This is a genomic window from Pseudarthrobacter sp. NKDBFgelt (assembly GCF_046097905.1).
GTDB lineage: Bacteria > Actinomycetota > Actinomycetes > Actinomycetales > Micrococcaceae > Arthrobacter > Arthrobacter polychromogenes.
On sequence record NZ_JBJURL010000037.1, the window covers coordinates 1 to 41,866 of the forward strand.

The following is a 41,866-nucleotide window of genomic DNA, read 5'->3' on the forward strand; positions in this document are numbered from 1 at the left end:
GGCCGGAACCTGGGCATGGTGACCAAGTCCAACCTGATCCTGGGCATGGGCGAGACCCGCGAGGAGATCTCCGAGGCGCTGCGGGACCTGCATGAGGCCGGCTGCGATCTGATCACCATCACCCAGTACCTGCGCCCGAGTGAGCGGCACCTGCCGGTGGACCGGTGGGTCAAGCCGCAGGAATTCGTGGACCTCCAGGACGAGGCCACCGAGATCGGGTTCCTCGGCGTCATGTCCGGGCCGCTGGTCCGCTCCTCCTACCGGGCCGGCCGCCTGTGGGCCACCGCGATGCGCAAGAAGGGCTGGGACATCCCGGCGGAACTCGCCCACATCGAGTCCTCCGGCAGCACCCGCCAGGAAGCCAGCTCACTCATCGCCAACACTGCATGATGCGGAACAGCCAGCGCTGAATCTCTCTGAAAACTGAAGCAAAGACAGGACCAATGATGTTCCCCGTCAGAATCGAAATCATTCCCTCCGAGGGAATCGTTGAGCAGGTCCGGGCCCGGGTGTCCGCGGCCACGCCGCTCAGCGTCACCTGCCTGCCGCACCACGGCATCGAGCGGACCATGCGCACCGCCGTGGAGCTGAGCGACGCCGGCTACCAGGTGGTCCCGCACCTCGCCGCCCGGGGCATCCGCAGCCGTGCAGAGCTCACCGAAATCATCCGCGGCTGCGATGCTGCGGGAATCCGTGAAGTCTTCGTCATTGGGGGAGACCGGAAGCAGCCCGCCGGCACGTACGGCTCGGCGCTTCCGGTCCTCGAGGACATCGCCCAGTACACCAGCGGAATGATGCGCGTGGGCGTGGCCGGCTACCCAGAGGGCCACCCGCTGGTCAGCCCCCTGGACCTGCTGGACGGGCTGCTGGCCAAGCAGCATCTCGCCTCGCACGTGGTCACTCAGATGTGCTTTTCCGCCGGAAAGATCCATGACTACGCCGCGCTCCTGCGCCGCGAAGGCGTCCACCTGCCCCTCTGGGCGGGCGTGGCGGGGTCCGTCCCGCGGACCAAGCTGGTGGCACTCGCCACGCAGATCGGCGTCGGAAGTTCCCTGAGGTTCCTTAGCCGCAAGGGCCCGCTGGCCCGCAAACTCCTCAGCGGCGACCGGTACTCACCGGACTCCCTGGTGGCCGGGCTCGAAAACACGCCCGGCACCATCGCCGGCATCCACCTTTACAGCTTCAACAGCCTCGATGCGGTCCCCAACGATGCGGCCGCTTCTTCCCCTTCCGCACTCCAGACAGCTTTGATCCGAGGAGCAGCACGTGACAACTAGCCCTGTGACAACCCACCAGGAGCCGCATCTCGAGCGGCAGCTCACCAACAGGCACATCCAGCTGATCGCCATTGGCGGCGCCATCGGCACCGGCCTGTTCATGGGCTCGGGCAAAACCATTTCCGCAGCCGGACCATCGGTCATTTTTGTCTACATGATCATCGGCTTCATGCTGTTCTTCGTCATGCGGGCCATGGGCGAACTGCTGTTGAGCAACCTGAACTACAAGTCCTTCAGCGACTTCGCGGCGGACCTCCTGGGCCCCTGGGCGGGCTTCTTCACGGGCTGGACCTACTGGTTCTGCTGGGTGATCACCGGCATCGCGGACGTGATCGCTATAGCCGGCTACTCCAAGGAACTCTGGCCCGGCCTGCCGCTGTGGATCCCGGGCCTCGCCACGGTGGCCATCCTCCTGCTCCTGAACCTGGTGACGGTCAAGGCGTTCGGCGAGACCGAATTCTGGTTCGCGCTGATCAAGATCATCGCCATCGCGGCGCTGATCGTCGTGGGCATGTTCATGATCTTCACCGGTTTCCAGTCCGACGCCGGCCCTGCCACCTTCACGAATTTGTGGAGCCACGGCGGGATGTTCCCGAACGAGTTCATGGGTTTTGTGGCCGGCTTCCAGATCGCGGTGTTCGCGTTCGTAGGCATTGAGCTGGTGGGCACCACGGCTGCCGAGGCGAAGGACCCGGAGAAGAACCTGCCCCGGGCCATCAACTCCATCCCCATCCGCGTGCTGCTCTTTTACGTGGGCGCCCTGATCATCCTGATGTCCGTCACCCCGTGGACCCAGTTCCAGGCAGGCCACAGCCCGTTCATCGCCATGTTCTCCCTGGCCGGCCTTGGTGCCGCCGCCACTGTGGTGAACCTGGTGGTGCTCAGCTCGGCCATGTCCTCGGCCAACTCCGGCATCTACTCCACCTCCCGCATGGTCTACGGCCTGGCACAGGAGGGGGACGCGCCGTCGGTCTTCCGCCACCTGTCCGCCCGCAAGGTCCCGCAGAACGCCCTGTTCCTCTCCTGCGTCCTGCTGCTTTCCGGCGTCATCCTGATGTACGCGGGCCAGGACATCGGCAAGGCCTTCGAAATGGTCACCACCGTCTCCGCCGTCTGCTTCGTCTTTGTCTGGTCCATCATCCTGGCCAGCTACCTGGCATTCCGGCGCCGGCGCTCCCACCTGCACGAGGCGTCCAGGTACCGGATGCCCGGCGGGGTTCCCATGGTCTGGGTGGTGTTCGCATTCTTCGCCTTCGTCCTGTGGACGCTGACCACGCAGGAGGACACCCTGCTGGCGCTGCTGGTCACGCCAGTGTGGTTCCTCATCCTCGGTGCCGCCTGGCTGGTGCTGCGCCGCCGCCCCGCGCACCTGGCCCGGTACGCCACGTTCAAGTCCGAGCTCGCCCAGGACCTGGATACCGAGGCGTCCGCAATTGACCGCGACTTTGACGACGCGTTGAACGATGGAGTGAAGAAATGAGCACGGTACCGGACACAACCCTCCCCAGCTCCCCGGCAGGTGCCGCGGCGCAGGACCAGCCAACCGCCGTCGAGCATGTCCTGACGGTTGACTGCGTGGAGTCACCCGGCATTGTCCACGCGATCTCGGAATTCCTGCTGCAGCAGGGGTGCGACATCATCGACATCAAGCAGTACGGGGACAAAGCGCAGGGGCACTTCTTTATGCGCGTGCACTTCGCCTCGGCGCAGGAACGGCAGAGTACCGGGGACCTGCGCCGCGGCTTCGCGCCTGTTGCGGAGAAGTGGCAGATGAACTGGCAGCTGGAGCCGCACGGCCGGAAGCGCCGCGTGCTGGTGATGGTGTCCAAGATGGGCCACTGCCTCAACGACCTGCTGTTCCGCGCCCGCACCGGCGATATCCCGGTGGAGATCGTCGCCGTCGTCTCCAACCACCGCGACCAGGAAGGCCTGGTCCAGTGGCACGGCATCCCGTTCTTCCACGTGCCGGTCTCCGGGGACACCAAGGCCGACGCCGAAGCCCGGCTCCTGGAGCTCGTGGACGCGTTTGACGTCGAACTCGTGGTCCTGGCCCGGTACATGCAGGTGCTCAGCGATGAGCTCTCGGCCAGGCTTGCGGGCAAAACCATCAACATCCACCACTCGTTCCTGCCGAGCTTCAAGGGTGCCAAGCCCTACCACCAGGCGTATGAACGCGGCGTAAAGACGGTCGGAGCCACCGCGCACTACGTCAACGCGGAGCTGGATGAGGGGCCGATCATCTCCCAGCAGGTCATCGAGGTGGACCACACGTATACGGCCGATGACCTGGTGGCCGTGGGCCGGGACGCAGAGTGCGTGGCCCTCCGGAACGCCGTCCGCTGGCACTGCGAGGGCAGGATCCTGCTGCTGGGCAACCGGACCGTGGTCCTGCGGTAGGCGCCATGAAACCGAGCGAACCACACAGCTGGCGGCGGGTGTCCTGGAACGCGCTGCCCGCGGGCCAGCAGGTGCGCCTCTCGCAGGACGGGCAGGCCATCGGCTGCGGCGTGGTGGACGGGACCACACCGGACGGCTCCATCATCTGGGTGGTCCTGGACGGCTGGCGCGAGCGCCGGATGTTCCACCGGGAGGACTTCGTCAAGGTGGAGATCAAGGGCTAGGCACGGCTGTTGACCGCTCCCGCGCAACCGGCAACGATGAAGTATGACTGACACCGCAGATGCCCCTTCTGGCGACGACGACGCGGAGGAGGTTGCTGGCGTGGAGACGGTGGAGAGCATCGCGGACGAGATCCGTGACGAGATCCGCCTGGGCCACGTCCAGGACGACGTAAGCCACGTGCTGGAGGAACGCTTCGACGAGGCGGGCATCAGCCTGCGTCCAGAGGCCGTGGACGACCTTGCCGAGGACATCGAGAAGGATGCCTCGACCTAGGAATCCAGGCTAGGGCCAGTCGGCCAGGCGAAACTGCACGGGCTGCCGGATGCCGACCAGGAGGTCGCCGGTCCACTCGGCGACTGTGCGCTGCCGGCCCTCCAACGGATCCGAAATATCGGGCTGCTGAACATCCTCGCGGGCAGTCTGCGTAGCGTCGTCCGAGCGTTCCATGTATCCCCCTTGGCGTGCTGTTGAAGCTAACCGTAGGCAGGCCGGGACGGCAACGGAAGAGGGTTTATCTATCGACGGGATAAACTTGGCAAATCTTGAGCAAGAGGCGCATAAAGCAAGCGGACGACGGCAGGAGGTCCCGCCGTCGTCCGCTGTCCTTTTGCCCCGCTGCGGGAGTTTTTGTCCAGATATGCAGGGTTTGAGGCCCTTCAACCCTGCGTATCTGGACAAAAACTCTAAGGGTGGGGAGGGCTAGTCGTCGTAGGTGTTGGCGATGTAGACGTCGCACGGTGCGTTGTGCGCAACGCTGTTGGCCACGCTGCCGAGGAGCCGGCCGATGCCGCGCATGCGCCGGTTGCCGACGACGATCAGCCGGGCGTCGAGGCGCATGGCTTCCTTGATGAGGGCGTCAGCGGGCTTGCCGCGGGCGGCGAAGTAGCTGATCTCCACTCCCGGCCGCGTCTCGCCGAGGGATTTGGCGACCGTTTCGGCAGCCTCGGAGTTCCAGACCTTCACTTCATCCGAGCCGACGCCGAAGGTCTCGGACCGGTCCGAGTCGAATGCGGTGACGATGTGGAGGGAACCTCCCAGCGACTTTGCGAGGCCCAGCGCCACTTCCGCAGCCTTCCGTGCTGACGGGCTGCCGTCCACACCTACAACAACTACTCCGCTCATGCTTTGCTCCTTCGTTCTGTGTCCGTGGTTCAACGTCCACTGGCCAGTCTAGAGAAGTCCGGGCTGAAGACCCCACGTCATTTTGCGGATGTCCCCACTTTGCAGTCCGCTCACCGCGGCGAGCTCGAAGTCATCCATGATGCCGAGGCGGCGGGCGCAGGCCAGGAGGCTCAGCCGCCGCTCCTCCAGGGCAGCCTTTGCTTCCCCGAGTTCGGCCAGCTCCAACTTCAGCCCCACGATGACAGCCAACTGCTGATCAGGGTGTGCCCCGGACGGCAGCAGGTCATCAAAGGACAGGCCGATGGTGCGGATGGTCCAGCGGGAAAGCCCTGCAGCCTCGGCCAGGCGCGTCACCTTGATCCCGTCCCGGAGCGCCTGCGCGATGTGCTGGTTCAGGCGGACGGAGAGCGGACGGCTGCTGCTGGCGTTGAAGGCGATGCGCTGCCGGTTCGCCTTGAGCAGCCTGCGGAGCTTGTCCGCCTGCCGGGCGGCCGGGTCGGGTTTCGGCATTCCGCGGTAGCGGTAGTAACCGGCATCGTCCTGATGCGTAACGCTCACGATCACTCCTCGCTTCGGTGTGCCGCTGAACGGGCCGACGTACCTAGAAGGCTAGGCAGTAAGGCTCCCGGGCGGAAATACCAATAGTGCGTGGACCCATAACCGGAACGTGTGGGTGGGCCAGCCATAAGGGACGCTTATCCGCCCACGCACTTTAGGTCTTATCCACAGCAGCGGGATTTCCCTAGTGTCGAAGGAAACGAGCTCCTGACTCCCCTAGGAAGAGACCATGCCAGAATTTGTACCTGCCTCGCGGGTATCCCGCATCAAGTCCTCGGCCAGCGTGGCCGCCGCGGCCCGGGTGCGTGAGCTGAAGGCGGAAGGACGCCGCATCCTTGACCTGACAGTCGGCGAGCCGGACTTCGACACCCCGGAACACATCAAGGCGGCCGCCGTGGAGGCCATCACCCGCGGCGAAACCAAGTACACGTCCGTCACCGGAACTCCTGCACTGCAGCAGGCCATCCTCAAAACCCTCGAACTGCGCACCGGCCTGCGTTACACCCCTGCTGAAATCACCATCGGCGGAGGAGCCAAGCAGGTCATCTTCACCGCTTTCATGGCCTCCCTCAACGCCGGTGACGAAGTGATTGTCCCCGCCCCCTACTGGGTTTCGTACCCGGACATGGTGCTTGCCAACGACGGCACTCCGGTCGTGGTTCCCTGCGGCGAGGACTCCGGATTCAAGCTCACACCCGAGGCGCTTGCCGGTGCCATCACCGGCCGGACCAAGTGGGTCATCCTCAACGCACCGTCCAACCCCACCGGCGCCGTGTACTCCCGTGCCGAACTGCGGGCGCTCGCCGACGTCCTTGCCGTTCACCCGCACGTCTCTGTCCTTGCGGACGAAATCTATGACCAGATCTACTTCGGCGAAGGCAAGCTGGCCAGCCTGGTGGAGGTGGCCCCGGAACTCAAGGACCGGGTCCTGGCCGTCAACGGCGTGTCCAAGGCCTACGCCATGACCGGCTGGCGGCTGGGATACGCTGCCGGGCCGGCGCCGCTGATTGCCGCCATCAACAAGCTGCAGTCGCAGATTTCCTCCTGCCCGTCTTCCGTGAGCCAGGCCGCCGCTGCTGCCGCACTCACCGGCAGCCAGGACTTCGTCCGGGACAGCGTGGAGACCTACCGCAAACGGCGGGACACCGCCGTCGCCGCCCTGAACGCCGTTGACGGCCTGTCATGCACGACGCCGGACGGCGCCTTCTACACGTACGTGAACTGTGCGGGGGTCATCGGCAAAACAACGCCCGAAGGACAGGTCATCAGTAACGACCAGGACTTCACCCTCTACCTGCTTGATGCAGCCTCCGTGGCTGTGATCCAGGGCTCCGCTTACGGCCTGGGCCCGTACTTCCGGATCTCCTACGCAACCAGCCTGGACGTCATCGAGGAATCCATCGCTGCCATCGACAAGGCCGTCCAAGCCCTCACCTGACCCAACCCCACCGAAGGAAACAACGCCGTGATCCACGTCAAAACCACCATCGACCGCCCCAGTGCCGACGCCGTCAGCCGGCTTGCGAAGTTCTCGTCAGCCACCATCCACGAGGCACAGGGCCGTAAGGGCGCACTGAGCTCCCGCATCAAGCCCATCGACAGGTCCATGTCCTTCTGCGGCCCCGCCACCACCGTCCGCTGCGCACCGCGTGACAACCTGATGCTCCAGGTGGCCATCCACTACGCCCAGCCCGGGGACGTCATCCTGGCTTCCGCTGGGGAGTACGAGGAAGCCGGGACGTTCGGCGACGTCCTGGGCAACGCCATGAAGGCCAAGGGCCTGGCCGGCCTGGTGACGGACTCCGGTGTCCGCGACACCCAGGACCTCATTGAACTCGGACTGCCCGTCTTTTCCGGCAGCGTGTCCATCAAGGGCACGGTCAAGGAGACCATTGGCCCCATCAACCACCCGGTGGTCTTTGGTGACGAAATCATCTATCCCGGTGACGTCCTGCGGGGCGACGCCGATGGTGTGGTGGTGGTCCGCAAGGACGAGATCGAGGAGGTCATCCGCCTCTCCCAGGAACGTGACGACGCCGAGCGTGACCTCATTGACCTGTACAAGGCAGGCGGCACCACCATCGATCTCTGCAACCTCACGGACGTCCTGAAGGCCAAGGGCCTGCTGGTGGAACAGGCCTAGCTGGGCTCTCCATCAGAGCACGAGCGTCAGCCGCCGGCCGGGCAATGGCCGGCGGCCTGCGCTTTCCCCGCCGCGCCGGCTGCGAGAATGGGCGCATGCCCCTCGACAGATTTCCGATCCGCCGGCTGGAAGAGGATCCATCCAACGTCCTTGACCGTCGGCAGTGGCCGGCAGTCCTGCCGCCCGTGGCACAGGTACTGGACGACGGGCTCGAACTGACGTCAGCCACCGTCCTGGTGGGCGAGAACGGTTCAGGGAAATCAACGATCGTGGAAGCGATAGCCCTGGCGTACGGTTTGTCTCCCGAAGGCGGGTCAACCGGTGCGCGGCACAGCACCAGGGCCAGTGAATCCCTGCTGGCCGATCACCTGCAGCTTGTCAGGAATGCGGGCACCACCAGGCGCGGTTACTTCCTGCGGGCCGAAACAATGCATGGCTTCTTTACCTACCTGGAGAAAAATCCCAGCACCTCGGGCCGGGACGATATCCGCTTCCACGACATGTCCCACGGGGAGTCGTTCCTGGAACTCGCGGTCAACAGATTCCGCGGGCGGGGGCTGTGGGTGCTGGATGAGCCGGAGTCCGCATTGTCCTTCAGCGGGTGCCTGAGCCTCCTCGGAGTCCTGAAAGACCTCCTGGCGTCCGGGGAATCCCAGGTGATCATGTCCACGCACTCGCCGGTTCTTGCGGCCCTTCCGGGAGCCCGGATCCTGGAAGTAGGGCCGTGGGGACTACGCCCTCGGGGCTGGGAGGAGCTGGACCTCGTGGGCAGCTGGCGGTCGTTCCTTGATGCGCCCCAGCGGTACCTCCGGCACCTCTAGTCCAGGCCGGAGCAGTGGGACCGTGCGGCCTACTGCGCGGGCAGTGGATACTCCGGCGGACCGAATGACGCATCCTCCAGGTACCACACGGTGGACCCCCGGCCGCCGGCCGGCATGATGCTGCCTTCGAACACAAACACAGGCTCAACGGACCGGTCCTCCGGCCGCCAAAAACCATTGGCGGGGCAATGGAATCCGGTTCTGGCCATCAAACCCGGGCTTTTACCCGAATTTCTCCCCAAGGTGTTTATCTTTTTCACGGCGCACTCCCATTGATCCGCACAAGAATTAATTCGCCGCAATTGTCCGGCTTTTCTTAGATTCTAGGATCGGCGGAGCGGGAATACTAAGACCAATGATGAGTGGCGCGATAAGTGGAACCTATGGACCAGCTACCGTGAATATTTGCTGCTGAGCATTTCCTGCAGCATTTCCTTCACTACGAGCAGGACCGCGGACGCCGCCTCGGACAGCGGGTCATGATCGGGGGTGCACAGCGCAATCTTGCACTGCAACGCCGGATCCACAATGCGCAGCACCTGGAAGTCCTCCTCGTGGAACAGGGCGTCAGCAGCCGACTTGGGCATGATGGTGGCACCAAGATCGGCCCGCAGCAGCCGGGCAAGGGAGGGGACGGACTCCACTTCCCCCACCAGCCGGAGCTTCAGGCCCTTGCTGGCGAAGCCGGCCTCCACCGCCTGGCGGAGGGTGTGGATCTGCTCGGGCAGGAACAGCCCGTGGCGGGCCACCTCCTCAAGGGTGATGCCGCCGTCGGCCTGCTGCACCCCTGCCCTGCCCGCGTTGACCACGAAGTGCAGGTCCTCCACGATCATCGTGGTGAACTGCACGCCGCGGATAGGGCCGGGCTCGTAGATCAGCGCCATGTCCAAACGGCCGTTCTTGATGGCCTCGCTGAGTACGCCGCCGTAGATCTCCGTGACGTGCAGGACGATGTCCGGGTACCGGCTGGCCACCTCGCTGATGATCCGCGGCGTCAGGCTTGAAGCCATGCTGTAGGGCGCAATCGCAATTGACACGCGGCCGGATGGTGCCGCCCCGGACCTGGCGACGTCCTGCCGTGCCTGGTCCACCAGCCGCAGGATGGACTGGGCATGCCGGTACAGCGTGTGCCCGGCGGCGGTGGGCTTTACCCCCTGCTTGCTGCGGATCAGCAGGCGCTGCTTGAGGTCGTTCTCAAGGGCCGATACCTGCTGGCTCAGGGCGGGCTGGGCCACATGCAGCGCTGCCGCGGCCTTGGTGATGCTTCCTGAATCCACAATCTGCACGAAGTACGCAAGCTTCCGCGTATCCATGGCCGCCTTCTCTCTTTGCGGCGTCCTGAACCCATAAAGGTCATAACCGGATGCTATGGAGGGATACGCAACTGGTCTTTGTGTGATGCATATCTCTGACACTAGGTTGAACCCAGAACGCTATTTCATGAGCAATTCATTCTACCCCGACCAGGCATGCGATTTAACGATGACGTCAGACGCATTATGCATAAAGGCGGTGTTTACCGGAATAGGCGTTTTCTTTTACATATCCGAAATATGCACTCAATAGCTTCAAAGCATCCAAGGATCCCCCACCAGCCCGGATTCTTCTTGAGAAAGAGACAGCAAATGCGAGCAACTATCAAAGGCAAAATGGCGGCCGTGGCCGCCCTCTCCGCAGCGGTTCTGGTCCTCTCCGGCTGCGGGGGCGGCAGCGAGGCGGCCGGCAGCGGGGGAAGCGCCACCTCGGGCGAGGTGAACCTCATTGCCTACTCGGGGGTCTGGCAGGACCAGTACACCGCCGCAGTGATCGAACCCTTCCAGGCCAAGTACCCGGACATCAAGATCAACTACGCCTCCAAGCGGTCCTCCGCCGAAATGCTCAGCGCCCTGCAGGGCCAGAAGAACAACCCCGCTACCGACGTCGCCATCATGGACAACTCCGTGTCCACCACCGGCAACAAGCAGGGCCTGTTCGAGAAGGTAGACGAGGAAAGCGTTCCGAACCTTGCCAACGTCCCGGAAAAGTTCCAGGACAAGGAAGGGTACGGACCGGTGGCGATGCTCGACGCCGTAGGCCTGGTGTACGACACCGCCACGTTCCCCGAGGCCCCGGACAGCTGGAAGGTCCTCTGGGACCCGGCCTACGCCGGCAAGATCAACGTCAACGCCCCGCCCTCCCTGCTGGGCCTGTCCCTGACCGCCATCACCTCCAAGATGGAGGGCGAGGACTACACCCAGGGCATTGACTCCGCCGTGACCCGCCTCAAGGAAATGGCGCCCGGCGTCCAGACGTTCGCACCCAACCCGGACGAATACCAGAACGTCATTACCGGCCAGACCGTCCTTGGCCTTGGCCAGAACGCCCGCGGCCAGTTCTACAGCGACCAGAGCAACAAGAAGATTGGCGTCACCTTCCCCAAGGAAGGCACCGTCTACCAGATCAACACCATCAACCTGGTGAAGGACGCCCCGCACTCCGAGGCTGCCAAGACCTTCGTTGACTACGCACTGTCCGCAGAGGCACAGACGGCCTTCGCCAAGGCACTGTTTTACGCACCCTCCGTCACCAATGCGGAACTGCCCGCCGATGTGAAGGACCGCGTGGTTCCCACCGACGGCTCCCTCAACATCGTCCCGCTGGACGTCGAATTCCTGTCCTCGGCCCGCGACAAGTGGACCGACACCTGGAAGCGCCAGATCATCACCAACTAGCGCCTGCCGGCGCCCCCTCCCCAACTTCCCCTTCAGGAGAACTGAAACCGTGACTGAACCCAAACTGTCGATCGTTGATCTGACCAAAAGATACGCAGCAGATCTTGACCCCGCCGTCGACCGCCTGAACATGGAAGTTGAGGAGGGGCACCTGGTGGCACTCCTCGGCCCGTCCGGCTGCGGCAAGACCACTACCCTCCGGATGGTTGCCGGCCTCATGGACCCCACCGCCGGCTCCATCGTGGTGGACGGGAAGGAAATCACCCACACCCCGGTGAACAAGCGCGGCATGGGCATGGTGTTCCAGTCCTACGCCCTGTTCCCGCACATGAACGTGGAGCAGAACGTGGCCTTCGGCCTGGAAATGCGCCAGGTTTCCAAGGCTGAGCAGAAGGCACGGGTGGCGGCCGCCCTGGACATGGTCCAGCTGGGCCACCTCGGCAAGCGGCAGACCAAGGAGCTTTCCGGCGGCCAGCAGCAGCGGATCGCCCTGGCCCGCGCCCTGGTGGTGGAGCCCACCCTGCTCCTCCTGGATGAGCCCCTGTCCAACCTGGATGCCAAACTCCGCGAAACCATGCGCACCGAAATCCGATCCATCCAGCAGCGCACCCGGGCAACCACGCTCTTCGTCACGCACGACCAGGACGAGGCCCTGGACATGGCTGACCGGATCGCCGTGATGAACGGCGGCCTGATCGAACAGTTCGGCTCGCCCACCGAGGTGTACGAGCGGCCCCGCACGCATTTCGTCGCCAACTTCATTGGCCAGGCCAACTTCCTGACCGCCCGCGTCGGCGCGGAAATGGGACGGGCCAACCTGGCAGGCGAAAGCTACTACAAGGTGGACGTGGACGGCCTGGGCCAGTTCGGCGCCATTGGGTCCGCCGGCCTGTCAGGCAGCAGCCACGAACTGGTCATCCGCCCGCACCGGCTCAATGTGTCCCTGCACCCCGGCGCAGCGCAGGCACCACTCGCCGGCACCATTGAACGGGTCAGCTACACCGGCGATGCGCTTGCCGTCGCGGTCCGCGTCGGGGACCAGCAGCTGCACGCGCAGATGCTGACCAGCAGCGGCGACCTGCCCCGCATCGGAGACGCTGCCTACCTCTCCTGGGCGGCCGACGACGCCTACCTCCTCCCAGCAGCCGCCCAGCCGGGGAGGCTGGCAGCATGACGGTCCTGGAAGCCCCCGCCGCGCCGGAACGGCCCAGGGCCCAGGACGAGGGGCAGCTCGAACGGGCCACCGAGCGGCGAAACCGGCGCACCTACCTGGCGCTGCTGCTTCCGGGCCTGCTCGGCCTGCTGGTCAGCTTCGTCTTCCCGCTGGCGTACATGGTCCGGATGTCCTTCAACCAGGGCGCACCGGACGGCGTCATCGTCGAGACGTTCACCCTGGACACCTACATCCAGCCCCTCACCGACCCCTACTACTGGCGGGTCACGCTGGACACCTTCCAGATGGGCGTCACCGTCGGCATCCTCTGCGTCATCGTGTCCTACCCGGTGGCCCTCTTCCTCGCACGGAGCACCAGCAAATGGCGCGGCCTGCTCATCGCCATCGCCATCGCCCCGCTGCTCACCTCCGCCGTGGTCCGCACCTACGGGTGGATGGTCATCCTGGGAACCAACGGGCTGATCAACTCCTCGCTCGGCGGCCTGGGCCTGATCGACACACCCCTGAAGCTCACCAACAACATGACCGGCGTGACCATCGGCCTGGTGGAAATCTTCATGCCGTACGCAATCCTTGCCATGATCTCCGGGTTCGGCAGGCTAAGCCCCCAGCTTGAAGAGGCCGCCGGTTCCCTCGGAGCCAGCAAATTCAAAGTCTTCACCCGGGTAACACTGCCGCTGTGCCTTCCCGGCCTCCTGACGGCGTTCCTGCTGGTCTTCGTCCTCTCCATCAGCACCTTCATCACCCCGCGGCTCCTGGGCGGCGGCAGCGTGCAGGTGCTGGCCACCGAGATCTACGACCAGACCACCGGCTTGCTCAACTGGCCGTTCGCCGCCGCCCTGTCCGTCATCCTGCTGGTGCTCTTCGGCCTGATCATCGCCGTCTACCAGCGCCTCACCAAGAAAATCGGAGGCTGACCGTGAGCAGTGCCAACGCAAGCAGCGCCAAAGTCTTCAAACCGCGCTTCAACCCCGCCAAACCCGCCTTCGGCGCGCTGGTGTTCCTGCTGTACCTGTTCCTGCTGGCACCGCTCCTCATTGTGTTTGTGGTGTCCTTCGCGTCCAACCAGTACCTGTCCTTCCCGCCGGAGGGGATCACCCTGAAGTGGTACGAGATGCTGCCCCAGGAAAGCACATTCATGGAGGGCATGAAGGTCAGCCTGATTGTGGCCGTCATCGTCACGCTCATTGTCCTCGCGCTGGGTGTGCCGGCGGCGCTCGCGCTGGACAGGTTCGAATTCAAGGCCAAGGCCGCCGTGCAGTCGTTCTTCCTCTCGCCGCTGCTGATCCCCAGCATCGTCCTTGCCCTGGGCATGGTGCTGCTCTTCGGTCCGTTGGAACTGAACAACACCTACGCCGGCATCATCATCGGCCACGTGGCTATCACCATCCCGTTTGTCATCAGGACCACCCTGATGAGCCTGGCCACGACGGACACGTCCTGTGAGGCGGCCGCACGCATCCTGGGCGCCGGCTCCTGGACGGTGTTCCGCCGCGTGACCCTTCCCATCATCCAGCCGGGCGTGATCGCCGGCGGCGTCATCGCCTTCATCGTCTCCTTCGATGAAGCCGTGATCTCACTGTTCGTGGCCGAATCAGGCCTGCCAACCCTCCCCGTGCAGGTGCTGAGGTACGTGGAAAACTCCGCGGACGCCGCCGTCGCAGCCCTCTCCGTGATCCTCATCCTCATCTCTCTTGCCGTGGTGGTGGTCGTGGAACGCGTCATGGGACTGCGCAAAGCCCTGCGCTGACTCCTCCCGCCCGTACAACCAAACAGTCCTGCCCGGTCCGCACCAGCGGGCCGGGCAGGACGCCGTCCAGAAGAGGCACAGGTCATAACCGGCACCTATCCCGTGACACCGATTACGTCTTTGTGTGATCAAAGTCCCGGTGCCAGACTTTTTCTACAAGCCCGGTATTCCGGGCCCGGGACCGCAGCCCCATCCGGCTGGTCCACAGACTTCCGCTTCCGGCAGCTGCCGCTTCCCCTGGCCAGCGCCGCGCTACCACCCCCAAGGAGGGCTCACATGGGACCCATCGTTGATCTCGTTGCAGATCTTGGAGAAGGCTTCGGCACGTACTCCATGGGCGACGACGCGGCCCTCCTGGAAGTAGTGTCCAGCGCTAACATCGCCTGCGGCTTCCATGCAGGGGACCCGGACATCATGAACACTACGGTCGCCGAGTGCGTGCGCCGCGGCGTCAGCATCGGTGCCCACCCCAGTTTCCCGGACCTCCGCGGCTTCGGCCGGCGCGCCATGGACCTCACCGCTGAGGAAGTCCGCAACGACGTCCTGTACCAGTTCGGAGCCCTCGGCGCCTTCGCCGCCTACCATGGCGCCGCCGTCGTGCACCTCGCACCGCACGGACGCCTCGGAAACCTTGTAGCCACCCGGCCCGACTATGCCCAGGCCGTGGCGGACGCCGCAGCACGCGTCAGCCCGGACCTCATTGTCCTGGCCCAGGACGGCGAGCTTGCAGACGCCGCAAAAGCGCGCCAGCTGCCCGTGGGCATCGTGGGCATCGCAGACCGCGCCTACGAGGCGGACGGCACCCTGGTGCCACGCAGCCGCCCAGGCGCCGTCATCCACGATGCCTCCGCCATCGTGGACCGCACCATCCGCATGGTCTGCGAGGGCCTGATCGAAACCGTCGCCGGAACCGACCTGCCGATCGTCGCCGACACCATCCTGCTCCACGGGGACACCCCGGGCGCGGTCCGGCTGGCACGCCAGGTCCGCAGCGAACTGGAGCGCGCCGGTGTGACCATCGCCCCGCTCGCCCAGGTCCTGGCCGCCAAAGTGGAAGCCGCCTGACATGCCCGCCGTTTCCACACCAGCGCTGCCTCCGGTGGAGGTCTTCGAATCCGGGGACGCTGCCCTGCGCGTCGTCGCATCTTCCGCGGACCGGGAGGCCAACTGGGCCACCGTCCATGCCCTTGCCGAGTGGCTGGACGCCGCCGGAGCCGACGGCGTCCACGGCGCGGTGCCGACGTACGACTCCCTGCTCGTGGAATTCGACCCCGGCGTCACCTCCGCCCGCCAGGTCCGGGCCTTCGTGCTGCTGGGCCTGCGTCAGCTCGAATTCACAGGCACCCCCGCCCGCGCCCCCCGCGAGTTCAGTGTCCCGGTGGTCTACGGTGGCGAGTACGGGCCGGACCTGGAACGCGTAGCTGAACAGCAGCAGCTCCCGGTGGAGGAGATCATCCGCCTGCACACTACTAAGTCCTACGTGATCCGCTGCTTGGGCGCACCCGCCGGATCGCCCATGATGGACGGCCCCGACTTCCCGCTGCCGGTCCCGCGTCTTAAGGACCCCCGCCTCTCCGTCCCTGCCGGGGCTGTGTCCGTGGCCGGCCGCCAGGCCGTGATCGCCCCCGCGGCCGCACCCGGCGGATGGTGCGTCATAGGCCAGACCCCGCTCACAGTCCTCGACGCAGCGGCCGAACCGCTGGTTCCCTACGTCCCCGGCGACGTGCTGCGGTTCCACCGGATCCCGCCGGAGGACTTCGCCACATACGCCGGCCGAAAACTGGAGGCAGCACGATGAACGGTTCCCTGGTCATCCAGCAGCCCGGCAACTCCGTGGTCACGGACCTTGGCCGCTTCCGGGGACCCCGGTTCGGGCTGCCCGTGAACGGCGCGCTGGACCAGTTCTCGGCCCGGGCGGCGAACATCCTCGCCGGCAACGCGGACAACTCACCGCTCCTGGAAATCACTGCCCTCGACTTCCGGATGCGCGCCACCACGGACATCCTGATCGCCGTCACGGGAACGCCCCTGCACCTCACAGTGGGCGGGCGCGAGTGCCAGCAGTGGGAGCCAGTGTCCGTGCGGGCGGGGGAGGCAGTGGCGCTGCGCAGGCTCGACGGCGGCCTCCGGGCCTACGTAGCGGTCCACGGCTCAGTGCACGCGCCGGTCCTCCTGGGCAGCTGCGCGCCGGACACCGTGGTGGGATTCGGGCTTCGGCTTACGGAAGGCACGGAACTGAGGACCTTCAAGAGCGTCCCGCCCATCCGGCAGCCGTACTTCGACCTGCCGCTGTTCCGCCTGGGCCTGACCCGCCCGGAGTTCCACAGCACCGCAGTGGTGGATGTGACGGACGGCCCCGATGTGGACGAATTCGGCGGGACCGCGGACCTGCTCTACAGCACCGAGTACACCGTCAGCGGCCGGAGCAACCACATCGGGCTGCGGCTGGGAGGGGCACTTCCGGAACGCCAGTCCACCGCCGAGGTGCTGTCCAGGGGAGTCCCGGTCGGAGCCATCGAGGTGCCCTCCCGGGAGGAACTCCTGGTTCTGCACCGTGGACGCGGGGTAACCGCCGGCTACCCCGTCCTGGCCGTGGTGACCAGCCGCTCGCTGGACGTCCTGGCGCAGGCCCGGCCCGGCCACAAGATCACGTTCCGCAAAACCACCGTCCCGGAGGCAACAGCGAAACATCGGGCAGCGCTGAGGGAACTGGAAACCCTCCGCTCCACGGTGGGCACCGTTTTCTCCCTCCTCGGCGTGGGAGGTCCCCCGGGCCCGCCCCGGCTTGCACCCGCCGCCGGAAGCTGAAGACTCTCGCTTCCCCCGAAAAGCATTGTTACCATCCCCTTTAAGTAAGGAACGCCATGTCCACCTCAACGCATGCGGCCCAGCCGCACCAGGAGCGGCTCAGCAGCAAGCAGACCCGCAAGGTCGTCACGGCCGGCTGCGTCGGCATTTTCGTGGAACTTTATGACAACGGCATCTTCGCCTTTATGGCCGGAACGCTTGCCCTCGTCTTCCTGGCCCCCGGAAACCCGGACAACGCACTCCTGTTTGTCTTCGCCGGCTACGCCGTCTCCTTCTTCGTGCGCCCCCTCGGCGCCGTCGTCTGCGGTTACCTCGGTGACCGGATCGGGCGGCAGAAGCTCCTGGTGTTTGTCATCCTGCTGATCAGCGTTGCGACCGCGGGCATCGGCCTGCTGCCGCCGTACGCGGCCATCGGCGTCGCGGCCCCCATCCTGCTCGTGCTGCTCCGCATGCTCCAGGGCTTTTCCGTTGGCGGTGAAGCTGCAGGCGCAATGACCTTCCTCGCCGAGCACGCTCCCGAGGGCAAGCGCGGCGTCATCACCTCCTACGCCCAGATTGCCTCGTTCGCAGCCCTCCTGACCGGCACCCTGGTTGCCTATTCCATGTCCCCCTGGCTCACCCAGGAAGCGATTGACGGCGGTGGCTTTGGGTCATTCGCTTGGCGTATCCCGTTCCTGGTGGCCATCCCCATGGGCATCATCGGCTGGTACATCCGCAAAGCCATCAGTGACACCCCCAACTTCGAAAAGCTCAAGGAAGAAGGCGGGCTCTCGGCCAACCCGCTCAAGGAGGCTTTTGCCTCGCCCGAGCACCGCCGCGCCATGCTGCTGGCACTCTTCATTCCGCTGATGAACGGCTCCGGCTACTACGTCCTGTTCTCCTACATGCCCACGTTCCTCAAGGGCAAGCAGCTGAACTTCACCATCGGCGAGGCGCTGCTGGTCACCGCCTGCAGCCTGGTGGCCATCTGCATCGCCATCCCCTTCATGGGCGCGCTCTCGGACCGCATCGGCCGCAAGAAGGTCATCGCCGGTTCCGCCATCGCCATGGCCGTCCTGGGCATCCCTTCGTACGCGCTGATTGCCACCGGCGAGATGGCACTGGCCATTTTGGGCGCCTCCATCATGGCAGTGGTCTTCGCCGGGCACACGGCAGTCATCCACATCCTCATCGTGGAGCTCTTCCCCACCCGCGTCCGGTACTCGGCCTACGGCCTGGGCTACAACATCTCGTCCGCACTCTTTGGCGGCACCGCGCCGCTGCTGATGACCTGGCTGATCTCGTCCACGGGCAACATCTACATGCCCGCGTTCTACGCCGTGATCACCGCGCTGGGCACCCTTGCCGCGGTCAGCACGGTCAAGGACAGGGCGCACCTGCCGCTCCGCGACGCCTGACTTTCCACTTTCCCGAATTTCCGCTACCTGCGCAGCACGCTGCTGCACCTTCCTAGGAGACCTGCATGTCCTTTTCCGACTACTCAACGGCCCTCGTCACCGGTGCCTCCACCGGCATGGGCGCCGCGATCGCCGAACGCCTAACAAAGCGCGGACTCACCGTCCACGCCCTGGCCCGCAACGAGGACCGCCTGAAGGAACTCGCGGACAAAACCGGCGCTGTGCCCCACGTGGTGGACCTGACGGACACCGCGGCGCTGGCCGCCGCCGTCGGGAACCTCCAGGTGGATGTCCTGGTGAACTGCGCCGGAGTGTCCCGGCCCGGCAACATCCTGGACTCCAGCGAGAGCGACATCGACGAGCTGGTGGACGTCAACCTCCGCGGCCTGCTCCAGCTGACCCGGCTGGTCCTGCCCGGGATGGTGGAACGCGACCTGGGGCACGTCATCAACGTCAGCTCGATCGCCGGCACCTACAACTTCTACGGCCACACGGTGTACCACGCCACCAAGGCCGCGGTGCACCAGGTCTCCCGGCAGCTCCGCAACGACACTGTGGGCAAACGCATCCGCGTCACCGAAATCTGCCCGGGACGCGTGGAGACTGAGATCTTCGGCCGGAACATGGGCGGCACGCCCGAGGCAATGGAGGAGGCATGGAAGACCTACTACGAGGGGTATGAATCGCTCACCACCGATGACATCGTCAACGCCATGGATTACGCCATCGAAACACCCCGGCACGTGAATGTTGGCATGCTGGAGCTTATGCCCACCTTCCAGGTCCCCGGCGGCCTGACTTTCGACCGGCGCTAATACCCGGCACTCCCGCCCCAGATTGATAGGTCTTCCCATGCAAACAGTCCGTACCGTCAGCTTCCCCGACCAGCAGCTCCTGGACGATCTCTCACCCCTGCCCGGAGGGCTGCACGGAGTGGTCTGGGACCTGGAGACGGATCCCGACGACGGGACGCTGGCTGCTATCGACGGCGTCATCCTGCCGTACATCAACGCCGGCGCTGTCCTGGGATCCCTCGCCAAGGTACCCGGCCTGAAGTACGTACAGACCCAGTCCACCGGATACGACGGCGTGATTGAGGCTGCCGGGCCGGCCGCAGGCGTGGCGAGCGCGTCCGGAGTCCACGCGGCGGCGACGGCGGAGCTCGCCATCGGACTCATCCTGGCCAAGCTGCGCGGTATCGACCAGGCGGTCCGGGACCAGCAGCACGGTCTCTGGCGGCCGGAGCGGCGCCAGTCCCTGGCGGACCGGCGGGTGCTGCTGGTGGGCGTGGGCGGGATCGGGCAGGAGATCGCCCGCCGGCTTGAGCCGTTCGAGGTCACCGTCACCCGGGTGGGCAGTTCGGCCCGTGCCGATGAACACGGCGAAGTCCACGCATCCTCGGAACTGACAGCGCTGGCCGCCACGCACGACATCCTGGTGTCGGTACTGCCCCTGAACGGGCACACCCACCAGCTGATCGGCGAAGAGGTCCTGGCTGCCCTGCCGGATGGCGCCCTGGTGGTGAACGTGGGCCGCGGCTCCGTGGTGGACACCGCAGCCCTGACCAAGGAGGTCCTGTCGGGGCGCCTGCAGTGCGCCATCGACGTCGTCGATCCTGAGCCCCTGCCGCAGGACCATCCGCTGTGGTCCACGCCCAACGCGCTGATCACTCCCCACGTGGGCGGCAACGCCTCGGCGTTCCAGCCGCGGATCCTCAGACTCCTCCGGAAGCAGCTCGAGGCGCTCGCCGCGGGCCAGTCCCCGGCCAACCTGGTGCAGGCAGGTCCCTTCGCATGAGTTCACTTTTTGACCTGACCGGGCGGGTTGCGCTGGTCACCGGTTCCAGCCGCGGTATTGGCAACGCGCTGGCGCGGGCGCTGGCCGACGCCGGGGCCACGGTGGTGCTGAACGGCATCAACGGGGAGCGGCTCAAGGACGCCGTTGCCGCGATGGCTGCAGACTTTGCGCCCGGGCGGGTGCACAGCGTCGCGTTCGACGTGACGAGCGACGCCGAGGCCGCCCGCGGGGTTGCTTGGGTGGAGGATCACGTGGGGCCGCTGGAGGTCCTGGTGAACAACGCGGGCATCCAGCACCGGGTGCCCATGCTGGACCTGGACGTGAAGGACTGGGAACGGGTGATTTCCACGGACCTGACCAGCGCCTTCCTGGTGGGACGCGAGGCGGCGCGCTTCATGATCCCGCGCGGGCACGGCAAGATCATCAACATCTGTTCCGTGCAGACAGACCTTGCCCGCCCCACCATCGCCCCCTACATCGCGGCGAAGGGCGGGCTGCGGAACCTGACCCGTGCCATGACGGCAGAGTGGGCGGCGTCCGGGCTGCAGATCAACGGGATCGCTCCGGGGTACATCCACACGGAGATGACCCAGAACCTGGTGGACGACGAGCAGTTCAACTCCTGGATCCTGGGCCGCACCCCGGCCAACCGGTGGGGGACAGTGCAGGACCTTGCCGGACCCGCCGTGTGGCTGGCGTCCCGGGGCTCGGACTTCGTCAACGGACAGACCATCTTTATCGACGGCGGAATGACGGTGGTGGTCTGATGGCAAGGCCAACAACGCCCACGACCACAACCCTTCCCGTCACCGGCCCGGCCGTGGTGGCCCATGCCGCGGGGGACCTGCGGATCGACGAACTGACCCTTGCTTCACCCGCCCCGGATGAAGCCGTGATTGAGGTGCACTACGGAGGCATCTGCGGCTCGGACCTGCACTACTGGCTGCACGGCGCCGCCGGTGAATCGATCCTGAAGGCGCCCCTGGTGCTCGGGCATGAGATCTCGGGGACCGTGGTCCGGGCCGCAGCAGACGGAACCGGACCCGCCGCCGGTACTGCGGTGGCGGTCCACCCGGCAACACCAGGCCCCGGTGCTGCACGGTATCCGGCGGACAGGCCCAACCTTTCGCCGGGCTGCACCTACCTGGGGAGTGCAGCGCGTTTTCCGCACAGGGACGGCGCGTTCAGCCGGTACGTGAACCTCCCCACGCGGATGCTCCGGACGCTGCCGGAGGGCATCGGCCTGCGCACTGCGGCCCTGATCGAGCCCGCAGCCGTGGCGTGGCACGCCGTGGCGAGGGCCGGGGATGTTGCCGGCAAGACCGCGCTGGTGATCGGCAGCGGCCCCATCGGTGCCCTGGCCGTGGCGGTCCTGAAACGCGCCGGAGCGAGCCGCATTACCGCCGTCGACATGCATGAAAAGCCGCTGGACATCGCCAAGGCCGTAGGGGCGGACCAGGTGATCACCGCCGGTGACGCCGATGCGATCGCCGCTGTCGAGGCCGACGTCGTGATTGAATCCTCCGGCAACCACCACGGCCTCGCCTCCGCTATCCAGGGCGCAACCCGCGGCGGCACCGTGGTGATGGTGGGGCTGCTGCCCACCGGACCGCAGCCGGTGCTGATCTCCCTGGCCATCACCCGGGAACTGGAGCTCAAGGGTTCCTTCCGCTTCAATGACGAGATCGACGACGTTATTGCCGCCCTGGCAGACGGCTCACTGCAGATCGACCCCGTCATCACGCATGAATACCCCGTCGGGGAAGCCCTGGAAGCCTTCAGCGTGGCGCGCAACTCGGCCGAGTCCGGGAAAGTGCTGCTGAGCTTCGGCGAAACCCACCCAGCCTCCGCCTCCGCCTAGAGTTTTTGTCCAGATATGCAGGGATAAGTGCCGCTGAAGCCTGCATATCTGGACAAAAACTCCCGCTATTTTGGCGGGCTGTGCAGGGGTATGACTTCCAGCCTGCTGTGCCCCACGAGTACCAGTACGTGCTGCGCCGTGACTCCGTCCAGGGCGGCCGCCACCTGGCTCACCGTTTCAGCCGGCGCTTGAGAAGCTTCCCCCGCTGAATCTGCACTGGCCGCTGGAAGGGCCGGGCCGCCGTCGTCCGCCCGCAGCCAGACGGTGACCCTGGCACCGCCCGTTGCCTCGGCAATGCCACGTGCCAAAGCCTCGGGGTCCGCGTGCTGCCCCATGACCAGGGTGAGCTGCTCGATGGTCCGTTTCCTGGCTGGCTGGGCGGCCGCGAGGAGGGCGCGGTCGTGCCGCCACAGGGCGAAGTGGTACCCGGCCACAAGGGCGGCTGCCACCAGGAGCCCGAACGGTGCGCGGATGCGGTCCAGGAGGCTGCCGCCCGTGACGTCCCCCAGCAGGAACTCGAAGACCCGGTAGCCGATGACCAGGAGCGTTATGAGTGCCACCACGGCGCTGACGCCAAAGAACGCGATGAGGTACACGCGGCGTCCGGGCGGGATGGCGTCGGCGGCCTGCGGCTGGTTCCGGGGCTTCCACGCCAGCCACCAGACCGGCCCGCCCACCAGGAGGGAACTGATGCCGCCAAGGAGCAGTGTCCGCGTTGCACCTCCCGCCAGCGGGGACACTGCGGCTGCCAGCAGTGCGTTCACCACAACGCCCACCCCGGATGCCGAAGCAGCCAGGGCAACCGCGGACGTCACCAGGAGGCTTGCACGCATGGTGGCGGGGGAACGGCGGATGGACGCGGTGCGGTGGTAGCGCCACACCAGCGCCCCCACGAGTGTGGCGGCCACGGCCGGAGCCAGTGGCTCCAGCAGTTCGTTCATGGGATCGTCCCGGTCGAACGCCAGCCGCAGGAGCACAAACAGGACCACGCCGGCCCCGCCGAGGGCGGTGATGCCGGCCGCGAAAACGCCGACGATGATCATGATGCTGTCAACCAGGTTGGTCTGGAAGCGGCGCCCGCCTTCCCGGAACCAGTGCCACCACCAGACCACGGTTCCGCCCGCCGCCCACACCAGCGAGCGGAGCACGGAGTACCACCAGGGCTCAACGGTCACCGTCAGGGGGAAGCCGCGGACAGCGACGTCGAGCAGGCCGCTGAGCGCGGCGATGCCGGCGCCGGCCCCGAGCAGCAGGCCAAACACTGAGCCGACGACGGCCCTCACGTCGTCCAGGTGGACGGTGGGCTTCCGGGGGTGCTTCCACATCCACCGGTGCCACGCCCAGATGGCCGCCCAGACGACGGCGTTGGCAAGCGCCGGCGCCCAGTCACTGTCCCGCCGTCCTATGAGTGACGCCGCCATCCCCAGCAGCGAGGTGGTGAAGATGATCAGGGAAACCCCGTACATGGCGGTGAGGTAGAGGCCCCACCCGGCGGACCTGCGCTCTGCCTCGTCGTCGAGCCTGCGCCACACAAACCACCACAGAAGCAGGGCGAGCGGACCGCCGATCAGGGTGAAGGCCAGGGACCGGGCGAGCCCGGCCACGTCCGTGGATGCCAGCACAGCCCCCGACGTGAACAGCCGGTCCAGCAGTCCGCTGAGGCCACTGGCGGCAATCACCACCAGAGCGAAGAGCAGGGCGTACTGGATGAGCCGGCGCAGCGTCACCTGGGCGAGTCCCGCCGGTAAAACGGTCAGGCCTGCCGGGGCGCTCATGGTTTGACCTGTGTTCCGGTGCATGCCATGAGCTGGTAGGGCGCCTGGCTGATCTTCCAGTCTCCGTCCGCCTTCACCAGGGAGAAGATGTCTTCCATCTCGTACTCGGAGGGGCCGAAGGGGCCGTCCTGGGACGAGTTGACGATCGAGACCCGCACGGTGGCCGACCGGTCCCGCTCCGACGTGGACACCAGGACTACCCGGGCGGGCCGGGGCTCACCGAAGTACGAGCCGCGGCAGATGGTGCGGGCTGAATCCGTGAGGTATGTTTCGGCAGTTGCGAGGTCGCCGTCGATCACTGCGGAGCTGTACCGCTGGACAACTCCGGCAGGGCTGGCCTCATCGAGGGGTTCCGGATCTCCGCGGGAGAACACCACGGCGAGGGCCACCACCACCAGCAGGCCGATGACCCCCAGCAGCACGAGGAGGATCCGGTCCGGTTTTCGCGCTGCATCAGTCATGGCGCCAGTATGCACTTTCGCCACGACATTTGCTGGTGTCTTTCGGCCCAAAAATAAATGCTTGACAGTTCAACTAAACGCACGTACATTTAGTTGTAGCTTCAAGTAGTAATCCGCAAACCGGCAGAACAGAACCCCATGACAAACCTCCTGGCCCGCATCTTTGGAAAGAAGAACCCCATGACTGACATCACCATCATCGGCAACGGCAACATGGCCCGCGGCATCGCAACCCGGGCGCTGGCAGCGAACAAGACCATCGAGATCCTCAGCCAGGACGCAGGCAAGGCCCAGGCCCTCGCCGCCGAACTGGGTGCCGGCGTCGCCTCCGGCACCACGGCGCAGGATCCCCGGGGCAGCATCGTTGTCCTCGCCGTGCCCTTTGGGGCCGCCAAGTCCGTCGTCAGCACCTACGGTGCAGCGCTGGCAGGGAAGACCATCGTGGACATCACCAACCCGGTGAACTTTGAAACCTTCGATTCCCTGGTGGTTGAGCCGGGGACGTCCGCCGCAGAGGAAATCGCTGCGCTGGCACCGTCCAGTGCAAGCGTCGTCAAGGCCTTCAACACCACCTTCGCCGGCACCCTGGTGGCCGGGGAGTCGGACGGCCAGCCCCTCGACGTCTTCATCGCAGGCGACGACGACGCAGCCGCCCGTGCGGTCAGCGGCTTTGTCAGCGCCGCCGGAATGCGCCCCCTGGTTGTAGGACCGCTCAAGCGTGCCCGCGAGCTCGAGGGCTTCCAGTTCGTCCTGATGACCCTGCAGGCCAACCCTGAATTCGCAGACTTCAACTGGGACACCGGGCTCAAGGTCACCAACTAATGAACATCCCGCACGTGGTGGCGACCGCCGGATCGTCGGATCCGGCGCAGCCGCTGGTGGTGTTGCTGCACGGCAGGGGTTCGAATGAACGCGAGATCATCGGCCTTGCAGAGCACCTGCCCACCGGTCCGGCCTATGCGGCTGTGCGGGCTCCGATAGCTGAAGGTGGCGGCTACGCCTGGTTCCAGAACCGTGGCATCGGCAGGCCTGTCGAGGAGTCCCTGCGCGAAACAATGGCCTGGTTCCGGAGCTGGCTTGACGCCGCTGCTGCGGCCGGCCGGCCCGTGGTGCTGGTGGGATTCAGCGGGGGAGCGGCGTTCGCAGGCGGCCTGCTGCTTTCCGATCCGCAGCGCTTTGCCGGCGCGGCGATCCTGTACGGCACCCTGCCCTTCGACGCAGGGGTGCCCCTTTCTGTGGCTCGCCTGGCCGGGGTGCCCGTCTTCGTTGCGCAGGGCGAGCGGGACCGGATTATCCCGGCAGACCTGCTGCGGCGGACGTGGGGTTACCTCCTCACGGACTCCGCCGCCCCAGCCTATGCCCGCCGCGATCCGGGTGGTCACGGAATCACGGGTGAGACGCTGGCCGAGCTCGGCGGCTGGATCCGTGAACGGCTTGCGTTCCTTGCCCGGTCGCGCGCCAATGGCGGCACTGACGTGAAGGCCGTGTGGACCGGGATGCGGGAGGAGAGCCTGCCGCTTCGTGTTGGACATCGTCCGCAGGTGTCATGGACTATTCCGCAGGAACAGCGAAGCGACAACGCGCCGCGGGAGTTGCAGGACAAACTGCTGTCCCGCATCAGCACGCTGGCCGGTGTTTCCACCCGGCAGTCTGCCATTTCGGTGCCCGGAGCCACGGGGCTCATGCTGGGCCCCGCTCCTTCTGCGACTCCGGACGGTTTCCTGGTGCCGTCCGTGGGGGAGTTCGCCCATCAGCATCCGGCCCACGACGGCTCACTCCACGTTGCCTTGCCCCCGGTACTGGCCGCGGAGGCGGTAGCGAAGGGCTGGGCGGTTGCCCATCCACTGGCCGGCGTCCGGCTCGCCCGTGGCATGGTCCTGGTTTATGGTCCCCGCGACGACAGTGAACTTGAGGCGGTTGCAGCCATCGTCCAGACCAGCCACTACTACGCCACACTGCAGGTCTGACGGCCTTGGACCGGGCCGGCACCGGCGGGCCAGGCTCAACTGGAACGGACGACGGCGGGAGGTTCCGCCGTCGTCCGCTTGCTGTGCCAAGGCCCCAACGTAGTCCGCCGGACACAGTGCCTTCGGTTCAGGGACCCTTCCCCAGGTGGTCCTGCAGGACATAGATGGTGCGCTGGGCGCACTGCTTGAGCCGCCGCAGGTGCTCCGCTGCAAGCCGGGGTAAAACCACGGCCGGGTCGGCGGTCCTGGCTTCCTCCCGCAGCGACTTTTCAAGCTCCAGGGCCAGCGCGGCGAGCCTCTCCGCGCCCACCATCTGGCTGGCGGTCTTGAGGCTCAGGACCGCATCCATGGCACCCGGCAGGTCCCCGGTGGTCAGGGCAAGCCGTACCTTTTGCAGCCTCTGGGGCATCTGCGCGATGAAGGCCTCAACGAAGACCTTCCACACGCCCTCGTCATCGTCGAGTTCGTCGCGCAGCCGCTCCAGTACTGCGGGGTCCAGGAGGGGCGGGGCGTAACCGTCCGGCTGGGTCATGTCGGTGCCTCGATGCAGCCCATGAGCCCCCTTGCGGCCGGAATGCCCGCGGTGATGCCCGCGGGCTTTCACAGGACGCTACGGGCAGCGGGGATAGAGGGCACGAGTGGTGGGTACTCGATTTTCTGCGGGCGTTGCTCGTGCTAGCCCCCGGGCGTGAAGATGTCCTCGATGGTGCAGCCGAAGAGTGATGCCAGGCGGAAGGCCAGGGGGAGGGAAGGATCGAACCGGCCCTTCTCGATGGAAATGACGGTTTGCCGCGATACTCCCAGCGCATCGGCCAGCTTTTGCTGCGACCAGCCATGTTCCCTGCGCAGTTCCGGAAGGGTGTTTTCCAATGGCTACCCTCGTCTCCGGTTGACGGTGTAGCGCACTCCCGCGGACAGCATTCCCACGACGCTTACGGCCAGCAGGCCCACGGACCCCTCGATTTCAAGGGGCGTCAGGAAGAGTACCGCTGTCCCGAGGCCGGAAAAGATCAGCAGGTCGTGGAATGCTCCTGCTGCGGCATTGTCATACCAGCGCGATTCCACGGATTCCTCCGGGCGGGAGGCCGCTCCCTTCAGGGAATCCCGGTCAACAAGGAACGCCCAGGCGAGTGCACACATTGGCAGGACCATGAGGGCTGCCACGATGACGGCACCCAGCAAAGGCTGCTGCCGAGCAAAGCCTGCCAGGGCGGCCGCTGCCGCGATCAGCGCGGCGAGAAGGATCCCCAGGGGGATGGCGGGCATCATGGCTGGTACTGTGCGGGTGCCAAGCCGGGCCCGTCCCCAGGCGGTGCGCACCGGATTCCCTGCCGCACTGTTCTTGTTCTCCGTCATGTCAGGCCCCCAGTTCTTGTCGGTGATCGATGCCTTCAGTGTAAAGCGAACTTGACTGTAAAGTAAACTTGTCCATTGCGGCGGGCTACTGGACCGGGCCGGGGCCATCGCCTCGGCCCTCCGGTACCCTGAGGGAATGGCGCGGGAACTTGCGGACTTGAACGCGGAGGTCATCCTGCTCGCGGGAGCGGGACGGGCCATCCTGCTGCAGCTTGCAGACCCCGGCGTGGGCCGCGGCGTTGCAGAGCACAGCAGCTTCACGCACCGCCCCATCAACAGGCTTAAGGGCACCCTGACCTACGTGTATGCCGTCACCTACGGGACTGACGAACAGGTCAAAGAGGTCCGCCGCAGGGTGAACCGAGCCCACGTTCCTGTCCGCCGGGATGCCGATCACGAAACGCCCGGCTACAACGCTTACGACCCCGAGCTGCAGCTGTGGGTCACGGCAACGCTCTACGACACCGCCCTGGTCATCATTGAGAAAATCTACGGCCCGCTCGACGACGAGTCCGCCGACGCCATGTACCGGGACTACGCAAAGCTGGGGACAGCCCTGCAGCTTCCGCCGGACATGTGGCCAAAGGACCGTGAAGCGTTCGGCCGGTACTATGACGCACGCATGGCCGGTCTCCGGGCGAGCGACGCCGCCATCCGCGTGGGCCGCGGACTCCTCTATCCACAGCGTGCAGCACTCTGGTACCGCACCATCATGCCGTTCGCCCGGTTCCTGACGGCCGGCCTCCTCCCGGACCAGCTGCGGAATGACTTCGGCCTGCCGTGGAGCGGGCGCCATGAGCGCCGGTTCCACCGCACCATGAAAGCCCTCGCCGTGGCCTACCCCAGGCTGCCGCAGCGCCTCCGGCACTGGTTCAAAAACTACTGCCTCTCCGAGTTGGACACTTTCTCCCGCCGGGCAGGCCGCGCAAGTGCTTAGCTCCACTCCGCTGGAGGCGCGGCTTGACGAGCAGGCGCGCCGTTTCCTGGCCAGCGCCCCTTCAAGCCGCGTCCGGCCAAAGCTCACCGAATTCGTGGTCTTCGGCCTGAAGCAGGGGTGGGCGTGCATCTTTGGCGCCACCCTGCTTGCGGTGCTGATGGCCGCGCGGCTCTGGTACCCGGACGGGGCCGGACTGGCCAGGAACGATTTCCTGACCCTCGCCGCAGTGATGATCCAGGTCCTCATGGTCGCCTTCAGGCTGGAAACCCTGAAGGAGCTGCGGGTCATCATCCTGTTCCACCTCGTGGGGACGGTGATGGAGCTTTTCAAGACCGACGCCGGCTCCTGGTCCTACGAGGCCGAGGGCTTCCTGCGGATCGGGGCGGTCCCGCTCTTCAGCGGCTTTATGTACGCGGCCGTCGGGTCCTACATGGTCCGCGTCTACCGGCTGTTCGACCTGAGGTTTGCCCAGTATCCGCGGCGCTGGATCACGGTGGCCGTGGCTGCGGCCGTCTACGTCAACTTTTTCAGCCACCACTACATCTGGGACGCACGCTGGGTGCTGCTCGCCGCCGTCGTGATCGTCTTTGGCCGGTGCGTGATGCACTTCAGGGTGTTCAGGAAGCACTACAGGATGCCGTTGCTGATCGCCTTCCTGCTGGTGGCGCTGTTCATCTGGGTGGCCGAGAACATCGCCACCTGGTCCGGCGCCTGGCTGTATCCCAGCCAGGTGGACGGCTGGCAGCCCGTTGGGATGGAGAAGCTCGTGGCCTGGTTCCTGCTGATGATCATTTCAGTGGTGCTGGTGGCCTGGGTCTACAAACCGCAGCCGCCCGCGGAGACACCGCCTGACGGGTCCGCGCCGGCCAAGCACACCATCCCGGCGGCCACCAGTAAGCTCGCGGAATGAGTGAATCCGCACGGTTCCTGGCTGCCTACGATGAACAGTTGCGCACGGATGCCGAGACTCCCGGCGCCGTCTCGGTGAAGAGACACGGGCCGTTGCACCTCGCGGCGTTCCGGGACGGCCGCGGCTTTGTGACGTACCGGGATCTTGGGGATGCCGGCACTGATGCCCTCCGCCCGCTGGTCCGTGGGGCGGTGGACTACTTCCGGGCTGATCCCGGGGTCATCCGGGTGGAATGGAAGACGCGCAGCCACGACCACGCCCCCGGGCTGCATGAGGTGCTGCTGGCGCACGGCTTTGTCCCTGATCCGCCGGAATCCATCATGATCGGCGGCGCGCAGGCGCTCAGCTCTCCCGTGCCGCTCCCCGATGGGGTGGTGGTGCGGCAGGTGGTGGACGAACCGGATGTCCGGGCGATGTGCGCCATGCAGGATGAAGTCTTCGGCGATCCGGAGTCCGACGGGATGGCCGATGCCCTGCTGCACCGGCTCTCACTGGGTGACGGGATGCAGCTGTGGGTGGCCGAGGCAGACGGCCGGATTGTCAGTGCCGGCCGCCTCGAACCGGTGGAAGGCACCGCCTTCGCCGGGATCTGGGGCGGCGCCACGCGCCCGGAATGGCGCGGCCGCGGAATCTACCGGGCTTTGACCGCCCGCCGGGCACAGTCGGCCCTCGGCCTGGGCAAAACACTCATCCACAGCGATTCAACCGAGTTCTCCAGACCCATCCTGGAGCGCTCCGGGCTGGTCAAGGTCTCCACCACCACGCCTTACCGCTGGCGGCGGGAGGGCAGCTGACCGCCACCGTTCCTGCAGCGCCGCAAAGCAGGACAGGCGATACAGTCTTCCCGATCGTTCCCGCGTGCCGTCTGTATGCTGGGCGAATGACGGCACCCCAGATCTATGTCAGCTTTCCCGGCACAGCCCGCGAAGCGTTGAGCTTCTACGCGGACGTTTTCGGTGGAGAGCTCTTCCTGCACAGCTATGAGGATTTCGGGCGCAAGGACGGCCCGCCGGATGCGATAGCCCATGGAGTGCTCAAGGGCGTCGTTGCCGTAGCGGGTTCGGATGCCGCGGAAGGGCAGAACAGCGTCCGTCTTCAAGGGGTCATGCTCTCGTTGCTGGGGACCGCCGAGCCGGAGGTCCTCCACGAGTGGTTCGACAAGCTCGCCGTGGACGGCCGGGTGGTGGACCCGCTCGGTCCCAAGCCCTGGGGCGCATCCGACGGCCAGGTTATCGACCAGCACGGCCTCCACTGGCTCATTGGCTACGAATCCGGACTTGAGCCTGCGGAGCCCGTCCAGGAAGGGCAGCCCGCCTAGCTTCGCAAGCCCGCCTAGCCCCGCCCGTTCGCCTGCGCCAGCTCCGCGATGTTCTCCGTCACCGCCCAGGAGGCCAGGAGCTTCAGGGCTTCCTCGGCCGGGCTGCCGGGAGTGGCAGGGTAGACCGTGAGCGAGTGCCCGGGGTCCTCCTCCAGGCCCAGGACCTGGTAGTTCAGTTCAAGGAGTCCCACCACGGGGTGCTGGAAAAACTTGGTCCCGGAATAGTGCCGCCGGACGTTATGGGCGGCCCAGCGGGTGCGGAACTCATCGCTGCGCATGGACAGCTCGCCAATGAGTTCCGCAATGCCCTTGTCATGCGGGTTGCGGCCGGCCTCGCGCCGCAGGATGGCCACGTTGGCGCTCGCCGCCCGCTCCCAGTCCGTGTAGAAGTTGTGCGCCCTGGGATCAAGGAAGATAAACCGTGAATGGTTGGCCGGGCGGGCGGGCCCCCGGTACATGTCCGAGTACAAGGCGTAGCCGAGCGTGTTGGCGGCCACGATGTCCAGCCTGTTGTTCCCGATGAAGGCCGGTGCCCCGGTGATGGTGTCCAGGAGGTACCGCAGTTCGGGCCGCACGCCTGCCGGGACCGGGGCGGAGGCACGCTTCCGGCCGGACATATTGGCGGTCCTGGCGAGGTCGTACAGGTGGTCGTGTTCGGCGCGGTCCAGCTCCAGAGCCCCGGCGATCGCGTCCAGGACGCTGTCTGAAACACCCGAGAGGTTCCCGCGTTCCAGCCGCGTGTAGTAGTCCACGCTGACGCCGGCGAGCCGGGCCACTTCCTCCCGGCGCAGTCCGGGCACGCGCCGCCGCCCGCCGTACGGTTCAATACCCGCCTGTTCCGGAGTGATGCGCCCCCGGCGCGTGGAGAGGAACTGCCGTACCTCGGCTCGGTTATCCATACAGGACACGTTACGTCGAAGCCGGAGCCCTGAGGGTAGGACTGCCAGAACCAGTTTCAACAGGGCCACCGCTAGGGGCCGCCGTATCCGGTTGGATGGAACCCAGCCCCTGTAGCATTTTGAATAACCCCCAACAGAACCCCAGGAGACCCATGACTACCGTCAAGGCCTATGCATCCCCGTCCTCCACTGAGAACCTCATTCCCACCACCATCGAACGCCGCGAAGTGGGACCCCACGACGTCCTGATCGACATCAAGTTCGCCGGCATCTGCCACTCGGACATCCACACCGTCCGCGGCGACTGGGGACCGCAGCAGTACCCGCTGGTTCCCGGCCACGAGATCGCCGGCGTCGTCACCGAGGTTGGCTCCGAGGTGACCAGGCACGCCGTGGGCGACCGCGTAGGCGTCGGCTGCATGGTCAACTCCTGCAAGGAGTGCGAGAACTGCCTGAAGGGCGAGGAACAGTACTGCCTCAAGGGCAACGTGGGCACCTATGGCGCGGTTGACCGCGACGGCACCATCACCCAGGGCGGCTACTCCACCCACGTCGTGGTGACCGAAGACTTCGTGGTCCGGATCCCCGAAGGACTCGAGCTCGACGTCGCCGCGCCGCTGCTGTGTGCCGGCATCACCACCTTCTCCCCGCTGCACCATTGGGGCGCCGGACCCGGCAAGAACGTTGCCGTCGTCGGCCTCGGCGGGCTCGGCCACATGGCTGTCAAGATCGCCCACGCCATGGGCGCCGAGGTTACGGTGCTGTCCCAGTCGCTCAAGAAGCAGGAAGACGGCCTGAAGCTGGGTGCAGACCACTACTACGCCACCAGCGACGAGAGCACCTTCAGCGACCTCGCCGGCACGTTCGACCTCATCATCAACACCGTGAGTGCCTCGATCGACATCAGCTCCTACCTGCAGCTGCTGAAACTCGACGGTGCCCTGGTGAACGTTGGCGCCCCCGCCGAACCGCTCCCTGTCAACGCGTTCGCGCTGATCGGCGGGCGCCGTTCCTTCGCCGGTTCCATGATCGGCGGCATCCGCGAAACGCAGGAAATGCTGGACTTCTGCGCCGAGCACGGCATCGGTGCTGAGATCGAGGTCATTCCCGCAGAGAAGATCAACGAGGCCTACGAGCGCGTCCTCGCCTCGGACGTCCGCTACCGCTTCGTGATCGACACCGCCACCCTCTAGAAAAACAGCCCGTTCGACGGCGGCCGGTCCCGTGAAGGGGCCGGCCGCCGTCGTGTGCCGGAGGGGTTTGTTGCCATCCGCAGCTGCGGACGTAACGAATAACCGGCATGAACTACTACACCCCGGCGGCGCAGGACCGGGCCCGGGACGCCGCATCTGATGCCATCGAGAAAGTGCTCAACGGCATGTCCGAACCGTTGAGCCGGCATGCCCTGAACGCCCGCTGGAAACGGGCCTGCGAAGCCATGGACAGGTTCCTGGAAGCGCAGGACACGGGCGAGGAATAGGCCAAGCCTAAAACTCTCCCGGGCTACGGCGTAAGGGAAGCCAGGATGGCCGAGGCGGGACCCGCCGTCGTCCGGTTGAAACCGGTTCCGGCCCACAGGTTCAGCCAGTCCGCGTCCCCGGCAGCTGCTGCTGCTGCGCGCAGGGGAGTGGTGAGGTGGTGGATCTCCGGGTAGCCGTCGGGGGCCTCGCCATCGTGGCGGCGCATGAATTCGTTGTACAGTCCGCGGGCGTTCCGCCCCGAAAAGGCCCGGGTGACCGCTGTGGAGGTGAAGCGCCCCGAGGACAGGGCCAGCCGGTGGGCTGCCTTGGTGCCGGCCTCGTCCGCGCGGAGGAACGCCGTGCCCGCCTGGACAGCCAAAGCTCCGCGGGAGAGGGCAGCCTGGACATCGGCGCCCGTGGCGATACCGCCGGCCGCTATCAGCGGCACTCCGAGGTCCGCCAGTTCTTCAAGCAGGCCGTGCAGGGACTCACCTTCCGGGCGTCGCGCTGTGTCAAAGGCGCCGCGGTGCCCTCCCGCTTCCGGTCCCTGGACGCACAGCACGTCAACGCCTGCTTCCAGGGCGCGCACGGCTTCAGGCCGCGACGTTACCGTCCCGATAACGCAGGAGCCCCGTTGCTGCAGCGCGGAGATGACGGCGGGTTCCGGCACATCGAAGGTGAAGGAAACCGCCTCGGGGACATGCTCCAGCAGGACCTCGATCTTGTTGTCCCAGTCGTCGTCGTCATGGCGCGGATCCCCCAGGGTGACGCCAAAACGCTCTGCGTCCGGAGCCAGGGACAGGGCGTACTGTTCCAGCGCCCCGGGGCTGATGGCCGAGGGCTGCGGGACGAAGACATTGACGCCGAGAGGGGCTCCGGTCAGCCGCCGCGTTGCCTCGATCTCCGCCTTCACCGCAGCTGCGGCCTTGTACCCGGCGGCCAGGAATCCCAGTCCTCCCCGGGAGCTCACCGCCGCTGCCAGCTCCGGCGTGGACGGCCCGCCCGCCATCGGCGCCTGGATCACCGGCAACGGCAGGGAGGCGATGTCAAAACGGGCGTTGCCGCCGGAGGGTGCATCCAAGATGGTGGTTCGCTTTCAGGCTGCGGGTATTAGTAAATGAAGATGTCGATCCACTCGCGGTTGTGGGCATGGATCAGGACCAGGAACAGCACGAAGTCGAACAGCAGGTGGACGCTGACAATGTAGGACAGCGACTTGGTCACCGTAAACAGCCGGGCCTGCAGCAGGGCGAAGGGGAAGATGAAGAAGGGCGCCCAGGAATGGAAGCCGAGCTCCCACAGGAAGGACGTGAACAGGACCGCCTGCAGCAGGTTGGCCTGCCAGTCCGGCAGGTGGCGGCGCAGCAGCGTGAACGCGGTGCAGATGAAGAAGAGCTCGTCCCAGATGCCCAGCACGTTGGTGCCGAGGAAGAGCCGTGCGATGCCGTCCGGGTCGCTGACAGCCGGCCAGTTGGTGTAGACGCCGGTCCGGATCATGTACACCGGCATCAGCGCATACCCGATCACCAGGACGGCAGGCAGGTACCACTTTTCGGCGCGCGTCCACGGCTGCCCCGTCCTGATGGGGAAGCGGATGGCGTGGTCCTTGGTGACGAACCTTGAGACCGAATAGGGAATCCCGACGGCGAGGATCATGGCGGTTCCCATGACCAGCATGTGCTCGGTGCTGATGTCCGTGGTGATGGGGACCAGGCTCATGGCCGTCAGGCCCACGGCGATGAGGGCGAGGTCGATCAGGAGGCGCCTGCTGATGAAACCGGCCAGGACCAGCGCGGCGGCCAGGAGGAGGAAGCCGGAGAGGCGGTCTTCCCGGGCAAACAGCAGGAAGCCCGACGCCGACACAAGGGCCGAGGGGATCAACGACAGCGACGCCGGGCCCGGCTGTGCTGTGCCTGCCTGGTCTGGGCTCATCTTTGCTGGGCCCGGTGCGGCGGGGTCGGCTTGCGCCCGTGGTTTCTGCCTCATGGTTACCTTTGATGCTCGGACGGCGCTTCCGCTTGGATTCCACACATTTTACTTGCCGCGTGCCGGGCCGGGACAAGGACGCCCTGCCGCGCTTAAAGGCAAGCGGACGACGCCGGGGAGTGCCGGCGTCGTCCGCTTGCCTTTCAGGGGTGGCCGCTTAGGCGGAGACCAGTGCCTTGCCTTCGCCGCGCAGGCTCAGGGTGAAGGTGTTGGGCCCGCTGCACGTCACGGCGACGCGGCAGGTGGTGGTGTTGTGCCGCGCGGAAAGCTCGCTGACAGCGGAGTCAAGGGTGTGGTGCAGGGCGGACCGGTCCCAGATTTTCAGGGTCACGGAGTCAGTGGCATCGAACGTCATTATTCAACTTCCATTTCTTGCGGTGGGCGGCCTGGAATCTTCATTGACCAGGCCGTGGCCTCGTCTATGAGGCGGTACTGCATGGGAAAGCGCGTTCCCGTACTTCCATGGTGCAGGTTGCCGAAGGGGTTGGCAACCGGATTTGGCCGGATGTGACCAAGCACACCGGCCCTCGGCAGTCACTCCTTCGCCGGGAGATCAAGCCTGCCGATGCCTTTCCATAGTGCCCAGCGGCAGGGGCCAGCCTCAAGAATGTTGCGCGTGAGTCTCATCACGTCCCACCTCTGCGGGACCTGTGGTCACAGTGTGTCCTCTTCCGTCATTTCCGTCATCGCCGTGGCGATCAGGTTCACCTGCGCGGCCGGTATGTCCAAAGCCTCGTGGAGATAGGCATCGAGGGATACCTCATCGATGTCGCCGCCGATTCCGTAGTAGTAGATCCACAGCTTGTCCAGCGGCAGTTCCGTGTCCCGGAAGCGCCGGGCAGTTCCCTTGCGTTCTTCGGCGGCCCGGTCCGGCTGCTCGGGCCCGTCGGCCCCAAGGGGATGCATCCTTACCCTCCGTCGCTGTTGGGTGCGGGGAGCCCGGCTCCTTGCGCGATGTCATGGGCGATCGCTTGGATTTTGCGGCGGCCGCTGCCCTGTTTGCCGCATGGCCCGGGAACGTCACCAGATGTCCGCTGTCCAGAAATCTCCTACTGCCGACATTACGCCGGTCCGTTAACGATGCATATGCCGGAGCCGCCCAGGTTGCTAGACCGGTTCTGCTTGCCAGCATTACGGTCTGCGCTGCTGACCATCCGCTGCCCAACCCCCAGCCCAACCCTCAGCCCAACCCTCAGCCCAACAAGGGGCGGGGCCGTAAGATGGGCCCATGTCGAGTTCACCGGAGAAAGAACCCCTTGAAGAGCTCCAGAGCATTCTGGTGGGCGCGGAAAACGTTGTTGAGTTCCTCACCGGGCTAGCCGGGCTTGCCGCTGCATCGGTTTCCGAAGCGGCGGGTGACCACATTGAGTGTGCAGTCACGCTCAAACTACGGCGCAAGCCCACCACTGTTGCCGGCAGCAGCCAGCGCGCGGTGGAACTGGACCAGGTTGAGCAGGCCGTAGGTGATGGTCCCTGCATCAAAGCGCTGCGGGAGATGTCCCCGGTGATCATTGACGACGTCTCGCTGGACCCCCGGTGGCCGGAGCTGAGCCGAAAGCTGTTGGAGGCAAACATCCACAGTTCCCTCGGGGTGCCCCTGGAGATCAGCAGCGAAGCCAGTGTTGCCTTGAATTTCTTTGCGTCCAAGCCGGGCATGTTCACCGCAAGTGTCTATGAGAAGGCCCTGGGCTTCGCTGCAGCCGCCCACAACACGCTTCATCTCTCTGTCCGCCTCGACACAGCGCAAAGCCGGGCGGAGAACCTGGAAGCTGCCATGCAGAGCCGGACCGCCATCAACCTGGCCTGCGGCGTCATCATGGCCCAGAACAGGTGCTCCCAGGCGGAAGCGATGGACATCCTGACCAAAGTGTCCAGCAACCGCAACCAGAAGCTGCGGGACGTCGCCGCGGAGCTGATTGAACAACTGACCGGCGACAGGGTCAAGACGCACTTCGACGCATAAAGAACCCGATGGCTGCCCATCGCCTCGGCGCTGCTGTCCGCCTGTGCCTGCTCCTCGCGGCGGCAGCCATCGTGGGCGGTATGTTTGGTTTCCTGCTGGTGTGGGGTCCGTTGGTGGTTCCCGGATGGGCTCTTGGCGCCTCGCTGCTCGTACTTTCGCTCGCCCTCGCAGTCGTTCGCGCATTTCTGCTCCGCCGGAACGCTGCATCGGGCGAGCAAAGGTCTGCCCGCAGGCGTTCCCCGCTGTGGGTGGGCATTGCAACGGTGGCCGGAGTTTGCAGCGTCATCGGTGGGGTAGGTGACCTTGGTGCTACCTACACCGTCCTGCGTCCCCCGGGCCCCGGTTTCTGCCAGGCCGCAGTGAGAGAGCATTCGTTCCTGTTTGCCGGTGGCGGTGAGTTGTACGCAGTGGGCCTTGGTGGCTTTGGCAGGCCCGTCAGTTCTTGGACCGCCGATGATGGATACCAGCCCATTGCGTCCGGCTCCTACGACTTCACGTGGGAAGCCGAAGGTGCGCTTCTGACCGTGCACGGTGGCATCGACCCCGTTTGGCCGGCCTTGCACGACTTTGACTGCCCTGCACGCGGCAGCTGAGTGTTCCGGGCCTGTTGTGGCTACAGAACTGCCCCGCAAGAGGCTGTGATTTACCCTCAGTCCGCCCGAAGCACGGAGACGCTGCAGGCCGTGCCGGCCCAGCGGATGTCCCAGCAGTTGCCGTGGCCCAGTACCTCGAAGCTGTCGTCGTCTGCCGCTGCCAGCACCAGGGCGGTGTTCTCGTCCACGGCCACGGCCCTCTCCACCAGTCCTGCAGCCACGGCTCCCAGCGCGCGGCTGAGCGTGCCGGCCTGGGCGGCGTGGACATCGACCGCGAACGGGGCCAGGCCCAGGCCGTCCCGGATTTCGAGATCGGCCAGGCCCTCCGAGCATTCTTCGCCGCAGACCTCAATGCCGCGGCTCCGGTAGCCGCCCACCAGCGCCCTGTGGGGAGCGATCATGGCACCGGCGGAAAAGCCGAGGTAGGGCACGCCGCCGGCCACGGCCCGGGAAATGGCGGTTGCCGACGCGGCGAGTCCTTCCCAGTACGCCGGCGTCAGTCCACCGCCCACCACCAGCCCGTCGACGCCGTCGAACACCGAAGGGTTGGCAGGCGCGCCCGCACCCAGCAGGACCGGCACCACCTCAATCGGAATCCGTGCGAGCAGCGGATCAACATAGGCCGGGAGGAGGCTTTCCGGGTTCCCGCCGCGGTCATGAACTACCACCGCCACCCGCACGGGCGCCTTCTGGCGGGCACGCTGGCTGACGGCCTGGGCGAAACGGTCAAAGACTTCCGGAAAGGCCAGATGGTCCGGCCCGGCGCCGGCAAGGAAGATGCTCATGGCCTTCAAGATACCGGCCCCAACGGCCTTTGCGCCGAAGTGGGAACCCCGTTTCCGCAGGCCATTGACAGCCTGGGCGGGCAGGACTATCGTACAACCAAATGGTTGTAGATCAGCTCCGTGAAGTCGAACTGGACCGCCTGTTCCAGGCGTTCGCAGATTCCACCCGACGTGACATCGTGCGCCGCGTGACGGTGGGGGAGTCTTCGGTTTCCGGTCTCGCTGCCCTCTATGCCATGAGCTTCGCCGCAGTCCAGAAGCACGTTGCGGTGTTGGAGCGCGCATCCCTGGTGACCAAGGAAAAGCGCGGAAGGGAGCAGATTGTGCGGGGTAACCATGAAGGCCTGCAAAAAGCCCGGCGGCTGCTCGACGAGTATGAGGCGATCTGGCGGCAGCGCGTCGACCGGATCGCAGACATTCTGGCTGAAGGATAGAAAGGTTACGCAATGCCTGTTATCAGTTCCACCAAGAATCCCGAGGCCCTCAGCCTCACCCTCGTGGCGGAGTTCGACGCCGGCGTCGAGCGCGTCTGGCAGATCTGGGAAGACCCGCGCCAGCTGGAGCGCTGGTGGGGTCCGCCCAACTATCCGGCCACGTTTGACCGGTTCGACTTCCAGCCCGGCGGGAAGGCCGACTATTACATGACCACCCCCGAAGGCGAGAAGCCCCGAGGTTGGTGGAAATTCAGAACCATCGAGCCGCCGCGCAAGCTCGAATTCGATGACGGCTTCGCTGACGAAACCGGAGCGCCCCTGGATGCCATGGGCAGTGCCCATGCCGCTGTAGACCTGGAGGACATCGGCGGCCGCACCCGCATGACCATCATGTCCATCTTCGATTCCGAAGAGCAGATGGAAGAGATGGTCAAGATGGGCATGGAGGAGGGCATGAAGGAGGCCTTAGGCCAGATCGACGCGATCCTGGCCGAACACGCCAACGCCTGAGCGGCCTCCCGCTCCACCAGCGCAACTGAAGCGTACGACGGCGGGACGTCCCGCCGTCGTACGCTTCAGTCTTTCCGGGGCTGGCTGCCAGGCCCTACCGGGCCGGGGCCGCGGCGAATACCAGGAGTGAACTGGTGGCGGTGGCCAGGAGTTCACCGGCCGGCCCGAGGATGCGCCCCTCGGCGAAGATGACCCGCGACCCTGGTTTGGTCACGGTCCCCTCGGCCCGCAGCACGCCGTGCTTCAAGGTGATGGGGCGGAGGTAGCTGACGGAGAGGTCGATGGACGTGTAACCGAATCCGGCGGCCAGGGTGCTGTGCCCCGCGCACCCCACAACGGTGTCCAGCAGCGTGCAGGCCAACCCGCCGTGCACCATGCCCAGCGGGTTGTAGTGCGCTTCGGCCGGCCGGCATTCGAATTCCACGCGCCCCGGCTCAACCCCAACAAGGGCCAGGTTCATCAGGGACGCCATGGGCGGCCGCGGAATGGTTCCGTCCCGCATGCCGGAGAGGTAGTCCAGCCCGGACAGCCGGGACAGGTGCTCAAGGCCCACGCGTGGATCTGTCCAGCTGAACGTTGCCGAGCGCTCCGGTGTTCCGTTGGTATCCATGGCACTGCCTCCTCCGTGTGGACCCCGCCTGCCCAGCCTAAACGAAGCGAAGCCGCCCGGCTCCAGCTCCGTGCCGTTGTTCGGGATGGGCGTTGAACCCGGACAAAGGCTTCTGAATACTGGAAGGAAGGCATTGGCACGAACGTGAGGCGGTGGCGGCAATGGGGAGCGGTGCAGCGGAGTACCGGAAGCGCCTGGAGCGTGCCGCCGAACTCCGCACCTACCGCGGGGCAGGCATTACCGCGGAGGAAGAAGCGGAGCTGGACGCCCTTGACGAGAAGGAGCGGGAGAAGCGCAAGAAGGTGAGCGACTCCGCCCGGGCGGAGTACCTTGTCCGCGATGCCATGGCGCAGGGCAAGTTCGACAACCTCAAGTACGCCGGCAAGCCGATTCCCGGGCTGGGGGAGTCCTACGATCCCGACTGGTGGGTCAAGGGCCTCATCCAGCGGGAAAACATCAGCGGCCTCGGGCCGGCGGTCATCCTGCTCCGGAAGGAGGACGCCGAGCTTGATGCCAGGCTCGACGCCCAGTACACGGAGCAGCAGGTGCGGGATATCCTGCAGGATTTCAACCGCCGCGTCGTCGACGCCCGGCGCCAGCTGCAGGGCGGTCCGCCGGTCATCACCAAAACCCGGGACGTTGATGAGGAAGTGGGCCGGTGGCGCCAGCGCCGTGCGGCCCGCCCCGCCGAGCCTCATGCAGAACCGCAGCCTGCGCGCCCATGGTGGCAACGGCTGTGGAAAGGTGCAACGTAGCCGGACGTACGACGGCGCTGCGTCCCGCCGTCGTCGTCCTCGCCTGGGTGGTCCTCGCCTTAGTGGGGTCCCTGGCTTGGTGCGGGGGCTGTCGCTTCAAACAGCTCGCACAGCGCGTTGTAGTAACTGTTTGTCTGCCCGCAGTGCTTCATTCCGACCCGTAAACAGACGTTCTGCGAGGCTGTGTTGGCTGGCGCGGTCACTGCCACCACCCGTTCCAGGCCGCTTGCAAACGCGTAGGACAGGACCGCTGCCGCAGCTTCAGTTGCATAGCCATGCCCCCAGTGGTCCGGGTGGAAGTGCCAGCCTATTTCGGTGTCCCCTGAGGGCTCCAGGGGCAGGGAAGCGCCCGAGGCCGGAATGGACTTCAGGAGCAGGGTGCCGGCAAGCGGGGGAGTCTGGTCGTAACCCTGGCCCTGGCCTGACGGTCCGTACTCCCCTTGCGGTAGCCCTTTCAACTCCACTGCCCAGGCGCCGTGGACGAAGCTGTCCATGTGCCGCCAGGCGCGGATGCGCTCGTCGGCCTGGGACCGGTCCCGCATCACCTGGGGATGGTTGCCGATGAAACGCTGCACCTCCCAGCGCGAGTAGAGGTCCAGTACAAAGCCGGCGTCCTCCGGCTCCCACTGCCGGAGAACCAGCCGCTGGGTTTCGAGGATCTTCACCCCGCCAATCCTGCCAGAGGAGGGGCGGGCTGCTCCTGTTTTCTGGTTTTCCACACAGGGGATTGAGGGCGCGCAAATTGTCGGTGGTCTTTGGCAGAGTTGGGTCATGGCAATTGGTGGGCTTTTGGAAACGGGGCAGGCATGGCGCCGGCCTGATTTGTCTGTGACTCGTCGCTCGCCTGCTGCCGGCACTCCAGTTGACTCCGTTGCGCCGCCGGTTCCTGGTGTGCTGTCCGTGGCTGATGTCTCGCGTTCCCTGTCTTCGGTTCCGGTTGCTTCCACCGGTCCGGGGATGATTGATCAGTTGCGGGAGCTTGAAGACCTGAAATCGCTGGTGGCTGCGAAACAGGCCCGGATCGCTGTTGCTTTTGATCTCTCCCAGCGGCGGGAGCAGGCCGCGGCCGGTGTCCCGGCCAAGGAGCGCGGCGCCGGTGTTGCCGC

The 41,866-nt window shown here is 65.9% G+C and carries 50 protein-coding genes and 1 pseudogene; 34 read left to right on the forward strand and 17 right to left on the reverse strand.

The genetic code is table 11. The annotated features are described in order from the left end of the window. The 6 genes and pseudogenes from ACKAE7_RS11400 to ACKAE7_RS11425 all read left to right on the forward strand — a co-directional run. Positions 1-390 (forward strand): annotated as a pseudogene (locus tag ACKAE7_RS11400) (lipoyl synthase); the annotation flags it as partial. Positions 391-443: 53 nt separating this feature from the next. After that, positions 444-1,277 (forward strand): methylenetetrahydrofolate reductase, encoded by an 834-nt coding sequence (locus ACKAE7_RS11405; protein ID WP_408979234.1) that lies wholly within the window; start codon positions 444-446, stop codon positions 1,275-1,277. After that, entirely contained in the window at positions 1,267-2,757 is a 1,491-nt protein-coding gene (gene cycA / locus ACKAE7_RS11410; protein WP_408979235.1) for a D-serine/D-alanine/glycine transporter, read from the forward strand. Before ACKAE7_RS11405 ends, cycA begins: the two co-directional genes overlap by 11 nt. Next, the gene (gene purU / locus ACKAE7_RS11415) at positions 2,754-3,674 is read left to right on the forward strand and encodes a formyltetrahydrofolate deformylase (RefSeq protein WP_408979236.1); all 921 of its coding nucleotides are present in this window, start codon (positions 2,754-2,756) and stop codon (positions 3,672-3,674) included. Before cycA ends, purU begins: the two co-directional genes overlap by 4 nt. Before the next feature lie 5 nt (positions 3,675-3,679). Then, positions 3,680-3,898 carry a hypothetical protein gene (locus ACKAE7_RS11420; protein ID WP_408979237.1) on the forward strand — a complete coding sequence of 73 codons (219 nt, stop codon included), beginning with the start codon at positions 3,680-3,682 and terminating at the stop codon, positions 3,896-3,898. Between the two features lie 43 nt (positions 3,899-3,941). Further along, positions 3,942-4,172 (forward strand): hypothetical protein, encoded by a 231-nt coding sequence (locus ACKAE7_RS11425; protein WP_190614156.1) that lies wholly within the window; start codon positions 3,942-3,944, stop codon positions 4,170-4,172. A 9-nt stretch (positions 4,173-4,181) separates the two neighbouring features. Here ACKAE7_RS11425 and ACKAE7_RS11430 read toward each other — a convergent pair whose 3' ends face one another. The 3 genes from ACKAE7_RS11430 to ACKAE7_RS11440 all read right to left on the reverse strand — a co-directional run bounded on the left by ACKAE7_RS11430 (position 4,182) and on the right by ACKAE7_RS11440 (position 5,579). Further along, positions 4,182-4,346: a hypothetical protein gene (locus ACKAE7_RS11430; protein ID WP_188812881.1), complete on the reverse strand. Its 165-nt coding sequence runs from the start codon at positions 4,344-4,346 to the stop codon at positions 4,182-4,184. 252 nt (positions 4,347-4,598) lie between these two features. After that, entirely contained in the window at positions 4,599-5,021 is a 423-nt protein-coding gene (locus ACKAE7_RS11435; protein ID WP_188812883.1) for a universal stress protein, read from the reverse strand. Between the two features lie 48 nt (positions 5,022-5,069). Further along, entirely contained in the window at positions 5,070-5,579 is a 510-nt protein-coding gene (locus tag ACKAE7_RS11440) for a hypothetical protein (protein ID WP_188812885.1), read from the reverse strand. 229 nt (positions 5,580-5,808) lie between these two features. On the opposite strand from ACKAE7_RS11440, the gene ACKAE7_RS11445 reads away from it, so the two are divergent. From ACKAE7_RS11445 to ACKAE7_RS11455, 3 genes are all read left to right on the forward strand, one after another. Further along, positions 5,809-7,017, forward strand: a complete 1,209-nt coding sequence (locus ACKAE7_RS11445) for an aspartate transaminase (RefSeq protein ID WP_190614161.1) — start codon at positions 5,809-5,811, stop codon at positions 7,015-7,017. A 27-nt stretch (positions 7,018-7,044) separates the two neighbouring features. Continuing rightward, positions 7,045-7,722 carry a 4-carboxy-4-hydroxy-2-oxoadipate aldolase/oxaloacetate decarboxylase gene (locus ACKAE7_RS11450; RefSeq protein WP_408979238.1) on the forward strand — a complete coding sequence of 226 codons (678 nt, stop codon included), beginning with the start codon at positions 7,045-7,047 and terminating at the stop codon, positions 7,720-7,722. Positions 7,723-7,817: 95 nt separating this feature from the next. Then, on the forward strand, positions 7,818-8,543 hold the full coding sequence (locus ACKAE7_RS11455; protein WP_408979239.1) for an ATP-binding cassette domain-containing protein: 726 nt from the start codon (positions 7,818-7,820) through the stop codon (positions 8,541-8,543). A 392-nt stretch (positions 8,544-8,935) separates the two neighbouring features. On the opposite strand, the gene ACKAE7_RS11460 is transcribed toward ACKAE7_RS11455, so the two are convergent. Next, positions 8,936-9,856, reverse strand: coding sequence for a LysR substrate-binding domain-containing protein (locus ACKAE7_RS11460; RefSeq protein ID WP_188812893.1), 921 nt, complete (start codon positions 9,854-9,856; stop codon positions 8,936-8,938). Positions 9,857-10,168: 312 nt separating this feature from the next. On the opposite strand from ACKAE7_RS11460, the gene ACKAE7_RS11465 reads away from it, so the two are divergent. The 12 genes from ACKAE7_RS11465 (at position 10,169) to ACKAE7_RS11520 (ending at position 22,041) form a co-directional block, all read left to right on the forward strand. Further along, positions 10,169-11,254: an ABC transporter substrate-binding protein gene (locus ACKAE7_RS11465; protein ID WP_408979240.1), complete on the forward strand. Its 1,086-nt coding sequence runs from the start codon at positions 10,169-10,171 to the stop codon at positions 11,252-11,254. Positions 11,255-11,303: 49 nt separating this feature from the next. Next, positions 11,304-12,428 (forward strand): ABC transporter ATP-binding protein, encoded by a 1,125-nt coding sequence (locus tag ACKAE7_RS11470; protein WP_408979241.1) that lies wholly within the window; start codon positions 11,304-11,306, stop codon positions 12,426-12,428. After that, the gene (locus ACKAE7_RS11475; protein ID WP_188812897.1) at positions 12,425-13,345 is read left to right on the forward strand and encodes an ABC transporter permease; all 921 of its coding nucleotides are present in this window, start codon (positions 12,425-12,427) and stop codon (positions 13,343-13,345) included. Before ACKAE7_RS11470 ends, ACKAE7_RS11475 begins: the two co-directional genes overlap by 4 nt. Before the next feature lie 2 nt (positions 13,346-13,347). Then, positions 13,348-14,178, forward strand: coding sequence for an ABC transporter permease (locus ACKAE7_RS11480; protein WP_408979242.1), 831 nt, complete (start codon positions 13,348-13,350; stop codon positions 14,176-14,178). A 276-nt stretch (positions 14,179-14,454) separates the two neighbouring features. Further along, positions 14,455-15,243: a 5-oxoprolinase subunit PxpA gene (locus tag ACKAE7_RS11485; protein ID WP_190614168.1), complete on the forward strand. Its 789-nt coding sequence runs from the start codon at positions 14,455-14,457 to the stop codon at positions 15,241-15,243. Position 15,244: 1 nt separating this feature from the next. After that, positions 15,245-15,976, forward strand: coding sequence for a 5-oxoprolinase subunit B family protein (locus ACKAE7_RS11490; RefSeq protein ID WP_408979243.1), 732 nt, complete (start codon positions 15,245-15,247; stop codon positions 15,974-15,976). Beyond that, positions 15,973-16,986 carry a biotin-dependent carboxyltransferase family protein gene (locus ACKAE7_RS11495; RefSeq protein WP_408979244.1) on the forward strand — a complete coding sequence of 338 codons (1,014 nt, stop codon included), beginning with the start codon at positions 15,973-15,975 and terminating at the stop codon, positions 16,984-16,986. Before ACKAE7_RS11490 ends, ACKAE7_RS11495 begins: the two co-directional genes overlap by 4 nt. 56 nt (positions 16,987-17,042) lie before the next feature. After that, the gene (locus ACKAE7_RS11500) at positions 17,043-18,383 is read left to right on the forward strand and encodes an MFS transporter (protein WP_188812907.1); all 1,341 of its coding nucleotides are present in this window, start codon (positions 17,043-17,045) and stop codon (positions 18,381-18,383) included. Positions 18,384-18,448: 65 nt separating this feature from the next. Continuing rightward, positions 18,449-19,198, forward strand: a complete 750-nt coding sequence (locus tag ACKAE7_RS11505) for an SDR family oxidoreductase (RefSeq protein ID WP_188731576.1) — start codon at positions 18,449-18,451, stop codon at positions 19,196-19,198. A gap of 37 nt (positions 19,199-19,235) precedes the next feature. Then, positions 19,236-20,180, forward strand: coding sequence for a 2-hydroxyacid dehydrogenase (locus tag ACKAE7_RS11510; RefSeq protein WP_190614173.1), 945 nt, complete (start codon positions 19,236-19,238; stop codon positions 20,178-20,180). After that, a complete protein-coding gene (locus tag ACKAE7_RS11515) occupies positions 20,177-20,947 on the forward strand; it encodes an SDR family oxidoreductase (protein ID WP_408979245.1) in 771 nt (256 codons plus the stop codon). Before ACKAE7_RS11510 ends, ACKAE7_RS11515 begins: the two co-directional genes overlap by 4 nt. Beyond that, positions 20,947-22,041, forward strand: a complete 1,095-nt coding sequence (locus tag ACKAE7_RS11520; protein ID WP_408979246.1) for an L-idonate 5-dehydrogenase — start codon at positions 20,947-20,949, stop codon at positions 22,039-22,041. Before ACKAE7_RS11515 ends, ACKAE7_RS11520 begins: the two co-directional genes overlap by 1 nt. 65 nt (positions 22,042-22,106) lie before the next feature. Here the strand turns inward: ACKAE7_RS11520 and ACKAE7_RS11525 are convergent, their stop codons facing one another. Both ACKAE7_RS11525 and ACKAE7_RS11530 read right to left on the reverse strand, forming a co-directional pair. Next, positions 22,107-23,816, reverse strand: a complete 1,710-nt coding sequence (locus tag ACKAE7_RS11525) for a DUF5671 domain-containing protein (RefSeq protein ID WP_408979247.1) — start codon at positions 23,814-23,816, stop codon at positions 22,107-22,109. Beyond that, positions 23,813-24,277 (reverse strand): hypothetical protein, encoded by a 465-nt coding sequence (locus ACKAE7_RS11530; protein WP_408979248.1) that lies wholly within the window; start codon positions 24,275-24,277, stop codon positions 23,813-23,815. Before ACKAE7_RS11530 ends, ACKAE7_RS11525 begins: the two co-directional genes overlap by 4 nt. 180 nt (positions 24,278-24,457) lie before the next feature. Here ACKAE7_RS11530 and ACKAE7_RS11535 point away from each other — a divergent pair, with 180 nt between their 5' ends. Beyond that, positions 24,458-25,099, forward strand: a complete 642-nt coding sequence (locus tag ACKAE7_RS11535; RefSeq protein ID WP_408979249.1) for an NADPH-dependent F420 reductase — start codon at positions 24,458-24,460, stop codon at positions 25,097-25,099. Continuing rightward, positions 25,099-26,244: a phospholipase gene (locus ACKAE7_RS11540; protein ID WP_408979250.1), complete on the forward strand. Its 1,146-nt coding sequence runs from the start codon at positions 25,099-25,101 to the stop codon at positions 26,242-26,244. Before ACKAE7_RS11535 ends, ACKAE7_RS11540 begins: the two co-directional genes overlap by 1 nt. Positions 26,245-26,371: 127 nt before the next feature. Here ACKAE7_RS11540 and ACKAE7_RS11545 read toward each other — a convergent pair whose 3' ends face one another. The 3 genes from ACKAE7_RS11545 to ACKAE7_RS11555 all read right to left on the reverse strand — a co-directional run bounded on the left by ACKAE7_RS11545 (position 26,372) and on the right by ACKAE7_RS11555 (position 27,600). Then, positions 26,372-26,776, reverse strand: a complete 405-nt coding sequence (locus ACKAE7_RS11545; RefSeq protein WP_188812918.1) for an Hpt domain-containing protein — start codon at positions 26,774-26,776, stop codon at positions 26,372-26,374. Between the two features lie 143 nt (positions 26,777-26,919). Next, on the reverse strand, positions 26,920-27,114 hold the full coding sequence (locus ACKAE7_RS11550) for a helix-turn-helix transcriptional regulator (RefSeq protein ID WP_188812920.1): 195 nt from the start codon (positions 27,112-27,114) through the stop codon (positions 26,920-26,922). A gap of 3 nt (positions 27,115-27,117) precedes the next feature. Beyond that, a complete protein-coding gene (locus tag ACKAE7_RS11555; protein WP_408979251.1) occupies positions 27,118-27,600 on the reverse strand; it encodes a hypothetical protein in 483 nt (160 codons plus the stop codon). 136 nt (positions 27,601-27,736) lie between these two features. Between ACKAE7_RS11555 and ACKAE7_RS11560 the strand changes: the two genes are divergently transcribed. The 4 genes from ACKAE7_RS11560 (at position 27,737) to ACKAE7_RS11575 (ending at position 30,765) form a co-directional block, all read left to right on the forward strand. After that, a complete protein-coding gene (locus tag ACKAE7_RS11560; protein WP_408979252.1) occupies positions 27,737-28,537 on the forward strand; it encodes an oxygenase MpaB family protein in 801 nt (266 codons plus the stop codon). Continuing rightward, positions 28,530-29,447 (forward strand): DUF817 domain-containing protein, encoded by a 918-nt coding sequence (locus ACKAE7_RS11565; protein WP_408979253.1) that lies wholly within the window; start codon positions 28,530-28,532, stop codon positions 29,445-29,447. Before ACKAE7_RS11560 ends, ACKAE7_RS11565 begins: the two co-directional genes overlap by 8 nt. Beyond that, positions 29,444-30,241 carry a GNAT family N-acetyltransferase gene (locus ACKAE7_RS11570; protein ID WP_408979254.1) on the forward strand — a complete coding sequence of 266 codons (798 nt, stop codon included), beginning with the start codon at positions 29,444-29,446 and terminating at the stop codon, positions 30,239-30,241. Before ACKAE7_RS11565 ends, ACKAE7_RS11570 begins: the two co-directional genes overlap by 4 nt. A gap of 86 nt (positions 30,242-30,327) precedes the next feature. Next, positions 30,328-30,765: a VOC family protein gene (locus ACKAE7_RS11575; RefSeq protein ID WP_190614191.1), complete on the forward strand. Its 438-nt coding sequence runs from the start codon at positions 30,328-30,330 to the stop codon at positions 30,763-30,765. A gap of 14 nt (positions 30,766-30,779) precedes the next feature. On the opposite strand, the gene ACKAE7_RS11580 is transcribed toward ACKAE7_RS11575, so the two are convergent. Further along, positions 30,780-31,664, reverse strand: coding sequence for a helix-turn-helix transcriptional regulator (locus ACKAE7_RS11580; RefSeq protein WP_400602779.1), 885 nt, complete (start codon positions 31,662-31,664; stop codon positions 30,780-30,782). Between the two features lie 152 nt (positions 31,665-31,816). On the opposite strand from ACKAE7_RS11580, the gene ACKAE7_RS11585 reads away from it, so the two are divergent. Continuing rightward, positions 31,817-32,857: an NAD(P)-dependent alcohol dehydrogenase gene (locus ACKAE7_RS11585; RefSeq protein ID WP_400620117.1), complete on the forward strand. Its 1,041-nt coding sequence runs from the start codon at positions 31,817-31,819 to the stop codon at positions 32,855-32,857. A 107-nt stretch (positions 32,858-32,964) separates the two neighbouring features. After that, positions 32,965-33,144, forward strand: coding sequence for a hypothetical protein (locus tag ACKAE7_RS11590; RefSeq protein WP_188731601.1), 180 nt, complete (start codon positions 32,965-32,967; stop codon positions 33,142-33,144). Positions 33,145-33,167: 23 nt separating this feature from the next. Here the strand turns inward: ACKAE7_RS11590 and ACKAE7_RS11595 are convergent, their stop codons facing one another. The 4 genes from ACKAE7_RS11595 to ACKAE7_RS11610 form a co-directional block, all read right to left on the reverse strand. Next, positions 33,168-34,205: a nitronate monooxygenase gene (locus ACKAE7_RS11595; protein WP_188812936.1), complete on the reverse strand. Its 1,038-nt coding sequence runs from the start codon at positions 34,203-34,205 to the stop codon at positions 33,168-33,170. 29 nt (positions 34,206-34,234) lie between these two features. Then, a complete protein-coding gene (locus tag ACKAE7_RS11600; protein WP_188812938.1) occupies positions 34,235-35,056 on the reverse strand; it encodes a type II CAAX prenyl endopeptidase Rce1 family protein in 822 nt (273 codons plus the stop codon). 211 nt (positions 35,057-35,267) lie between these two features. Then, complete coding sequence (locus tag ACKAE7_RS11605; protein ID WP_188812940.1) at positions 35,268-35,465, reverse strand: hypothetical protein; 198 nt, start codon at positions 35,463-35,465, stop codon at positions 35,268-35,270. A 299-nt stretch (positions 35,466-35,764) separates the two neighbouring features. Then, positions 35,765-36,016, reverse strand: a complete 252-nt coding sequence (locus tag ACKAE7_RS11610; protein WP_188812942.1) for a hypothetical protein — start codon at positions 36,014-36,016, stop codon at positions 35,765-35,767. A gap of 322 nt (positions 36,017-36,338) precedes the next feature. Here ACKAE7_RS11610 and ACKAE7_RS11615 point away from each other — a divergent pair, with 322 nt between their 5' ends. Together ACKAE7_RS11615 and ACKAE7_RS11620 are read left to right on the forward strand one after the other, a co-directional pair. Continuing rightward, positions 36,339-37,073, forward strand: a complete 735-nt coding sequence (locus tag ACKAE7_RS11615; protein WP_188812944.1) for a GAF and ANTAR domain-containing protein — start codon at positions 36,339-36,341, stop codon at positions 37,071-37,073. Between the two features lie 8 nt (positions 37,074-37,081). Continuing rightward, positions 37,082-37,666, forward strand: coding sequence for a hypothetical protein (locus ACKAE7_RS11620; protein WP_188812946.1), 585 nt, complete (start codon positions 37,082-37,084; stop codon positions 37,664-37,666). A 56-nt stretch (positions 37,667-37,722) separates the two neighbouring features. Here ACKAE7_RS11620 and ACKAE7_RS11625 read toward each other — a convergent pair whose 3' ends face one another. After that, on the reverse strand, positions 37,723-38,451 hold the full coding sequence (locus ACKAE7_RS11625; RefSeq protein ID WP_408979255.1) for a hypothetical protein: 729 nt from the start codon (positions 38,449-38,451) through the stop codon (positions 37,723-37,725). 101 nt (positions 38,452-38,552) lie between these two features. On the opposite strand from ACKAE7_RS11625, the gene ACKAE7_RS11630 reads away from it, so the two are divergent. Both ACKAE7_RS11630 and ACKAE7_RS11635 read left to right on the forward strand, forming a co-directional pair. Beyond that, on the forward strand, positions 38,553-38,885 hold the full coding sequence (locus ACKAE7_RS11630; RefSeq protein WP_188812950.1) for a metalloregulator ArsR/SmtB family transcription factor: 333 nt from the start codon (positions 38,553-38,555) through the stop codon (positions 38,883-38,885). Between the two features lie 12 nt (positions 38,886-38,897). Then, positions 38,898-39,395 (forward strand): SRPBCC domain-containing protein, encoded by a 498-nt coding sequence (locus ACKAE7_RS11635; protein WP_188812952.1) that lies wholly within the window; start codon positions 38,898-38,900, stop codon positions 39,393-39,395. A gap of 94 nt (positions 39,396-39,489) precedes the next feature. Here the strand turns inward: ACKAE7_RS11635 and ACKAE7_RS11640 are convergent, their stop codons facing one another. After that, a complete protein-coding gene (locus tag ACKAE7_RS11640) occupies positions 39,490-40,005 on the reverse strand; it encodes a PaaI family thioesterase (RefSeq protein WP_188812954.1) in 516 nt (171 codons plus the stop codon). A gap of 161 nt (positions 40,006-40,166) precedes the next feature. Here ACKAE7_RS11640 and ACKAE7_RS11645 point away from each other — a divergent pair, with 161 nt between their 5' ends. Beyond that, a complete protein-coding gene (locus ACKAE7_RS11645; RefSeq protein WP_188812956.1) occupies positions 40,167-40,760 on the forward strand; it encodes a DUF1992 domain-containing protein in 594 nt (197 codons plus the stop codon). A 59-nt stretch (positions 40,761-40,819) separates the two neighbouring features. Here the strand turns inward: ACKAE7_RS11645 and ACKAE7_RS11650 are convergent, their stop codons facing one another. Beyond that, complete coding sequence (locus tag ACKAE7_RS11650; RefSeq protein WP_188812959.1) at positions 40,820-41,425, reverse strand: GNAT family N-acetyltransferase; 606 nt, start codon at positions 41,423-41,425, stop codon at positions 40,820-40,822. Between the last annotated feature and the right edge of the window lie 441 nt (positions 41,426-41,866).

What these genes read in the sequence shown, in the direction of transcription:
- ACKAE7_RS11535 (WP_408979249.1), top strand. Translation starts at nt 24,458, where the DNA reads ATGACTGACATCACCATCATCGGCAACGGCAACATGGCCCGCGGCATC.
- ACKAE7_RS11445 (WP_190614161.1), top strand. Translation starts at nt 5,809, where the DNA reads ATGCCAGAATTTGTACCTGCCTCGCGGGTATCCCGCATCAAGTCCTCG.
- ACKAE7_RS11425 (WP_190614156.1), top strand. Translation starts at nt 3,942, where the DNA reads ATGACTGACACCGCAGATGCCCCTTCTGGCGACGACGACGCGGAGGAG.
- ACKAE7_RS11530 (WP_408979248.1), bottom strand. Translation starts at nt 24,277, where the DNA reads ATGACTGATGCAGCGCGAAAACCGGACCGGATCCTCCTCGTGCTGCTG.
- ACKAE7_RS11465 (WP_408979240.1), top strand. Translation starts at nt 10,169, where the DNA reads ATGCGAGCAACTATCAAAGGCAAAATGGCGGCCGTGGCCGCCCTCTCC.
- ACKAE7_RS11570 (WP_408979254.1), top strand. Translation starts at nt 29,444, where the DNA reads ATGAGTGAATCCGCACGGTTCCTGGCTGCCTACGATGAACAGTTGCGC.
- ACKAE7_RS11500 (WP_188812907.1), top strand. Translation starts at nt 17,043, where the DNA reads ATGTCCACCTCAACGCATGCGGCCCAGCCGCACCAGGAGCGGCTCAGC.
- purU (WP_408979236.1), top strand. Translation starts at nt 2,754, where the DNA reads ATGAGCACGGTACCGGACACAACCCTCCCCAGCTCCCCGGCAGGTGCC.
- ACKAE7_RS11605 (WP_188812940.1), bottom strand. Translation starts at nt 35,465, where the DNA reads ATGACGTTCGATGCCACTGACTCCGTGACCCTGAAAATCTGGGACCGG.
- ACKAE7_RS11580 (WP_400602779.1), bottom strand. Translation starts at nt 31,664, where the DNA reads ATGGATAACCGAGCCGAGGTACGGCAGTTCCTCTCCACGCGCCGGGGG.
- ACKAE7_RS11545 (WP_188812918.1), bottom strand. Translation starts at nt 26,776, where the DNA reads ATGACCCAGCCGGACGGTTACGCCCCGCCCCTCCTGGACCCCGCAGTA.
- ACKAE7_RS11645 (WP_188812956.1), top strand. Translation starts at nt 40,167, where the DNA reads ATGGGGAGCGGTGCAGCGGAGTACCGGAAGCGCCTGGAGCGTGCCGCC.
- ACKAE7_RS11485 (WP_190614168.1), top strand. Translation starts at nt 14,455, where the DNA reads ATGGGACCCATCGTTGATCTCGTTGCAGATCTTGGAGAAGGCTTCGGC.
- ACKAE7_RS11625 (WP_408979255.1), bottom strand. Translation starts at nt 38,451, where the DNA reads ATGAGCATCTTCCTTGCCGGCGCCGGGCCGGACCATCTGGCCTTTCCG.
- ACKAE7_RS11515 (WP_408979245.1), top strand. Translation starts at nt 20,177, where the DNA reads ATGAGTTCACTTTTTGACCTGACCGGGCGGGTTGCGCTGGTCACCGGT.
- ACKAE7_RS11600 (WP_188812938.1), bottom strand. Translation starts at nt 35,056, where the DNA reads ATGAGCCCAGACCAGGCAGGCACAGCACAGCCGGGCCCGGCGTCGCTG.
- ACKAE7_RS11475 (WP_188812897.1), top strand. Translation starts at nt 12,425, where the DNA reads ATGACGGTCCTGGAAGCCCCCGCCGCGCCGGAACGGCCCAGGGCCCAG.
- ACKAE7_RS11575 (WP_190614191.1), top strand. Translation starts at nt 30,328, where the DNA reads ATGACGGCACCCCAGATCTATGTCAGCTTTCCCGGCACAGCCCGCGAA.
- ACKAE7_RS11510 (WP_190614173.1), top strand. Translation starts at nt 19,236, where the DNA reads ATGCAAACAGTCCGTACCGTCAGCTTCCCCGACCAGCAGCTCCTGGAC.
- ACKAE7_RS11520 (WP_408979246.1), top strand. Translation starts at nt 20,947, where the DNA reads ATGGCAAGGCCAACAACGCCCACGACCACAACCCTTCCCGTCACCGGC.
- ACKAE7_RS11615 (WP_188812944.1), top strand. Translation starts at nt 36,339, where the DNA reads ATGTCGAGTTCACCGGAGAAAGAACCCCTTGAAGAGCTCCAGAGCATT.
- ACKAE7_RS11585 (WP_400620117.1), top strand. Translation starts at nt 31,817, where the DNA reads ATGACTACCGTCAAGGCCTATGCATCCCCGTCCTCCACTGAGAACCTC.
- ACKAE7_RS11630 (WP_188812950.1), top strand. Translation starts at nt 38,553, where the DNA reads ATGGTTGTAGATCAGCTCCGTGAAGTCGAACTGGACCGCCTGTTCCAG.
- ACKAE7_RS11495 (WP_408979244.1), top strand. Translation starts at nt 15,973, where the DNA reads ATGAACGGTTCCCTGGTCATCCAGCAGCCCGGCAACTCCGTGGTCACG.
- ACKAE7_RS11525 (WP_408979247.1), bottom strand. Translation starts at nt 23,816, where the DNA reads ATGAGCGCCCCGGCAGGCCTGACCGTTTTACCGGCGGGACTCGCCCAG.
- ACKAE7_RS11420 (WP_408979237.1), top strand. Translation starts at nt 3,680, where the DNA reads ATGAAACCGAGCGAACCACACAGCTGGCGGCGGGTGTCCTGGAACGCG.
- ACKAE7_RS11490 (WP_408979243.1), top strand. Translation starts at nt 15,245, where the DNA reads ATGCCCGCCGTTTCCACACCAGCGCTGCCTCCGGTGGAGGTCTTCGAA.
- ACKAE7_RS11435 (WP_188812883.1), bottom strand. Translation starts at nt 5,021, where the DNA reads ATGAGCGGAGTAGTTGTTGTAGGTGTGGACGGCAGCCCGTCAGCACGG.
- ACKAE7_RS11430 (WP_188812881.1), bottom strand. Translation starts at nt 4,346, where the DNA reads ATGGAACGCTCGGACGACGCTACGCAGACTGCCCGCGAGGATGTTCAG.
- ACKAE7_RS11505 (WP_188731576.1), top strand. Translation starts at nt 18,449, where the DNA reads ATGTCCTTTTCCGACTACTCAACGGCCCTCGTCACCGGTGCCTCCACC.
- ACKAE7_RS11640 (WP_188812954.1), bottom strand. Translation starts at nt 40,005, where the DNA reads ATGGATACCAACGGAACACCGGAGCGCTCGGCAACGTTCAGCTGGACA.
- ACKAE7_RS11405 (WP_408979234.1), top strand. Translation starts at nt 444, where the DNA reads ATGATGTTCCCCGTCAGAATCGAAATCATTCCCTCCGAGGGAATCGTT.
- ACKAE7_RS11460 (WP_188812893.1), bottom strand. Translation starts at nt 9,856, where the DNA reads ATGGATACGCGGAAGCTTGCGTACTTCGTGCAGATTGTGGATTCAGGA.
- ACKAE7_RS11455 (WP_408979239.1), top strand. Translation starts at nt 7,818, where the DNA reads ATGCCCCTCGACAGATTTCCGATCCGCCGGCTGGAAGAGGATCCATCC.
- ACKAE7_RS11590 (WP_188731601.1), top strand. Translation starts at nt 32,965, where the DNA reads ATGAACTACTACACCCCGGCGGCGCAGGACCGGGCCCGGGACGCCGCA.
- ACKAE7_RS11610 (WP_188812942.1), bottom strand. Translation starts at nt 36,016, where the DNA reads ATGCATCCCCTTGGGGCCGACGGGCCCGAGCAGCCGGACCGGGCCGCC.
- ACKAE7_RS11540 (WP_408979250.1), top strand. Translation starts at nt 25,099, where the DNA reads ATGAACATCCCGCACGTGGTGGCGACCGCCGGATCGTCGGATCCGGCG.
- ACKAE7_RS11635 (WP_188812952.1), top strand. Translation starts at nt 38,898, where the DNA reads ATGCCTGTTATCAGTTCCACCAAGAATCCCGAGGCCCTCAGCCTCACC.
- ACKAE7_RS11555 (WP_408979251.1), bottom strand. Translation starts at nt 27,600, where the DNA reads ATGACGGAGAACAAGAACAGTGCGGCAGGGAATCCGGTGCGCACCGCC.
- ACKAE7_RS11620 (WP_188812946.1), top strand. Translation starts at nt 37,082, where the DNA reads ATGGCTGCCCATCGCCTCGGCGCTGCTGTCCGCCTGTGCCTGCTCCTC.
- ACKAE7_RS11560 (WP_408979252.1), top strand. Translation starts at nt 27,737, where the DNA reads ATGGCGCGGGAACTTGCGGACTTGAACGCGGAGGTCATCCTGCTCGCG.